This is a genomic window from Streptomyces sp. KR80 (genome assembly GCF_052245555.1).
Lineage (GTDB): Bacteria > Actinomycetota > Actinomycetes > Streptomycetales > Streptomycetaceae > Streptomyces.
The window spans coordinates 56,432-112,650 of the sequence record NZ_JBQQCD010000001.1 but is presented as its reverse complement, the minus strand read 5'-3'; the positions used below and the strand labels follow the sequence as shown (position 1 = coordinate 112,650).

Annotated in this window: 51 protein-coding genes, 1 pseudogene and 1 riboswitch (2 of these 53 running past the window's edge); of the genes and pseudogenes, 25 read left to right on the top strand and 27 right to left on the bottom strand. The window is 70.0% G+C overall.

Going from position 1 to position 56,219, the window contains the following annotated elements; all coding sequences use genetic code 11:
* Positions 1-263, bottom strand: the 5' portion of a protein-coding gene (locus ACTWQI_RS00515) for a PadR family transcriptional regulator (RefSeq protein ID WP_443266303.1). 265 nt of this gene lie to the left of the window's left edge; 263 of the gene's 528 nt are visible here — the first part of the coding sequence; it begins with the start codon at positions 261-263; its stop codon lies off the left edge, out of view.
* A gap of 245 nt (positions 264-508) precedes the next feature.
* Between ACTWQI_RS00515 and ACTWQI_RS00510 the strand changes: the two genes are divergently transcribed.
* The 4 genes from ACTWQI_RS00510 to ACTWQI_RS00495 all read left to right on the top strand — a co-directional run bounded on the left by ACTWQI_RS00510 (position 509) and on the right by ACTWQI_RS00495 (position 3,352).
* Complete coding sequence (locus tag ACTWQI_RS00510) at positions 509-1,372, top strand: acyl-CoA thioesterase (RefSeq protein WP_443266301.1); 864 nt, start codon at positions 509-511, stop codon at positions 1,370-1,372.
* 274 nt (positions 1,373-1,646) lie between these two features.
* Positions 1,647-1,901, top strand: a complete 255-nt coding sequence (locus ACTWQI_RS00505; protein WP_443266300.1) for a hypothetical protein — start codon at positions 1,647-1,649, stop codon at positions 1,899-1,901.
* Positions 1,902-2,044: 143 nt separating this feature from the next.
* Positions 2,045-2,614, top strand: a complete 570-nt coding sequence (locus tag ACTWQI_RS00500) for a GNAT family N-acetyltransferase (RefSeq protein ID WP_443266299.1) — start codon at positions 2,045-2,047, stop codon at positions 2,612-2,614.
* A 96-nt stretch (positions 2,615-2,710) separates the two neighbouring features.
* Positions 2,711-3,352: a class I SAM-dependent methyltransferase gene (locus ACTWQI_RS00495; RefSeq protein ID WP_443266297.1), complete on the top strand. Its 642-nt coding sequence runs from the start codon at positions 2,711-2,713 to the stop codon at positions 3,350-3,352.
* Positions 3,353-3,377: 25 nt separating this feature from the next.
* On the opposite strand, the gene ACTWQI_RS00490 is transcribed toward ACTWQI_RS00495, so the two are convergent.
* The 3 genes from ACTWQI_RS00490 to ACTWQI_RS00480 all read right to left on the bottom strand — a co-directional run bounded on the left by ACTWQI_RS00490 (position 3,378) and on the right by ACTWQI_RS00480 (position 6,152).
* On the bottom strand, positions 3,378-4,490 hold the full coding sequence (locus ACTWQI_RS00490) for a peptidoglycan recognition protein family protein (RefSeq protein WP_443266294.1): 1,113 nt from the start codon (positions 4,488-4,490) through the stop codon (positions 3,378-3,380).
* A gap of 253 nt (positions 4,491-4,743) precedes the next feature.
* Positions 4,744-4,935, bottom strand: coding sequence for a putative ATP-grasp-modified RiPP (gene tgmA / locus ACTWQI_RS00485; RefSeq protein WP_443266292.1), 192 nt, complete (start codon positions 4,933-4,935; stop codon positions 4,744-4,746).
* A 425-nt stretch (positions 4,936-5,360) separates the two neighbouring features.
* The gene (locus ACTWQI_RS00480) at positions 5,361-6,152 is read right to left on the bottom strand and encodes a M23 family metallopeptidase (RefSeq protein ID WP_443266290.1); all 792 of its coding nucleotides are present in this window, start codon (positions 6,150-6,152) and stop codon (positions 5,361-5,363) included.
* Between the two features lie 3 nt (positions 6,153-6,155).
* Positions 6,156-6,319: riboswitch (cyclic di-AMP (ydaO/yuaA leader) on the bottom strand.
* A gap of 258 nt (positions 6,320-6,577) precedes the next feature.
* Between ACTWQI_RS00480 and ACTWQI_RS00475 the strand changes: the two genes are divergently transcribed.
* From ACTWQI_RS00475 to ACTWQI_RS00465, 3 genes are all read left to right on the top strand, one after another.
* On the top strand, positions 6,578-7,051 hold the full coding sequence (locus ACTWQI_RS00475; protein ID WP_443266289.1) for a GNAT family N-acetyltransferase: 474 nt from the start codon (positions 6,578-6,580) through the stop codon (positions 7,049-7,051).
* A 75-nt stretch (positions 7,052-7,126) separates the two neighbouring features.
* Positions 7,127-8,287 (top strand): MalY/PatB family protein, encoded by a 1,161-nt coding sequence (locus ACTWQI_RS00470; RefSeq protein WP_443266287.1) that lies wholly within the window; start codon positions 7,127-7,129, stop codon positions 8,285-8,287.
* A 68-nt stretch (positions 8,288-8,355) separates the two neighbouring features.
* Complete coding sequence (locus tag ACTWQI_RS00465; protein ID WP_443266286.1) at positions 8,356-8,913, top strand: hypothetical protein; 558 nt, start codon at positions 8,356-8,358, stop codon at positions 8,911-8,913.
* 58 nt (positions 8,914-8,971) lie between these two features.
* On the opposite strand, the gene ACTWQI_RS00460 is transcribed toward ACTWQI_RS00465, so the two are convergent.
* Positions 8,972-10,444: a hypothetical protein gene (locus ACTWQI_RS00460; protein WP_443266285.1), complete on the bottom strand. Its 1,473-nt coding sequence runs from the start codon at positions 10,442-10,444 to the stop codon at positions 8,972-8,974.
* Positions 10,445-10,761: 317 nt separating this feature from the next.
* Between ACTWQI_RS00460 and ACTWQI_RS00455 the strand changes: the two genes are divergently transcribed.
* Complete coding sequence (locus tag ACTWQI_RS00455) at positions 10,762-11,913, top strand: glycosyltransferase (RefSeq protein WP_443266284.1); 1,152 nt, start codon at positions 10,762-10,764, stop codon at positions 11,911-11,913.
* 32 nt (positions 11,914-11,945) lie between these two features.
* Here ACTWQI_RS00455 and ACTWQI_RS00450 read toward each other — a convergent pair whose 3' ends face one another.
* The 4 genes from ACTWQI_RS00450 to ACTWQI_RS00435 all read right to left on the bottom strand — a co-directional run bounded on the left by ACTWQI_RS00450 (position 11,946) and on the right by ACTWQI_RS00435 (position 20,769).
* The gene (locus ACTWQI_RS00450; protein ID WP_443266282.1) at positions 11,946-14,858 is read right to left on the bottom strand and encodes a glycoside hydrolase family 2 protein; all 2,913 of its coding nucleotides are present in this window, start codon (positions 14,856-14,858) and stop codon (positions 11,946-11,948) included.
* A 13-nt stretch (positions 14,859-14,871) separates the two neighbouring features.
* Positions 14,872-16,986, bottom strand: coding sequence for a beta-glucosidase (locus ACTWQI_RS00445; protein ID WP_443266281.1), 2,115 nt, complete (start codon positions 16,984-16,986; stop codon positions 14,872-14,874).
* The gene (locus ACTWQI_RS00440) at positions 16,983-19,946 is read right to left on the bottom strand and encodes an alpha-L-fucosidase (RefSeq protein WP_443266278.1); all 2,964 of its coding nucleotides are present in this window, start codon (positions 19,944-19,946) and stop codon (positions 16,983-16,985) included. Before ACTWQI_RS00440 ends, ACTWQI_RS00445 begins: the two co-directional genes overlap by 4 nt.
* 442 nt (positions 19,947-20,388) lie before the next feature.
* On the bottom strand, positions 20,389-20,769 hold the full coding sequence (locus ACTWQI_RS00435) for a hypothetical protein (protein WP_443266277.1): 381 nt from the start codon (positions 20,767-20,769) through the stop codon (positions 20,389-20,391).
* Positions 20,770-20,791: 22 nt separating this feature from the next.
* Between ACTWQI_RS00435 and ACTWQI_RS00430 the strand changes: the two are divergent.
* Positions 20,792-21,347: pseudogene (locus ACTWQI_RS00430) on the top strand (DUF5753 domain-containing protein); the annotation flags it as partial.
* Positions 21,348-21,396: 49 nt separating this feature from the next.
* On the opposite strand, the gene ACTWQI_RS00425 reads toward ACTWQI_RS00430, so the two are convergent.
* From ACTWQI_RS00425 to gmd, 4 genes are all read right to left on the bottom strand, one after another.
* Positions 21,397-22,263 carry a glycosyltransferase family 2 protein gene (locus tag ACTWQI_RS00425; protein ID WP_443266275.1) on the bottom strand — a complete coding sequence of 289 codons (867 nt, stop codon included), beginning with the start codon at positions 22,261-22,263 and terminating at the stop codon, positions 21,397-21,399.
* Complete coding sequence (locus ACTWQI_RS00420; RefSeq protein WP_443266273.1) at positions 22,260-22,730, bottom strand: hypothetical protein; 471 nt, start codon at positions 22,728-22,730, stop codon at positions 22,260-22,262. Before ACTWQI_RS00420 ends, ACTWQI_RS00425 begins: the two co-directional genes overlap by 4 nt.
* Positions 22,727-24,955 (bottom strand): LamG-like jellyroll fold domain-containing protein, encoded by a 2,229-nt coding sequence (locus tag ACTWQI_RS00415; RefSeq protein ID WP_443266271.1) that lies wholly within the window; start codon positions 24,953-24,955, stop codon positions 22,727-22,729. The genes ACTWQI_RS00420 and ACTWQI_RS00415 overlap by 4 nt, the downstream gene beginning before the upstream one ends.
* A 319-nt stretch (positions 24,956-25,274) precedes the next feature.
* Positions 25,275-26,288, bottom strand: coding sequence for a GDP-mannose 4,6-dehydratase (gene gmd, locus ACTWQI_RS00410; protein ID WP_443266269.1), 1,014 nt, complete (start codon positions 26,286-26,288; stop codon positions 25,275-25,277).
* A gap of 123 nt (positions 26,289-26,411) precedes the next feature.
* On the opposite strand from gmd, the gene ACTWQI_RS00405 reads away from it, so the two are divergent.
* The gene (locus tag ACTWQI_RS00405; protein ID WP_443266267.1) at positions 26,412-27,362 is read left to right on the top strand and encodes a GDP-L-fucose synthase family protein; all 951 of its coding nucleotides are present in this window, start codon (positions 26,412-26,414) and stop codon (positions 27,360-27,362) included.
* A gap of 64 nt (positions 27,363-27,426) precedes the next feature.
* Here the strand turns inward: ACTWQI_RS00405 and ACTWQI_RS00400 are convergent, their stop codons facing one another.
* The 8 genes from ACTWQI_RS00400 to map all read right to left on the bottom strand — a co-directional run bounded on the left by ACTWQI_RS00400 (position 27,427) and on the right by map (position 34,614).
* The gene (locus tag ACTWQI_RS00400; RefSeq protein WP_443266265.1) at positions 27,427-28,800 is read right to left on the bottom strand and encodes a sugar transferase; all 1,374 of its coding nucleotides are present in this window, start codon (positions 28,798-28,800) and stop codon (positions 27,427-27,429) included.
* A 686-nt stretch (positions 28,801-29,486) separates the two neighbouring features.
* Positions 29,487-29,660, bottom strand: a complete 174-nt coding sequence (locus ACTWQI_RS00395; RefSeq protein WP_443266263.1) for a hypothetical protein — start codon at positions 29,658-29,660, stop codon at positions 29,487-29,489.
* An 80-nt stretch (positions 29,661-29,740) separates the two neighbouring features.
* Positions 29,741-30,214, bottom strand: a complete 474-nt coding sequence (locus ACTWQI_RS00390; protein ID WP_443266261.1) for a hypothetical protein — start codon at positions 30,212-30,214, stop codon at positions 29,741-29,743.
* 285 nt (positions 30,215-30,499) lie between these two features.
* Positions 30,500-31,735 (bottom strand): RNA polymerase sigma factor, encoded by a 1,236-nt coding sequence (locus tag ACTWQI_RS00385; protein ID WP_443266259.1) that lies wholly within the window; start codon positions 31,733-31,735, stop codon positions 30,500-30,502.
* A gap of 48 nt (positions 31,736-31,783) precedes the next feature.
* Positions 31,784-32,140, bottom strand: a complete 357-nt coding sequence (locus ACTWQI_RS00380) for a YciI family protein (RefSeq protein ID WP_443266257.1) — start codon at positions 32,138-32,140, stop codon at positions 31,784-31,786.
* A 256-nt stretch (positions 32,141-32,396) separates the two neighbouring features.
* Positions 32,397-32,864 carry a hypothetical protein gene (locus ACTWQI_RS00375; RefSeq protein WP_443266255.1) on the bottom strand — a complete coding sequence of 156 codons (468 nt, stop codon included), beginning with the start codon at positions 32,862-32,864 and terminating at the stop codon, positions 32,397-32,399.
* 74 nt (positions 32,865-32,938) lie between these two features.
* Positions 32,939-33,646, bottom strand: a complete 708-nt coding sequence (locus ACTWQI_RS00370) for a biliverdin-producing heme oxygenase (RefSeq protein WP_443266254.1) — start codon at positions 33,644-33,646, stop codon at positions 32,939-32,941.
* Positions 33,647-33,756: 110 nt separating this feature from the next.
* Positions 33,757-34,614: a type I methionyl aminopeptidase gene (gene map / locus ACTWQI_RS00365; RefSeq protein ID WP_443266252.1), complete on the bottom strand. Its 858-nt coding sequence runs from the start codon at positions 34,612-34,614 to the stop codon at positions 33,757-33,759.
* Between the two features lie 67 nt (positions 34,615-34,681).
* Between map and ACTWQI_RS00360 the strand changes: the two genes are divergently transcribed.
* The 3 genes from ACTWQI_RS00360 (at position 34,682) to ACTWQI_RS00350 (ending at position 36,843) form a co-directional block, all read left to right on the top strand.
* Positions 34,682-34,918 carry a hypothetical protein gene (locus ACTWQI_RS00360; protein WP_443266250.1) on the top strand — a complete coding sequence of 79 codons (237 nt, stop codon included), beginning with the start codon at positions 34,682-34,684 and terminating at the stop codon, positions 34,916-34,918.
* A gap of 149 nt (positions 34,919-35,067) precedes the next feature.
* Positions 35,068-35,955 (top strand): RNA polymerase sigma-70 factor, encoded by an 888-nt coding sequence (locus ACTWQI_RS00355; protein ID WP_443266248.1) that lies wholly within the window; start codon positions 35,068-35,070, stop codon positions 35,953-35,955.
* Between the two features lie 102 nt (positions 35,956-36,057).
* On the top strand, positions 36,058-36,843 hold the full coding sequence (locus tag ACTWQI_RS00350; RefSeq protein ID WP_443266246.1) for an SDR family oxidoreductase: 786 nt from the start codon (positions 36,058-36,060) through the stop codon (positions 36,841-36,843).
* Positions 36,844-36,977: 134 nt separating this feature from the next.
* On the opposite strand, the gene ACTWQI_RS00345 is transcribed toward ACTWQI_RS00350, so the two are convergent.
* The 3 genes from ACTWQI_RS00345 to ACTWQI_RS00335 all read right to left on the bottom strand — a co-directional run bounded on the left by ACTWQI_RS00345 (position 36,978) and on the right by ACTWQI_RS00335 (position 40,112).
* A complete protein-coding gene (locus ACTWQI_RS00345) occupies positions 36,978-38,291 on the bottom strand; it encodes an MFS transporter (RefSeq protein WP_443266244.1) in 1,314 nt (437 codons plus the stop codon).
* Between the two features lie 126 nt (positions 38,292-38,417).
* A complete protein-coding gene (locus ACTWQI_RS00340) occupies positions 38,418-39,125 on the bottom strand; it encodes a hypothetical protein (protein ID WP_443266242.1) in 708 nt (235 codons plus the stop codon).
* Between the two features lie 162 nt (positions 39,126-39,287).
* A complete protein-coding gene (locus ACTWQI_RS00335) occupies positions 39,288-40,112 on the bottom strand; it encodes a phytanoyl-CoA dioxygenase family protein (protein WP_443266240.1) in 825 nt (274 codons plus the stop codon).
* Between the two features lie 173 nt (positions 40,113-40,285).
* On the opposite strand from ACTWQI_RS00335, the gene ACTWQI_RS00330 reads away from it, so the two are divergent.
* From ACTWQI_RS00330 to ACTWQI_RS00300, 7 genes are all read left to right on the top strand, one after another.
* Positions 40,286-41,275 (top strand): helix-turn-helix domain-containing protein, encoded by a 990-nt coding sequence (locus ACTWQI_RS00330; protein WP_443266238.1) that lies wholly within the window; start codon positions 40,286-40,288, stop codon positions 41,273-41,275.
* 340 nt (positions 41,276-41,615) lie between these two features.
* Complete coding sequence (locus ACTWQI_RS00325) at positions 41,616-42,719, top strand: sialidase family protein (RefSeq protein WP_443266236.1); 1,104 nt, start codon at positions 41,616-41,618, stop codon at positions 42,717-42,719.
* Positions 42,716-44,056: an ABC transporter substrate-binding protein gene (locus ACTWQI_RS00320; RefSeq protein WP_443266234.1), complete on the top strand. Its 1,341-nt coding sequence runs from the start codon at positions 42,716-42,718 to the stop codon at positions 44,054-44,056. The genes ACTWQI_RS00325 and ACTWQI_RS00320 overlap by 4 nt, the downstream gene beginning before the upstream one ends.
* Positions 44,053-44,967 (top strand): carbohydrate ABC transporter permease, encoded by a 915-nt coding sequence (locus ACTWQI_RS00315; RefSeq protein WP_443266233.1) that lies wholly within the window; start codon positions 44,053-44,055, stop codon positions 44,965-44,967. Before ACTWQI_RS00320 ends, ACTWQI_RS00315 begins: the two co-directional genes overlap by 4 nt.
* Positions 44,964-45,902 carry a carbohydrate ABC transporter permease gene (locus ACTWQI_RS00310; protein WP_443266231.1) on the top strand — a complete coding sequence of 313 codons (939 nt, stop codon included), beginning with the start codon at positions 44,964-44,966 and terminating at the stop codon, positions 45,900-45,902. The genes ACTWQI_RS00315 and ACTWQI_RS00310 overlap by 4 nt, the downstream gene beginning before the upstream one ends.
* Before the next feature lie 46 nt (positions 45,903-45,948).
* Positions 45,949-46,689, top strand: a complete 741-nt coding sequence (gene npdG, locus ACTWQI_RS00305; RefSeq protein WP_443266229.1) for an NADPH-dependent F420 reductase — start codon at positions 45,949-45,951, stop codon at positions 46,687-46,689.
* A 90-nt stretch (positions 46,690-46,779) separates the two neighbouring features.
* Positions 46,780-46,950, top strand: a complete 171-nt coding sequence (locus ACTWQI_RS00300; protein WP_443266227.1) for a hypothetical protein — start codon at positions 46,780-46,782, stop codon at positions 46,948-46,950.
* 190 nt (positions 46,951-47,140) lie between these two features.
* Here the strand turns inward: ACTWQI_RS00300 and ACTWQI_RS00295 are convergent, their stop codons facing one another.
* Positions 47,141-47,938 (bottom strand): site-2 protease family protein, encoded by a 798-nt coding sequence (locus ACTWQI_RS00295; RefSeq protein WP_443266225.1) that lies wholly within the window; start codon positions 47,936-47,938, stop codon positions 47,141-47,143.
* A 213-nt stretch (positions 47,939-48,151) separates the two neighbouring features.
* A complete protein-coding gene (gene panB / locus ACTWQI_RS00290) occupies positions 48,152-49,033 on the bottom strand; it encodes a 3-methyl-2-oxobutanoate hydroxymethyltransferase (RefSeq protein ID WP_443266224.1) in 882 nt (293 codons plus the stop codon).
* A gap of 170 nt (positions 49,034-49,203) precedes the next feature.
* Between panB and ACTWQI_RS00285 the strand changes: the two genes are divergently transcribed.
* The 3 genes from ACTWQI_RS00285 (at position 49,204) to ACTWQI_RS00275 (ending at position 52,658) form a co-directional block, all read left to right on the top strand.
* Complete coding sequence (locus ACTWQI_RS00285) at positions 49,204-50,823, top strand: DHA2 family efflux MFS transporter permease subunit (protein ID WP_443266222.1); 1,620 nt, start codon at positions 49,204-49,206, stop codon at positions 50,821-50,823.
* Positions 50,820-51,422 carry a TetR/AcrR family transcriptional regulator gene (locus ACTWQI_RS00280; protein WP_443266220.1) on the top strand — a complete coding sequence of 201 codons (603 nt, stop codon included), beginning with the start codon at positions 50,820-50,822 and terminating at the stop codon, positions 51,420-51,422. The genes ACTWQI_RS00285 and ACTWQI_RS00280 overlap by 4 nt, the downstream gene beginning before the upstream one ends.
* A 315-nt stretch (positions 51,423-51,737) precedes the next feature.
* Positions 51,738-52,658, top strand: a complete 921-nt coding sequence (locus tag ACTWQI_RS00275; protein ID WP_443267124.1) for an endonuclease/exonuclease/phosphatase family protein — start codon at positions 51,738-51,740, stop codon at positions 52,656-52,658.
* A gap of 87 nt (positions 52,659-52,745) precedes the next feature.
* On the opposite strand, the gene ACTWQI_RS00270 is transcribed toward ACTWQI_RS00275, so the two are convergent.
* The gene (locus ACTWQI_RS00270; RefSeq protein WP_443266218.1) at positions 52,746-54,500 is read right to left on the bottom strand and encodes an NAD+ synthase; all 1,755 of its coding nucleotides are present in this window, start codon (positions 54,498-54,500) and stop codon (positions 52,746-52,748) included.
* Between the two features lie 159 nt (positions 54,501-54,659).
* Between ACTWQI_RS00270 and ACTWQI_RS00265 the strand changes: the two genes are divergently transcribed.
* Both ACTWQI_RS00265 and ACTWQI_RS00260 read left to right on the top strand, forming a co-directional pair.
* Positions 54,660-55,367 (top strand): DUF998 domain-containing protein, encoded by a 708-nt coding sequence (locus ACTWQI_RS00265; RefSeq protein WP_443266216.1) that lies wholly within the window; start codon positions 54,660-54,662, stop codon positions 55,365-55,367.
* Positions 55,364-56,219, top strand: partial view of an alpha/beta fold hydrolase gene (locus ACTWQI_RS00260; RefSeq protein ID WP_443266214.1) — the 5' portion only. It continues 59 nt past the right edge of the window; 856 of the gene's 915 nt are visible here — the first part of the coding sequence; its start codon is at positions 55,364-55,366; its stop codon lies beyond the right edge, outside the window. The genes ACTWQI_RS00265 and ACTWQI_RS00260 overlap by 4 nt, the downstream gene beginning before the upstream one ends.

The following is a 56,219-nucleotide window of genomic DNA, read 5'->3' as shown; positions in this document are numbered from 1 at the left end:
CGGAGGGCTGCCTCGTTGCGTCGTACGGGGGCGGGTTCGGTGTCGATGACCCAATGGGAGACGGTCGCGCGGCCGGTGTGGGTGATGGTGTAGCTCTTACTGCCGCGTGCTCCTTCGTCGGTGACTTCGATCAGTCCTTCGGCCTGGAGGCGTTTGAGTTCGGGGTAGATCTGGCTGTGCTTGGCGTTCCAGACGTGGCCGAGGGTGGCGTCGAAGCGTTTGCTGAGGCTGTAGCCGCTGGCCGGTCCGAGTGCCGATAGCACCCCAAGTACTGCGATCCGTAGGGACATGGTTAAGACGCTCCGCTCCTGACGTTCAGTCAGTACTTACATGTCAGTATTGACGTGTCGCAGTCTACATGTGAGGGTTTCTGCGTCACCTGTGCTGAACGAGAGGTGTCCCCGGGCATCCATGCCCGCAGCCGGGGCCGATCCGGCCTGCGCGGCACTGGAAGCCGACCCGAAGCGGAGCTCTGCACCTTCCATCGGAATGCGGAATCCGTAATTCAGTGACGAGTTCCAGCGAGACAGGGGGTTTGTCTGTCGTGGGGTTCTTGGATGATGTGCAGGTCAGTGGAGAAGCAAACCGGTGGCGGGGGAACGTGGCCGCCGGGTGGGAAGCCCATGTGGGTGCCAATGGCGGTTATGTCGCCGCGCTCGCACTGAAGGCCCTGATCGCCGCCTCTGGCAAGAACGGTTGGCAGCCACGCTCCCTGAGCATCCACTTCGCCGCTCCGGCGTCACCCGGCCCCCTCACGGCCGAAACCACCGTCGAGCACTCCGGGCGGCGCACCACTACCCTCACCGCGAGGCTTGTCCAGCAGGCGCAAACGGTTCTGACTGCCGCCTGCACCCTCGCACCTGGCGACGCCTTCGAGGCGGCCCCGTTCACCGAGGCCGTGATGCCCGAAGTCCCGGCCCCTGAGCAGTGTGACCTCCTACCGGTGATTGACGGGATGACACCGCCGTTCTTCGGCAACTTCATATACCGCCCCGCCTTGGGAGACCCGCCCTTCTCCGGCGCGCAGAAGTCTCAGACCGCCAGCTGGATCCGCCCCGCCATCGTCGGGGACCGACCGCCCGAACCGAGCGACGGGCCAGCGTTGCTCACGGCCCTCTCCGATGCCTGGCTGCCCGCGATGTACACCCGGTTCAGCAAGCCCGCCGCTATGGCCACCCTCAGCCTGAGTGTGTACGTCCGCACCGACCCCGGCCCGCTGGACAGTTGGCGGCTGGTGGCCGCCGACACCGCCCTGTCCGAAGCGGGACTGTGCGACCAGAACATCACCATCTGGGGTCAGGACGGCGTCCTACTGGCCCAGGCCCGGCAGCTGTGCGCTCTCATCAAGCCACGGAAGCGGGAGGCGTCGTGACAAGCCACGGCCCATGGGGTGCAACCGGGCTGTAGCCCGCAGCGGCTCGCGTTCCTCGCGCGGGTGCTCACCAGCCGGGCACGCGCCACCAACCCCGGGGGAGGCCGAGGAGCACTCTGGGAGCCGTAGCGCTGGCTCGTGCTGCCCGCGGGGCGTCCTGGATCACATAGGGGTCGTCGGTGTGGCCCCGGCCCCTGGCCGGCGTCGGCATCGTGGACCACACGGCGCTGGTAAATGCGTGGTCGACCAGGCGGAGCTGAGGCAGCATTGCGCCATGGGACAGCCTGCTGAGACCCTCCGCTTCGACCAGGTTGAGCTGCGTCGCTGGCGTATGAGCGACGTCGAGGCCCTGGACCGGGCGAAAACCGAGTCGCTCGACCACCTCCTGCCCTGGATGCCCTGGGCAGCCTGCCATGACCGGCAGCAGACCGCCGAGTTCTTGGCCCGCAGCAAGGAAGAGTGGGACTCGGGTCAGGCGTGCAGGTGCCCGAGGGGCCGACTGCCCCAGGCGAGGTGGGAATCGATGTGACCTGGCGAATTCACCGTGAGCGGCCATGGTCGCACCCTTCTCCAGTGCCGACGCGACAACGAGCCTAGGCACTGCCTGGCGGGCAAGACCGACTCCTCTGCGAGTAGGTCGTCGATCAGCCGCAGAATCGATGGAGGAGCGTCGTGGTCGTCAGCCTGTCGGTGGAAGCAACTGCATCCGCACCTGCATTGAGACTGCGACCGTGGCGAGTTGAGGATGCGGAAGCGCTCGTTGCGGCTCATCGTGATCCGCTTTTGCGCCGCTGGTTGACCACCTGTCTCGACAGCGAGGCAGCGGCTCGTCGATGGGTCGGTGATCAGCGTGAAGGGTGGGCCACGGGTACGCGGCTCAGCTTTGCCGTGCTGGCGTGTGGAAGCGGGGAGAGCGATGTCGGCCGTCCCGTCGGGAATGTCGTGATCAAGGAAGGAGCGGGGCCAACCAGAGGCTCAGCAGAGATGGGCTACTGGACATCGGCTGAAGTCAGGGGGCGAGGAATCGCTCCCCGCGCCCTTGAAGCGGTGTCCCGATGGGCCCTTGGTTCGCAGGGCGTGATGCCGGTGGCTCGCCTGGCCCTGCTTCATTCCTCAGGCAATCATGCTTCGTGCCGGGTGGCAGAGAAATGCCAGTACGTCTTTCGCTCTGTCCTTCCCGCTGAGCCCCCGAACTTCCCGACGGAGGGGCACCTGCACGTCCGGATGAGCGCGTGCTCTTGAAGGCCGGGCACGGCTACGTCACCGGCGTGCAGGGGTTCGATCGCCGTGCCGAAAGCGTTCGCGAGACGTCGACACGGCGCATTAGCGTGCCTCACCGTGAATCTCGACGATCCGAAGGACCTGGTTCGGCGCGGGTATGACGCACTTTCGCTCCGCTACGACGAGGCCTTCGGCTCTGAGTCGAAGTATCAACCGTGGATCGGCCGCTTGTGTGAGCGGCTTCGAGGCGGAAGCGAGATCTTGGATCTGGGCTGCGGCAGCGGGGTGCCCGTCGCGCGTGACCTGACGGCGGCAGGACACCGGCTCACTGGTGTCGACCTCAGCGAGGTGCAGATTCTCCGGGCTCAGCAACGTGTTCCGCAGGCCGAGTTCATCCGGGCCGACGCCACCGCTGTGGACTTCGCAGACGGATCCTTCGACGCGGTGGTGGCTCTCTATGTGCTGATCCACGTCCCGTGCGACGAACAGCTTCCGCTGCTGGAAAGGATCACCTCCTGGCTACGGCCTGGCGGCCTGTTTCTCGGCATCACCGGCGATGGTGCCTGGACCGGCGTTGACGAGAACTGGTTGGACAGCGGAGTCGCCATGTGGTGGAGCCACGCCGATGCCGCCACCAGCCGAGCCTGGATCACACAAGCCGGCCTCACGGTCGAGCAGGAAGAGTTCGTCCCCGAAGGGGATGGTGGCCACGTGCTGTTCTGGGCACGGCGCCCCTGCTTACGCGCGCTGGCCGCGTGAACCGGGAGGGTAGAGGCTCCGCCCGTCAGGACAGCAGGTGTTGCCAGTTGAGCGTGCTGAGCGGTGCACCCGGGCGGATCGCGGCGGTCGCGGCCTCGCTGCCCGCGCCGCGTAGGGTAGTCACAGCCTTCGCCACCTCGCCGTTCTGGCCTGCCGACAGCCGAGGGGTGAGCAGCGGCCAGATGTCCGAGCCGAGGTAGCCGGTCTCGTCCACCACGCGGTGACGAAGGGCCGAGCAGGTATGCGGCCGAATGCCGTGCAGCTCGGCAATCTTGGCCACCGCAGTCTTGGTGGCCGCGCCGAACACACCGTCCGCGCGGAGTGAGTTGAAGCCCCTGGCGCGCAGCAGGTGCTGGGCGGCGCGCACGCGCGGTCCGGTGTCTCCCGGTCGCAGGAGGGGCCAGACTACGGGCCCCGGGCCGTTCGAGACGCCCAGCCTGCCCGCCACCTCGTCGCGCAGCTCCGGCAACCGTCCGTAGAGCACATCGCCGGGGCACTCGGTGGAGTTGAAGTCCCGGTGACCCATGATGTTCTTGACCGGTCGCTTGTACTGCGCGACGATCCAGGCGACGAGATCGACGAGCGAGTCCCACAGCGCGTCTGGCACGTCGACGTTGGTGTAGAGGCCCTCGTTCTCGATGCCGATGACCTCGCTGTTGTGGTTCGCCACGTTGGCGCCCTGCACGTGCTGGGTGCCGCCGCGTACGACGTCCAGGCTTTGGTGCCGGCCTTCGAGGGCGTAACCGCCCCGGCTGATGGTGAACTGCTGTCCGGTGTCGGCCCAGCCGTTGGTATCCATGTGAAGGTTCTGGATGTCCCGGCAGATCTTCTTCGCGTGCTTCAGCGAATAGTCATTGCTGTTGCCGGGGTTGACCGTGTGGTGCACCACGACATAGGTGGGGACGTGATCGAGGATGACGATGTCGCTCGACGGAGGGCGCGCGCCCCACTCGGCGGTGGTGTAGATGCGCGGTTGCGGGGCGGCCTTCGTACGTGCCGCGCTCCGCGTACGGGCTGCTGTGTGCGGAGCGACGGCGCTCGCGGCGCCCGCCGTGCCCAGCCCGAGTGCACCGGCGGCGGATGCGGCGAGTCCACCGCGCAGCACGGCGCGCCGGTCGAGGTGTGGCCGTGCAGTCATGTCGGTCTCCTTCTGCAGCGTGGGGGGGAGTCGGCGACCGAGTGTCGGTAAGACAGTTGTGCCCGATGCATGGCCATGACAAGCGATGGGGTCGGATGTTCCTTGTTCTTAAACGGTGTAGTGGCGAGACCACGACAGCATGAGGTGCTGCCGGGACGAAGGACTCGTGCACCTCAGTACGAGCTGCGTGCGGGAAGGTGGCGGCTACGTCACGCCCTCACGCGGAGGAGCTGAAGGCCGACCATGACGCCCGTCAATCATCGAAATGCGTCTTGGAACCGGCGGTGGAGGTGGTGGTGCCGTATGCCTTCAGCAGAGCGTGGTCGCTGATGGCCGGGCGCCCGTCGGGCAGGACATTCAATTGCCGTGTGCGGTCATAGGCGTAAGGAATCACGACGGGCGGCTGCGCGGCCGGGCGGGCGTAGTTCAAGGCGAACGGTCTCATCACGTCTTCTCCTGCTGCCGGGAGGGGCGGCAGCCTCTGAAGTTGCCCATCGGGCAGGGGTGTCCAGCAGGGTGTGGGAGGTGGCGGCCATGCAGCCCGGTCGTCACCATGGCGGTCGGATCTCGACCACGATCGGCGAGCTGCCGACGCACGCGGCCACCGATCACGCTCGTGGTCGCAACGGCAGCCGCGGTGACATCCGGGCCCGCCGAGCCAGCAGCGACGTACGTCCCTGGCCCGGCACGCCGCCGAGGAGGCACGGCTCGCCCCGGCTAGTCGCTCTCACGAATGACGGGTGCCCCGGGTCTACGGCTGTGATCGCACCGTGTGCGGCTGCATTCCTTGGCCATCTGCGCGCACGAACCGGGCGTAGCCGACCACAGCACCGAGCCTGCCGGTAAATCTTCGATCCAGGGTGACCTGCATCAGGTCTTCACGCCGTGGTCCCGCAGCCAGTCCAGCGGGTCGATGGCCGAGCCGTATTTCGGGGTGGTGCGCACCTCGAAGTGCAGGTGAGGGCCGGTGACATTGCCGGTGGAGCCGGAGCGTGCGATGCGGTCGCCCTTGCCTACCGTGGTGCCCGATGACACATCGATCTGTGACAGATGCGCGTAGTGCGTGTACTCGCCGTCGTCGTGCCGGATGACGACCTCGTAGCCGAACGCGTCGTCCCGGCCCGTCGAGACCACGGTGCCGCCGGTGGCGGCCCTTACGGTGGTGCCGACCGGTACGGCGAAGTCCTGGCCGGTGTGGCCGTTGGACCAGAGGTCGCCGCTGTCTTCGAAGCCGGCGGTCAGGATGCCGCCGCTGACCGGGAGGACGGCGGTCGGGGCCGTCTCCTTCTTGTCCGAGCTGTACGAGGCTTGGGTGGCCGTCGTGGTGCTGGTGCTGGTCCCGGTGGGGCTGGTGTCGGTGGGGCCGTCGAGCGACAGTTTCTGTCCGATCGAGAGGAGGTCTGGGTCATCGCCTATGACGGACTTGTTGTCCTCGTACAGCTGCTGCCAGCCGCCCTCGATGCCTCGTTCCTCCGCGATGGTGGACAGGGTGTCGCCGGAGGCGACGGTGTAGGTGCCGCTGCCTCCGTCCAGGGCGTTGGCGGTACCGGCTCCGACAACCGGCAAGGCGAGGGTGGCGCCGGCGGCAGAGACGCGGCTGATGAGGCGCCGCGGGGTGCTCTGTGGGCGTGGGGCGCGGTGTCGTCCAACTGCAGACGTCATGGTGGCTCCGTACTCCGGACGCCTACGAGGTGAGCTGTCGGGTTCGGGCTGGAGGTTCGCCCGGCCGTGGGCTGTCACGGCTTCACCCCTAGCCGTCCGGTACGTACTCTCCGTACGGCGCGAGTGGGTCCCCCGCTCCTGCCCGGCGGTGTGGGGGTGACATGCTGCCGCGCGCCGGGGGCAGGATTCGGCGGTCCGGCCACGCGGTGTTCGTATTCGAACGCCGAGCACGTTAGAGGGGCCTTGGGGTCGAACACAAGCCTTTACAGGCGGATGCGCGATCAACTTGCTTTGGCGCGGTGGGAGTTCGGGATAGGTACGCACGATATCCCCGGCAAAGGGGGATGCCGGCGCAACGCGTTGGTTCGTTCATGCGGCCGGCTTCTCTCGTGAGGCGTCTGGTCGAACTGCGTCAGCATGTCGGTGTGAACAGCATCGCTATTCGTCCCGCCCTGCCCGATGATCTGGTCACTGTTGCTGAGCTTCGGTGGCAGTGGTTACTGGAGAAGGGAGAGACCCCGGTCACCTCGCGCGACGATTTCGTCGATCATTTCGTGACGTGGGCCCAGGAGGAGGCGTCCTCTCACCACTGCATGGTTATGGTCCGCGACGACGTGGTCATTGGCATGGCGTGGCTGGCGGTCACGCAGCGCGTGCCGAGCCCGCGTGCCCTCGAACGGTCATCGGGCGACCTGCAGTGTGTGTACGTGGTGCCGGAGGAGAGAGATACCGGCCTGGGTGGTCGGCTCATTGATGCGGTCTTGGCGCTCGCGCATGAACGTGGGCTTGAGCGTGTGACGGTTCACTCCAGCTCCCGGGCGATCTCGGCGTACTCCCGTCACGGCTTCGCCGTGTCCCCTCGACTGCTCCAGGCCGACGTTGCGCGCTCGAGCTCATGAGTGAACAGCTCTGCTGGGGCGCCGGGCGTTTGCTGTTCTGCGGCGGAGGCCGCCCCCCCCGGCATACTGATCCGCATGTCGTACGAGGAGCCCAATCCCCTGCGCCGGCTCTCCCTTGATGAGCTGCGCCTGCGTACCAGCATGAAGTGGCGGGCCTACCCGCCGGACGTGCTGCCGTTGTGGGTGGCGGAGATGGACGTACCGCTCGCCGAGCCCGTGGCGCGGGCGGTCTGCGAGGCGGTGGAGCTGGGGGACACGGGATACCCGACCGGGACGGAGTACGCCGAGGCGCTGGACGACTTCGCGCGGAAGCGGTGGGGCTGGGACGGCGTGGCGGTGGAGCGTACGGCGATCGTGCCGGACGTGATGCTGGGCATCGTCGAGGCGCTGAAGCTGATCACCGGGCCGGGGGACGCGGTCGTGGTCAACTCCCCGGTGTATCCGCCGTTCTACGCCTTCGTGGAGCACATGGACCGGCGCGTCGTCGAGGCGCCGCTGGGCGCGGGGCACCGGATCGACCTGGACGCCCTGGAGTCCGCGTTCCGGCAGGCCGTGGCGGGCGGTGGCCGCGCCGCGTATCTGCTGTGCAGCCCGCACAATCCGACCGGGACCGTGCACACCAGGGAGGAACTGGCCGCTGTGGCGGAGCTGGCCGGCAGGCACGGGCTGAGGGTGGTCGCCGACGAGATCCACGCGCCCCTTGTGCTGCCCGGCGCGGAGTTCGTGCCCTATCTGTCGGTGCCGGGGGCGGAGAACGCGTTCTCGCTGATGTCGGCGTCCAAGGGATGGAACCTGGCCGGTCTGAAGGCCGCACTGGCGGTGGCCGGGAGCACCGCGGCGACCGATCTGGCGCGGATGCCGGAGGAGGTGAGCCATGGGCCCAGCCACGTGGGCATCATCGCTCATACCGTCGCCTTGCGACACGGTGGTGGCTGGCTCGACGCGCTCCTGGTCGGCCTGGACGAGAACCGGCGACTGCTCGCCGAGCTGCTGGCGAGCCGGCTGCCCGGCGTACGGTACGAGCAGCCGCAGGGCACCTGCTTGGCATGGCTGGACTGCCGGGCGCTCGGCCTGGGGGACGACCCCGCCGCCGTCTTCCTGGACCGCGGCCGCGTCGCCCTCAGCAGCGGTACGGCCTTCGGCACCGGCGGCGCCGGGCACGTGCGGCTGAATCTGGGCGCCTCGCCCGAGGTGATCATCGAAGCCGTGCGCCGGATGGCCGGGGCCCTCGGCTGAGTATCAACGGGTTCGGCCGGTGGCTGCCCCCGCCCCCGTCAGGCGTACGCACGGAGCTCGAAGGCCTGGTGCACCGACTCAGCCGGACCTCGGGCATTGCGCTGCTCCACGGCGACCCGTGCCCGGGAAACGACCTGCACACCGTCGGCGGACTCCGCTTCATCGACTTCGAACAGGCGTCGTTGGGCAGCGGGTTGACCGAGCTCGCCTATCTGCGCATGGGCTTCCCCACCTGCTGGTGCGTGACGGCGCCGCGGTCGGCCGCCCTCGAGGAGGCCGAGGCCGCCTACCGCGCCACCTGGCACGCCTCGACCGGCGCGGGGCACGGCGCGGATCTTGACGCAAGCCTCGACGACGCTTGCGCAGGCTGGCTGCTACGAGGCGACGCACTCGTCGAACGCGCCCACAGGGGAACCGGAGATCACCTGGCCCGGCTCAGGCACGAGGACTGGATGTGCGGTACCGCGACCGCCCGTCAGAGGCTCGCCCACCGGCTGGGCGTCGTCGCAGGGTTCGCTGCGGGCAACGGACAGCTCGCCGGGTTGAGTGCCCTCTGCGCCGGCATACGGCTCCGCATGTCGGCTCGTTGGCCCGAACTGCAGCCTCTTCCGTCACGGCGCCCGTAGGGACCGAGCGCGCAGACGGAGCGGATGGGCGAATGGAGGAGGCCGGCCGGTGAACGGGTCAGCGCAGGAGCTTCCGCGGATCCGAGCGGAAGGTGGTGACCAGGGCCAGGCACAGGAGGGCGATGCCGATGCGGCCGGAGGCCTGGAGGAGGGGGCCGCGCAGGAGGATGAAGGCGTAGCCCGCGATCAGGGGGATGACGATGGCCGGGACGTTGCCCGGGCGCGGGTCGTCCACCGTGCGGAGCGTGTACCGGCGATCGGCGCGGGCGGAGAGATAGCCCAGGCCCAGGAAGCCGCCCGTCATGCCCAGCGGGCCGAAGTCCAGCCAGAGTTCGGCCCAGAGAGGGGAGGAGAGGTTGGTGTTGCTCATGCCCATCCACTGCCCCACCCGCACGCCCGAGTCCAGCGGCTTGCCGTGCCACACCGAGCGCGGCACGTAGAAGAACGCCGAGGCGGCCAGCTGGCGCCCGTACGCGTGGCCCGCACCGGAGTCGACGAACGTGATGGTGTTGGCGAACATGCCGATCTGGTCGTAGTCCTTGCGCACCAGCGGGTCGAAGACGGACGTGGACTCGAGCTGCCGGTGTCCGCTCTCGTCGTAGCGGAAGCGGTCCATGAAGGGGAAGAGGAGCAGGGCCGCGACGACGCCGGTGCACAGCGCGGCCCGGTACATCACCGGGCTCTTCGGAAACGCTGTGAAGAGCAGGGCGAACATCACGGTCAGGAACCAGTAACGCGGGTTGGAGACCGGGTTGTTGACCAGGGCGTTCACCCCGAGCAGGCCCGTCCACATCAGGATCACCGACGGGCGCCGCCGGGCGAAGCGGGAGGTGACCAGCCAGCGGGTGAGGAAGAGGAACGCCAGCAACGCCGGTACGGTCCCGAAGCCGCGCAGGAAGGCCGATCCGACGTGGGACTCGCCACCCCCGCTCACTCCGCTGGCCTGGATGCCCTCGCTGATCTCCTGGCGGCTGCTGAAGAAGACCGCCGGACCGCCCAGTTCGACCACGAACAGTGCGCTGGCCAGGTAGGCGAAGGCGACCAGCAGATAGAGCCTCCGGCGGCTGACGGACGCCGTACGGCGCGATCTGCGCGGGCGGAGCACCGGCCGGTGGCGGGCCAGCAGCACCCCCACGTCGTAGGCCACGCAGCCGCACAAGGCCAGGGCGATCGCCAGCACCAGATCGGAGCGGGTGCCGATCACGGGCGTGGGCGTCTGGCCCAGGACCCCCTGCGCCAGCGGGGCGACGCCCATCGCGACATAGCCGAAGAGCCAGAAGGACCCCTGGACCAGGCGGCGGCGCGCGGTGAGCGTCATCGCCGCGAGCCGGGCCCCGGCGTAGCCGGTGAGGACGAGTTGCAGCCAGTACGCCTCGTCGCGGACCCCTGGGCCGGGCTGTACGGCCACCAGTACCGGAAGGAAGAACACCAGGCCGAGCGCCAGCGGTACGGCCAGGGCGCGGGACAGTACGGCCCGTGGGGAGACCGGGGGAACGTTCACGACAGGAACGTCCACCGCAGCAACGTCCATACCAGGGAAGGCAGAAGGAGAGACAGAAGCGGAGGTAGAAGGGGAAACGGAAGGGGAGTCTTCGGTGGGCGCGGGGGCTTGGGCCGGACGCGCGCCCGGCGCGTCCGGAGTGGTCGTTACGTCGGCTGCCATCGCCCCCGCCTCACCCCCGGGCCCGAGGTCACGAGCCGTACGCCGCGCGCCCCCACATCCCCGCGAGCAGTCTAAGGACGCGGGCTCCCAAGGAACGGCATATCGGGAGATCCTGCCGCGCCGCCCACCCCCCGCCGTTACGCTGACCCAGCGATGCTGGGGAGCATCGGGGGGAGGACGTTTCCGTGAAGGTTCTGCATGTCGTCACATTGCACACACCGACCAACGACTTCGGCGGGCCCACGCGCGTGGCCCTGAATCTCTCCACGGGTCTGCGGTCCCGTGGCGTGGACGCGCGGATCGCCGCACTGGGCGATGGATTCGACGGTCCGCTGCCGACGTCGGTCGAAGGCGTACCGGCCTTTCTGTTCCAGGCGCGGCACGTGCTGCCGCGGTTCGAGGTCAGCGGCATCACCTCACCGGCCCTGCTCACCCGGGCCCGGCGGCTGGTGAAGGCGGCCGACGTCGTACACGTCCACCTCATGCGCGACTTGATCACCCTGCCCTTCGCCTTGATCGCCCTGCAGTGCGGGCGGCCGCTGGTCCTCCAGACGCACGGGATGATCGATCCGACCGAGAAGCGGGTCGCGAAGCTGGTCGACGTGCTCGGGCTGCGGCGCGTGCTGCGCAGCGCCGATGCGATCCTGCACCTCACCGAGACGGAGCGGGAGGACGTCGAGGCGGTCATCGCCCCGGCGCGGCTGCGGCGCACGCACCGGCTGGTGAACGGGGTGCAGCTGCAGGAGCGCAGGCCCCCGCGCGACGCCGGGTGCCCGCCGACGGTCCTCTACTGCGCCCGCGTGCAGGCCCGCAAGCGGCCCGAGGACTTCATCTCGGCAATCCCCACCGTGCTCGCCAAGTACCCCGACGCCCGCTTCGTCCTCGCCGGCCCGGACACGGGCGCTCTGGCGGGGGAGATGCTGGAGCTCGCTCGCAGCCGCCACGTTGCGCACGCGGTCCAGTACGTGGGGGCGCTCGGCCACGCCGAGGTGCTGGAGCAGCTGCGCCGCTCGGACGTCTACGTGCTGCCGTCCGTCGTCGAGCCGTTCGCCGTGTCCGTGCTGGAGGCGATGTCCGTCGGCCTCCCCGTCGTCGTCACGAAGACCGGAGGGCTGTCCGCGGACGTCGAGGCGGCGGGCGCCGGACGGGTCGTGGACAGCAGCCCGGACCGGGACAACGGTCCGCTCGTCGGCCAGGCGATCCTGGAGCTGCTGGACCCGGCCGCAAACAAGCAGACTTCAGAGGCCGCTTGGCAGTTGATCCGGGAACAGTTCTCGATCGAGCGGGTCGTCGACACCCTCCAGGACGTGTACGGGGGCGTCACCAGGCCGTGGTGACGCCCCCGTACACGTGGTAGTGGAGCGTACGGCTACGGTGCGGACCGAAGTTCCGCGATCTTGAAGAAGCCGGTCGACGTGCCCGGGGACGGGCTGGTCATGTCGAGGCGGAGGCTGCTGGTGGTGACCTCGTCGAAGGTGATGGTGGTGGCGGCGTTCGACTCGGTCGCCCAGTCGACGGCCAGCCCGGTGACGGGGACGTACTCCCTGCCGTTCCAGTAGCTGACCTCGATCGACTTCGGCAGCGTGAGGGCATCACCGGTGGTGAAATGGGCGACCAGGCCGGTGGACTTCTGCGCGGTGGGCCGGTTCAGCGACACCCAGTCGCTCGCGTGGGAGAGGCTGGCCGCCTTGAGGTGCATGGTCGCGCCCTTGGCGTAGTAGTTGGACCAGCCGGTCGACGGGTCGCCGTCCAGCATCGCGGACGGAAGGGTGGTGTTGGTGCCGGAGAAGCTCGCGTCGGCGGGTGGCCGCTCGGAGGCCGGGCCGAGCGTTGCCGTGACCTTGGTCCCGGCCGTCACGACGGCGAGGACCTTGCCGTTGTACGCGCGGCGGACCGGCGAGGTGAAGTTCTCCGCGTCTTCCTCGCGCCCGTTGTCGGTGCCGACCACGCGACCGCCGGTGGCACGGAAGGTGATCTGGTTGTCGGCGCTCGGCACCAGCACGCCCGTGCTGTCGACGACCTCGGCCGTCACGAACGACAGCGACTTCCCCTTCTCCACGCGGAGTTTGACGCCGGCCGGTGCTCCGGCGGTCCTGACCGTGTCACGCGCGACCGGTTCGCCGTCCTTGTAGGCCACGGCGGTGAGTTTGCCGGGGGCGAAGGGGACGGTCCAGGTCAGGCGCAGGTGACCGGTGCTGCCGTTCGGGCTCGTATAGCTGCCGGAGGGGAAGGACTTGTCGTCATCGGTCGGCTCGGTGGTCTCCAGGTACGGCTTGCCGTACGTCGTCGTCTTGCGGTCGAAGGAGCGCACCCCGAGCGACTTGCTGCCCAGGAACAGCTCGACCTTCTCGGCATTGCTGTACGCCCATACCTGCACGGGCTCGCCGGGCCGGTGGTCGGTCCAGTTCATCGGAACCAGGTGGACCATCGGCTTGGTGGTCCACTGGCTCTGGAAGAGGTAGTACTGGTCCTTCTCGAAACCGGCCGTGTCCACCGCCCCGAAGTACGACGACCGGACCGGGTAGATCCCGTGGTACGGGGTGGGCTCGCCGATGTAGTCCTGGCCTGACCAGAGGAACTGCCCGGCGAGGTACTTGCGGTCGCGGTCCTTCTTCAGTGCGTGTTCGCCGCTGGAGCCCCAGGAGACGATGTTGTTGTCGTAGGAGGAGCCGCCGCGCTTGCCCGGGGTGTAGTTCTGGCTGGCGTTCAGCTGCTGCGGGTCCTGGTAGAAGCCGCGGCTCGAGGTCTCGGAGGAGGACTCCGACTCCACGAAGAACTTGTCGGGGTACTTGGCGTGCAGGCCGTCGATGGAACCCGCCGAGTTGTAGTTCAGGCCGAGCCCGTCCAGCATCCGCAGGATCTGGTCCTGGGCGGAACCGTCGGCCGGGACCTTGGTGTAGTGGTGCGAGCCGAGGACGACCGGACGGGTCGTGTCGATCGACTTGATGTCGTCGATCAGCCGCCTGGCGATCGGCACGCCGGTCGACACCGAGGTGGCGTCGGGGATCTCGTTGCCGATGGACCACATGATCACGGCGGGGGAGTTCTTGGCGGCGTGCACCATCTCCTTGATGTCGGCGTCGCTGTGCTGGTCGAAGAAGCGCCCGTAGTCGTAGGTCTTCTTCGGTTTCCGCCAGGTGTCGAAGGCCTCGACCATGAGCAGCAGGCCGAGCCTGTCGCAGGCCTCGACGAACTCGGGGGCGGGCGGATTGTGGGAGGTCCGCACCGCGTTCACGCCCATGCTCTTCATCGTCGAAAGCTGCTGGTGGATGGCGTCCTCGTGGATGGCGGCGCCCAGCGGTCCCAGCGTGGAGTGCAGGTTGACGCCCTGAAGCTTCATAGAGCGGCCGTTGAGGGTGAAGCCCTCGTCCGGATCGAGGTCGAACCAGCGGATGCCGAAGTCGGTCTTCACCCTGTCGACCACCCGGTCGCCCACCATGACGGACGTCTCCAGCGTGTAGAGATACGGCCTCGTGGTGGTCCACAGGACCGGGTCGTCGACGCGGACGTCGGTGTCGGCGCCCTGGCCGGTCGCGACGACATCCCCCGAAGCGTCCCGCACCTTCGTGGTCACCGTACCGTCGCCGACGACGTCGGTCGTGACGTGGACCTTGGCGTAGCCCTTCCGGTACGTGTCGGCCAGGTCCGGCGTGGTCACGAAGACGCCGTGCCGGGCGACGTGTACGGGCTCGGTGACGACGAGGTGCACCTTGCGGTAGATGCCGCTGCCCGCGTACCACCGGCTGCTGGGTGACTGGTGGACGACCTTCACGGCGACGACGTTCGGGGTGCGGCCGTCGGTGTGGGCGAGGTCGGTGATGTCGACGTTGAAGCCCGTGTAGCCGTTCGGATGCTGGGCGGCGAGCTTGCCGTTGACGTAGACGGACGAGTCCATGTACACGCCGTCGAACTCCAGCGAGATCCGCTTGCCGGTCAGCGATGCCGGCAGCGTGAACGTCTTGCGGTACCAGCCGAGTCCGGCCTGGTAGTACCCCTCTCCTGGGTTTGTCCCCGTCGGTGTCGGATCGCGCTCGATGCTCCAGTCGTGCGGCACCGAAAGCCGCCGCCAGGACGAGTCGTCGTACGAGGGCTGCTCGGCGTTCGCGTACGCGCCCGTGGGGTCGCTGATCCCGGCCGGATTGACCAGGGCGAACTTCCAATCCTGAGTGAAATCCTGGCTGCGCGGGGCCGCAGGTGGGGCGGCGGTGGCGCCCTGGACCGGCGCGAGGACCACGCCCAGGATGAGCATCATCAGGAGGGATATCAGCCTGACTCGACGCATGCGGGCGGTCTCCTCAGTGGGCGGGGATGGCGATGCTGTCGCGCAGCCGGATGTCGCGTGAGCTGCTGCCGAGCAAGATCGGGTACCTGCCGCCGGCGACCTTCCAGCGGTGCGAGGTCACATCCCAGTAGCTGAACGAGCGCTGGGTGAGCCTGAACGAGACGTGCCGCGTCTGGCCGGGCGCCACCCGTACTTTCTGGATGCCCTTGAGCTGCTGTGGCGGGATGGGGACCGGGGTGGCGGCTGGCGCCCCCACGTACAGCTGCACGGTCTCGCTCCCGGACCGGCGCCCGGTGTTGGTGATGTCCGACTCGACGACGACCTGGCCGGCGTCGCCCGAGGTGATGTTCAGGTTCTTGTACGTGTACGTGGTGTACGCCAGCCCGTGGCCGAACGGGAAGAGCGGCTCGATCCGGTTCTGGTCGTAGTGCCGGTACCCGACGAAGACGCCCTCGGAGTACTCCGCCGTGTAGTGGCCGTCGGGACCCTTGACCCCGGGGTACTGCTCAGGGGTGTTGGTCGGCAGGTCCGCGGCGCGCTTCGGGAACGTCATCGGCAGCTTCCCCGACGGGTTGACGTCTCCGAAGAGGACTCCGGCGACGGCGTTGCCGTCCTCCTCGCCGGGGTACCAGGCCTGCAGCACCGCGGGCACGTCCTCCAGCCACGGCATCAACACCGGGCCGCCGCTCTTGAGCACTACGATCGTCTTCCGGTTCGCCGCCGACACCGCCTCGACCAGGGCGTCCTGGTTGCCGCCCAGCGCCATCGTGGTGCGCTCGTGGCTCTCGCCCTCACCGGAGATCTCACCGACCATCACGATCGCGACGTCCGCTGCTTTCGCGGCCTCGGCGGCCGCCGCGGTGTCCTTGCCGTCGGTGTAGCTGACCGTGACATCGGCACCGGCGCGCTTCTGCAGCCCGTCCTGCGGCGTGACGGTATAGAGCGGCCGGACCTTGGAGCTGCCGGTGCCGCCGGTCACCGCCGCACCGGCGTAGGGGCCGATCAGCGCGATCGACTTCAACTGCTTCGCGTCCAGCGGCAATACGGAGTCGGAGTTCTTGAGCAGCACCATGCCCTGCTGGGCGAGGTACCGGGACTCTGTGCCGTGCTTCTGCGCGGGGATCGGGGTCTTCGTCGGTTCCCGGTCGAAGAGGCCGTACTCGATCATCTTGGCGAACCGGCGCACCAGCTTGTCGTCGATCGTCGCCATCGACACGTCGCCGTCGAGGACCGCCTGCTTCAGCGCGCTGCCGAAGTACTTCCCGGTCGGCAGCTCCAGATCGAGCCCGGCGTTGGCCGAAGCCACGGTGGAGTGCACCGCGCCGTAGTCAGGGGTGTAGAAGCCGTCCCATTTCCAGTCCTTCTTGGCGACGTCGAGGACGGCCGGGTTCTCGCACGCGAAGACCCCGTTGATCCGCGGGTACGAGCACATCGCCGAGGCGACCTTGCCCTCCTTGACCGCGGCCTCGTACGGCGGCAGATAGATCTCACGGAGGGTTCGCTCGTCGATCAGCTCGTTGACGTGGAACCGGTCGATCTCCTGGTTGTTCGCCACGTAGTGCTTCACGTTCGCCGGCACGCCGTGCTTCTGCGTCCCCTGAATGTTGGCGGCGGCGATCTTGCCGGCCAGGTACGGATCTTCGCCGTAACTCTCGAAGTTCCGCCCGCCGTACGGGGTGCGGTGAATGTTGACCGTCGGGCCCTGCATGAAGTTCCGGCCGACGTGCAACGTCTCCTTGCCGGCCAGCGAGCCGTACCGCTCGGCCATCGTGACGTCGAACGAGGCCGCGAGCGCGACCGGCGCGGGCAGTGCGGTGGCGAACGGCTGGTTCTCCGGCCTGCGGCTGCCGCCGGTGCTCACCCCGGCCGGACCGTTGGTGGGGAGGAAGGCGGGGATGCCGAGCCGCGGGATGGCGGGGACGTGCCGGTAGATGTCCTTCTCGTCGTCACGGATCCCGTGCAGCTGGCTGATCTTCTCGTCCAGCGTCATCTGGGCGACGATCGCCTTGGCGCGGTCGACTGGACCGGGCGGTGCGGCGGGCGTGGCGCCCGCCGGGCTGACCAGGGCGGCTGCCGCGAGCGCAGCGGCAACGGCCGCGGCGATGACGGAGATATGACGTGTGCTCACCGTGGGCCCCCGAGTGATATCCGGTCGAGATCGGGCGTGGACTCCTGGTCGTTGTAGATCTTGATGGTGTTGGCACCCGCCTGGAGTGTTACGGGGACCGTGACCGTCTGAGGGTCGCTGTTGCCGACGCCGCTCACCTTCACCTCGACCGGCGTACCTCCGTTGACCGCCACGAAGAACGAGCGGTCGCCGTTGACGGTGTAGTCGAGGAACAGCTGGTGGGTGCCGGCGCTGTCCACGGCCACCTGCTCGAAGAGCACAGAGGCGCCCGGGCTGCCACCGATGTTGCGCACCTTCTGGCCGCCGGAACAGCGCCCACAGTTGGTGATGCCGGCGCTGCCGATCCGGTTCTGCGAGTCCTCGGCCTCCCGCATGAACACCCGGTCCGCCGGGCGCAGTCGCACCCGCAGCTCCTTCGAGACCTTGCTCGGCCGGCCGAGCGTCTCGAACGACGCCGTGACGGGTATGTCGGCCGAGCCGACATCCTGGCCGGGCGGCGAGGTGACGGTCCATGAGCCGTCCAGCGTCTGCCCGAGCCGCATCGAGGCCGCCGTCGCGGCGTCGCCTTCGACCGTCCAGCCGTCGGGCACCACCGGGGCCAGCCGGACCTTGTCGATCGCATCGTCGGCGTCGAGCCGCAGCTTCGCCGACACCTTGAACGACCGCTGCCCGGGGCCGACCCATTGAATGCCGCTGGGCTCGACGATCATGGTCGTCTTCGGGACGTACGATGCCGGTGGCGGCGGTCCGACCGCGACGCGGTCCACTCCCGGCCCCCGGGCCGCCGTGCTGAACAGCGTGACCGTGTTGGCGCCGGCGCGCAGCGGTACGGAGACCGCCGTGGGGGACGGCACGTCCGGGTGGTCCGCGACAACCGGTACGTCGATGGCCGGGGCGCCGTTGACACTCACCGAGAGCGAGGTCGGCTCAGCCGCGGTGAGGTCCAGCTGGAGCCGGTGGTCACCGGACTCCGCGACCGTGACGTCGGGGAACGTGACCGCGTTGCGCGTCCCGCCACCGAGCCCGGTGACTTTGGACGATCCGGAGCAGGCCCGGCATCGTTGCGGACGGGCCGTGCCCTCCCGGTCGTTGCGCGGCGACTCCGCCTCCAGCGGCAGCGCGGGCCCGGAGGCCTCGGGGTAGCCGTGCGCCACCTTGATCTCGTCGATCCTGAGCTTGCGGAAGTGCTCCGGTGCCTGCGGACCGCCCCAGGTGTTCAGGACCTCGAGCTTGATGTAGCGGGCGTGCTGCTCGCCGATGTCGAGGTACTGCGCACCGCGTGCGCTTCGCATCGCGCCGGTGCGCACCGGCTGTCCCCACCGCTCGCCGTCGTCGCTCACGTAGACCCGGTAGTCCTTGATCCGCGCCGAGTCCTCCGGCCGGCCGAAGGACTCCCGGGCGTGCGTCGGTGACCACTCCCGCTGGTTCACCGCCAGATACGCCGCCTTCCGGCGCTTTCCGAGGTCCAGCGTCACCGACACCGGCAGCTGCGCGTCGCTGTCCCAGTAGTTCTTGAAGCTTCCGTCGACCAGGTTGCCGGCCGGGTGGCCGTCGAGGGAGGAGGACGCGGAGGCCTTGAGGACGGACGGGGCGTAGAAGCCCTGTTGACCGGTCGTATGGACCCGGAACACCGTGTCGTAGGCGTCCCAGTCGTCGATGCCGAGGATCGTCAGATGGCCGCCGGACTGGTGGAAGCGCATCCGTTCGCCGGTCCGCAGATTGGTCACCCGGGTCACCTGATAGCCGTTGTCGCGCAGCCGGACCATGTCGGTCCGCGGCCTGGTCAGCACATGGACGTACTGGGTTCTGGCGCCGGGTTCGACGGTGACGGCCCCGTGGGCGCCGTCGTTCCAGAAGCCGGGCTGCATACCGCCGTACATGTAGCCGCCACCCTCGGTGCCGAACAGCGAGGACCGGATCGGCGGGACCCATGCGGCCATGAAGTCGTTGAACCGCTCCTGGTTCGGCGGGAACTTGCCGTTCACCATCGGGGTCTCGGCCATCAGCGACTTCATCGACGAGCCCGCGTTGGCGATATGGCGACCGGTGCTGAGCCGGAAGTCGACCGGGTGGTCGCTGCCGTCGTACCACCAGGCGCCGCTGCTCGGCAGTTTGTAGTCGGCCTCGGTGAGCCGGGGCATCGGCGTGAAGGCGGCCTGCGGGTAGTCGTACGCCGGCGTCATGCCGGTCTTCTGCTCGTTGCTGACCGTGTCCATGATCGGGGTGTCCTCGTTGTTGTTGCTCAACAACCAGGACGGCCGCTTCTCCCGGATCTGCTCGTAGAGGCGGTTCCGCTCCCAGTACGCGTTGTCGTTGTCGATCCAGAACCCCGCCAGGTCGGGATAGTTGTCCATCACCTCGAAGAACAGGTCGTAGCTGTACATGCCGAAGCCGTCCCGGGTGGTCAGGTCGACCTGCCGGCCCTTGTAGGCGGAGTAGGCAGCCGAGTCGAGGGTCTCGACGCCCTGCTCCTTGTGCCACTGCGGGTCATCGGTCATGTACAGGATGATCCGGACGTCCTTCGCCTTGCCGGCCTTCACCAGCTCGCCGAGGATGTCGCGTTCCGTGGCACAGCTGCCCGGGATCTTCGAAGGCCACGGGCGCGCATAGCCCAGCCTGCTGTGGAAGGTGGCCAGCACGATGTACGACGCTCCGAGCTTGCGCGCCTCGTCGACCCAGTAGTCGGGGGTCCAGCCGCCCGCGGTGACGTCGCGTTCCCACTCCGCGCAGTCGAGATGACGCGGTGCGGTGAACATGCCCCAGTGCAGGAACAGGCCGGCGGTGGAGTCGCGCAGCCACTGCTGCCGCGGATGCTCGACCTCAGCGGCGGCGGGGGGAGCGCCGGTCAGACTTGCCGTCAGGGCGAGGACCAGGGCGGCCCAGAGGAGGCGCCACCTGGTCCGGGCCGACGGTGAGCGCGGTGCTCGAGGTGGGGTGCGGCGCAGCGGTCGAAGTCCCATGGCCGTCGCTCTCTCGTGGGCTGACAGGGCGGATGGTGCCGAGAACGCCTCGTTGAGAGGTCCGATGATTACAACGGCCGTGGTCACGGTCAAGACATCGCGCACATGCAACTGCCCATGGGCTCAACCGGCCACGGGCCTCGCGGGAATGAGCCATCGGATGATTCTGCCCGGCCGCCTGCGGCAGGCGGGCTCACCTCCCGCGGCCGCACCGCGAGCGGGATCCTGCTTCCGCGACAATCTGCCCAGTTGCCGCCTGGCCTAGACTGCGGGGTTCCGCCAGATTCAGCAGTACGTCTACTGCGCCACCGGCAATCTGGTCCACCGGCCGGAACACCACGCGGGCTGAAAGCCAACTTCCTGACAACCGTTGCCTCTTAGCGAAGTCCATACGCCTCGCGCGTTGCGAAAGGTGATCAACCTTGGAAGGCTGATCTTGCACTTATGACCCGTCGGCGCTTAGGCCGTACGACCCTCCCGGGCATGCGTACTCAGGCCGTACGCGATGCGGGCAGCAGGCGATCAGGTTCAGTGACAGGAAGCGGCCCGCGGTCATCCACCAGCCGCCCACGACATCCTCACCGGCCGCCAGGGCGCGGGTGTTCTCCTGGAGCGGAGCGCTGGGCGCGTATGTTCCGGAGAAGAGCTCGGCGTGCTTCTTCAGCTGCTCGGCGTACCAGTCCGCGGCTTCCTTCGGCTCGGCGAACGTCGCCTCAATACGGGACGCCGGCTTCAGCAGCCAGTCGGCGCACTCCAGGGGCATCACCTGTGCCGAGCGGAACTCGGGGTGGCCCGGGCGCCGATGAGCGTCGCCCGGCTTCACCAGGACATCGCCGTGGCCGAGCCAGCTCCAGGACAGCTACGTGGAGTTGTTCCGGTCGACTGGCCTGTTCCGCGTGTACTCGCCCACGCTGGTGCCCGGGCTGCTGCAGACCGAGGGGTACGCGCGGGCCGTGCTCGGCACGAACGCCCGTCTTCTCGATGTGCCGGACGACTCCGACGAGGCTGCGGCGGCGCGGCTGGAACGCTCGCTGATCAACCACGAACCGGGCCATCGCTTCGTGCTGCTGATCGAAGAGGGCGTTCTCTACTACCAGTTGGGGGACCCGGACGCGATGGCTGCGCAGCTGGGCTACCTGCTCACCGCGGGCGCGTTGCCGTCGGTGTCGCTCGGCGTCATCCCCCATGGCGACCCGTGAACGGGCCCTGTGGCCACAGGAAGTGTTCAACGTCTACGACGACACCCTCGTGTCGGTCGAGCTGCTGTCGGCGCAGGTGAACATCACGCAGCCCAGCGAAATCGCCCTCTATCTGAAGGCGTTCGAGCAGCTGCGGAGCATGGCCGTGTACGGGGCGGAGGCGCGGGCGCTGATCGTGAAGGCGATCGACGCTCTGCACTGACCCCGAACGGGCGAAAAGGCCCCATCGGTCGGGCAGGGGGTGCAGTTCTCTAACCGCGCGCCCCCTCCCGCGCCTTCAGGCCGATCTGCCAGCGGTAGAAGGACATCGCCAGCGCGTAGTCGAAGCCCGCCCGGCCGTCCAGGAACCCCCGTTTGTAGAGATAGGCGTACGCGAAGGACAGCACTGGCTTGAACGGCGCTTTGTGGAAGAGCTGCCCCTGCCGGGTCTTCGCCTGCCGGATCTCCTCCTTGACCTCGGGGTGATGCTCCAGCCAAGCCTCCCAGTCCGAGTAGCGGTTGTGCCGCTCGAACCAGGTGCGCACCGGATCCAGGTCCTCGTGCTCGATCGGGGACTTCAGCCGCCGGACCGACTCGGCGACCGGCTGGTAGTGGCCCTCCTGCTCGCCCATGCCGGGCGCGTCCAGGTCCGCGAGGACAGGGAAGTGGCAGCGATTGCGGTCCAGCAGCGCCCGTTTCACGATGGTGTAGCCGTGGCGCAGCCGCTTGCCCGCGAACCAGTAGCCCAGCGGGATGTCGAAGGCCGCGACCTTCACCGGCCGGGAGAAGACGCACCGCAGCTCCTTCAGCAGTTCGGGGCTCGGCGTTTCGTCGCCGTCCAGGAAGAGCAGCCACGGCGTTTCGGGCCGTACGTGGTCCAGGCACCACTGCTTCTTCTTCGGGTACGCGCCGTCCCACTCGTACGGCACGACCTCGGCGCCCAGCCCGGCGGCGATCTTGCAGGTGTCGTCCGTGCTGGCCGAGTCGACCACGATCACCGCCTCGAAGTGGTCGATGACCGAGGAGACGGTCCGGGCGATGTTCTCGGCTTCGTTCTTCGTGGGGATCGCCAGGACGATCGGGAGCTTGCCCGGATGGCCGGTGCCGGTACCGGCATCCGGATGAGGCTTGGGGTTCAACCGCTGCCTCCCTTCCCCGCGGCCTCCAGCAACGGCCGCTGCTCCGGGCACAGATGGGTGATCGCCGGACCTGCGTTCGTGATCTCGCCCGAACGGATCGCGTCGATCGCCGCCTCGCGGTCGTGCCGTGCCGTACGGGTGATCCGGTCGCAGGTCTCCTCGCCGATCTGCAGCACGGCCGCCGGGTCCGTGCCCTTGGGCACGCGGTCGGCCAGGTAGGCCTGCTGCTTTTTCGTGAAGCTGCCAGTGGCCGGGGTCAGTTCGGACCTGGGCACCTTGGGGCCGGACGGGACCGCGGGTGGCTCATCGCCCTCTTCCGCGTCGCCCGCCTGGGCCGTACGCGCTGCCGGTGCGGCCGGATCCCGGCCGTCCGGCCCCGCCGCGTCCCCGCTCCCGCACCCGGTCAGCAGCGCCGCCGCCGCGAGGAGCGCGGCGGCGGCCACCGCCGCCCGGGCACGGGCGGTCACGAAGCCGCCCCGAGGTTGTGGTGCGCCGAGACCTGTGAGCCCGACAGCACGCTCGGATAGACCGCCGTCTCGTCGATCTGCCCGGCGAAGTAGTCGCTCGACGGGCTGTTCGGCCAGGACGAGTTGAGGGTGTCGCCCCCGACATGCCAGTAACCGACGTAGTTCTGGCTGGAGGTGACCAGCAGATTGCTGGCCTTCAGCGCCCCGTCCACGTACAGCCGCATGCCGCCCGACCCCTGCGTGGCGACGACGTGGTGCCACGTGCCGTCGTTCAGCCCGGAGGCGCTGCTGATGGTGCGGGTGACCCCGGAGTAGACGCCGAAGACGACCCGGCCGTCGTTCGTCATGTAGAGATGCTTGTCGTGGCTGCGGCTCGGCTCCAGAGTGCGGTCGCCGAAGCCCACCAGCTTGCCGCCGCTCGTCGTGGTCGTCCTGAACCAGGTCTCGATCGTGTACGACGCCGGGCGGCTGTGCTTGCGGTCGCTGAACGTGTACTCGTCGCTGCCGTTGTAGCCGATGGCCGTGCTCGGGCCGGGCACCGCGGCCGGAGTCACCCGGTACGACGGCCCGTTGCGGTGCACCCCGCTGTTGTCCGTGCCCGAGGCGTCGGCCGCGAACTGCCCGCTCGCCTCGTCGTACCGCCAGTACAGGCTCGCTCCGTCGGCCTTCACCCGCTGCGGATAGGCCTCGGCGGTGGCCGGCACGGTGACCGACTGCGTGGCCGACTTGGCAGTGGTGTTGGTGCCGTCGCTCGCCGAGACGCGGTACGTGTACGTGGCGCCCGGCGTGACATCCGTGTCGGTGAACGTCAGCTGCGGCCGGACCCACGGCAGTGAGTCACCGCTGACGGTGTGGACGGGCGTGGCGGATCCGTTCTTGTAGACCCGGTAGGTCAGCTTGCTGTCGTCCAGGTCCAGGCTCGACTGCCAGCGCACGTTCACCTCGCCCGGCTTGATGCTGGAGGCGTTGACCAGCGGTGTGGACGGTGCGCCGGTGTCCGGGCGGCTCGCGAACCGGGTGAGTCCCTGCTGGACGGAGCCGTTGACCGTGGTGAACTCACCGCCCACCCACAGATAGTCGGTCCCGCCGGACGACGAGGTCTCCATGACCCGCGGCCCGATCTGCTCACCCAGACCGTCATTGGTGTCCGGGAACCAGCCCAGCAGCGTCGGGTCGTCGACCGACTCGGCGAGCAGGTGCTTGCGGCGCTGGTTGGGGAAGGCTCCCATGCTGCTGCAGTCGTGCGCGTGCGAGCCGGAGTACAGCACGCTCTTGTGGACCTCGACCGACTGGGTGGCGCCCAGGCACGTGTCCCGCCAGCGCTGGCCGAAGTCGCCGAGATTCAGGGCGATACGGCCGTCGAAGACCCCGCCGCCGCTGCCCTCGTTGGCAGTGTAGAAGCCGGTGGCGTCCGTCGTGATGTCCTTGACCACCGAGGCGCTGTGGATGAACCCCAGCGGATACCCCTTCACCAGCGAGCCGGTGCCGGCGTCGACCACGGCGAGCGCGTGCGAGTCGGAGCCGCGCACCCTGAAGAAGTCCCCGCCGAGGAACACCTGCCGTCCGTCCGGGCTGACCTCGACGGCGCGGCCCGGCTCGTCGGCGTCGGCCGTCCACGGCAGGAGGTCACCCCCGGTCGTGACCGCTCCGAAGTACCGCCGGCTCTGGCCCTCGAGGGAGGTGAAGTCGCCGCCGAGGTAGACGGTGTCATCGGTCACGGCCAGGGCGCGGACGGTCGCCGAGGACGCCACCTTGAACGACGACTTCGGCGTGCAGCTCGCGATGTCGATCGCGGCCACATTGCTCACTCCGACGCCGTTCACCGCGCCGAACTGCCCGCCCGCGTACAGCGTGCTGCGGTCCGGAGAGACCGCCAGCGCCCGCACCGTCGCCGTCCCCGACCCGATGGTGAACGACAGCTTGCACGAGGTCGGTGCACCCGTGGCCGCGTCGAGCGCGACGAAGTTCACGGCCGGCTGCTCGCTGCTGCCGGCCGGCGCGTCCGGCGGTCTGACCTTCGAGAAGGTGCCACCGGCGAAGACGACACCGTCCGCCTGGGCCAGGGCCCAGACGATGCCGTTCGTCTGCCAGGTCGGCAGATCGTCGGCCGTGATCGCCACGGGCGAGGTGAGTGCGGTCGCCGCCGGAGCCGACACCACCCCCGCCCCGACGAGTGATGCGGCTGTCAACGACAGGACAGCCGTGTATACCCCCACTGATCGCATGTGCCCCCCTGGGCCCTGCTGATGTTGACGCGCGCTTGCCTTACGGCCTTTCGGACCGCTGCCGACGCTTTCCTCTTGAGGAAGGCCGCCCCACCACACTGCGCCGCGCTCACTCCTCGTGAGCTGGGTCCGGGGTCGGGTGGCGAGGTCTGCACCGCCCCGGAGATGAGTACGGGGTTCGGCACCGGCGCGCCCTTCCGCTCGCGCGCGACTCGGCTCTGCGGCCCATCGGCCGCCTGTGCACGGCAGGTTAGGGCGCCGCTCACCCTTCCGTAACCGGAATAGACAAAATGATGCCTGTACTTCGCCGGTTGATCTGTCATCTGTCGATACGCACTGCTGTACCAGACAATTCCGCGTCGAGCACGTACACATCGGCCTCCACCATGATTCGTGCCAGTTCCGGCCAGCGCACTTCCGGCTTCCAGCCGAGCAGCGAGGCCGCCTTGGATGCGTCGCCGATGAGGGCGTCGACCTCGGTGGGCCGCTCGTACTTGGGGTCGAAACGCACGTATGCGGCCCAGTCGAGATCCGCGGTCTCGAAAGCGGCCTCCAGGAACTGCCGCACGGTGGCCGCCTCGCCGGTCGCCACCACGTAGTCGTCCGGCTCGTCGCGCTGCAGCATCCGCCACATCGCCTCGACGTACTCCGGGGCGTAACCCCAGTCCCGTACGGCGTCCAGGTTGCCCAGGTAGAGCCGGTCCTGGAGGCCCGCCTTGATCCGGGCCACCGCGCGGGTGATCTTGCGGGTCACGAAGGTCTCGCCGCGCCGTGGCGACTCGTGGTTGAAGAGAATGCCGTTGACGGCGTGGAGGCCGTACGCCTCGCGGTAGTTGACCGTCGCCCAGTAGCCGAAGACCTTGGCGCAGCCGTACGGGCTGCGCGGGTGGAACGGGGTCCGCTCGCTCTGCGGGGGCGGGGTGGAGCCGAACATCTCCGAGGACGACGCCTGGTAGATCCGGGTGTCGATACCGCTCGCCCGGATCGCCTCCAGCAGCCGCAGCGCGCCCATGCCGGTCACGTCCCCGGTGTAGAGCGGCGCGTCGAAGGAGACCCGGACATGCGACTGCGCGCCCAGGTTGTAGACCTCGTCCGGCCGGATGTCGCGCAGCAGGTTGACCAGCGCCACACCGTCGGAGAGGTCGGCGTGGTGCAGCACGAGTCTGCGGTCGGGCTCCTGCGGACCCTGATAGATGTGGTCCAGCCGCTCGGTGTTGAAGGACGACGACCGGCGCACCAGACCGTGCACGGTGTAGCCCTTGGAGAGCAGCAGCTCGGCCAGATACGAGCCGTCCTGCCCGGTGATCCCGGTGATCAACGCGGTCTTCCCCATGGTGTCCCCCCTGGGTGCCGTGGGGCTCAGGCCCCCTGGATTTTGATGAGAGATGATGGTGTTTCACACCAATAAAGGGATTCGCTCCCTGGCGGGCGATCCGCACTGGCAGAATCCGGGGTCATGACGCGAGCGCATGACCTGATGCCGGGCACGGCCCGGATATTCGTGGCGGGACACCGCGGGCTCGTCGGATCCGCGATCACCCGCCGCCTTTCCGCCGACGGCCACGAGGTGATCACCCGTGGCCGGGACGAACTCGATCTGCGCGACGCCGCGCGGACCGAAGCGTTCCTGTGCGACGTCCGGCCGGACGCCGTCGTCCTCGCTGCCGCCAAGGTGGGCGGCATCATGGCGAACAGCACCTATCCCGTGCAGTTCCTCGAGGACAATCTGCGCATCCAGCTCAGCGTCATCGCCGGGTCGCACGCCGCCGGTGTCGGCCGGTTGCTCTTTCTCGGGTCCTCCTGCATCTATCCCAGGCTCGCGCCGCAGCCGATCCGCGAAGAGGCGCTGCTGACCGGCCCGCTGGAGCCGACCAACGAGCCGTACGCACTGGCCAAGATCGCCGGAATCGTGCAGGTGCAGTCCTACCGTCGGCAGTACGGGGACGCGTACATCTCCGCCATGCCGACCAATCTTTACGGGCCCGGCGACAACTTCGACCTCGAGACCTCGCATGTCCTGCCCGCCCTCATCCGCCGCTTCCACGAGGCGAAGCGGGACGGCCGGGACGAGGTGGTGCTGTGGGGCAGCGGCACTCCCCGCCGCGAGTTCCTGCACGTCGACGACCTGGCCGCGGCGTGCGCGCTGCTGCTGCGCGCCTACGACGGGGACGAGCCGGTCAACGTCGGCTGCGGCGAGGACCTGACCATCCGCGAACTCGCGGAGACCGTCCGCGAGGTCACCGGCTTCGCAGGCCGGATCGCCTTCGACACCACCAAGCCCGACGGCACCCCGCGCAAGCTCCTCGACATCTCCCGTATGTCCGCCCTGGGCTGGAAGCCGAGGGTGTCCCTGCGGGACGGCATAGCAGGTGTCTACGCCGCTTGGCTGGCGGCGGACAGCACCTGACGGGTCCGCCGCCGGGCTCCGTAGCCGGGCTTCTCGCCGTTGCGGCGGATGGGAAGTGCCCACCTCAGTACGCCCCACGGCCGTCGACGACGGCGCGGAACGTGCGGGCTATGACGTCCAGGTCCCCGCCCAGCGACCAGTTGTCCGCGTAGCCCAGGTCGAGCGCCACCGACTCGTCCCACGACAGATCCGAACGGCCGCTGACCTGCCACAGCCCGGTCAGCCCCGGCTTCACCGTGAGCCGCCGCAGCGCCACGTCGTCGTACTGGGCCACCTCGTCCGGCAGCGGCGGACGCGGCCCCACCAGCGACATCTCGCCGCGCAACACATTGACCAGCTGCGGCAGTTCGTCCAGCGAGCTGCGCCGCAGCCACCGTCCGATCCGGGTGACTCGCGGGTCACAGCGCATCTTGAAGAGCGGACCGTCCTGCTCGTTCGCCGCCGTCAGCTCCGGCCTGAGCCGTTCCGCATCCGCCACCATCGTGCGGAACTTCCACATGGTGAAGGTCCTGCCGTGCTGCCCCACCCGCGTCTGACGGTGCAGTACGGGACCGGGGGAGTCGAGTCGGACGGCCAGCGCCACCAGCCCGTACAGCGGCGCGAGCAGCAGCAGCCCGAGCGCCGCGCCCGCCCGGTCCAGCGCCGCCTTCGCGACCATGTGCAGCCCATACCGGGTGGGCGGCGCTATGTGCAGCAGCGACAACCCGGCAACCGTGGCGGCCCGGATCCGCCTCAGGGCGACATCCGTCAGGCCCGGCGACACGGCGAGCGGCAGCCCGGCGTCATGCAGGGCCCAGGAGAGCCTGCGCAGCCGTTCTCCGCTGAACCGCGGCCCCGGGGCCACCAGCACCAGCTCCGCCCCCAGCTGCTCCGCCGAGGCCAGCACCGGCATCCAGTCCTCGTCCGGGGTGGCGGGCGGTGCGGAGCCCAGGCGGGTCAGGACCGGAAGCCCGGACGTCAGCGGGGCGTCACCGACCGGGACCACGCCGATCGCCACATAGGCGTGGTCGGTACGGGCGGCCAGATGCTCCACCACGTCGTCCGCCGCACCCGGCTCGCCGATCACCAGCACCCGGTGCACCGACTGCGCCTCGCGCCGCAGCGCCGTCAGATGCCGGTGCGTCCCCTTGTGGCAGACGACGGTCGTCAGCGGCGCGCACGACACGGCGAGCAGGGCCAGCACCGGCTCGGAGCTCTCCCCGACGGCCACCCGGGCGACCGCGAGCAGCCCCAGCAACGTCAACCAGTCACGGAGGACGGGCAGTACGCCGCGGGACTCGCCGAGCGCCTGGGGCGCGTAGCGGCGGTGGCACGCCCGTACGCCGAGCCAGACGGCCGTCGCCGTCAGCGCGGCCGGGACGGGGTGTGGCTGGGATGTGCTGCCGAAGACAACGAGCACGGGCACGCCGATGCCCAAGACATCCGTGGCCAACGCCACGGGCAGATACCACGGCGCTTTGTCACTGCGCCTGCCGCCCCACAGGCTTCTCTGCAGTGAGACCGGTCTAACCGAGCCTTGAAGATAGGACACGCCACCACGCCGCATGGACCCCCCTGGCACATCGCGACCGAAGAAGCGCACCTGTCACTTCCCCAAATGACGGGTGCGCCGAGATGCCAGAGACGGTATGTCAAACAGCTGCCCGTCCGCCGGTGTTTCCCGATATTTGCCATCTCATCCTCCGGTGGTTCACGTAGGGGGTGAGACCGGATATATACCGCCTACTACGCCGGCCGTCGCCCCGGAACGGCAGCACGCGACCAGCGGGGCGACGCCACCGCACCCTCCGGCCTCCGCCCTCTCCCGGCGGAGCCGCAGCAAGAGCTCCCGCTGGCGCGTGGCCTGCGCCGAGGTGGGTTCGTTCTGGGTTCGTCGCGTCGCACCAGCAGTGCCTGCCGGGCGCGTGCGCGGTCGAGCGAGCCCCGAGCCCGCTCGCTCCCGAAAGGACGGAAAACACCCGGTCTATGAGCTCCGCCAGGCCGGCCGAGGCAAGCGCTTCCTCCCAGCCTCGTGGTCCTCACCCTCGACCGGACCGCGCACCCACCCTGCGCGAACCGGGCTCGCGGGCGGCGAGCCCGTCCGGCCTCATCTGCCGCGGGTGCTCTCGGGCTACCGGCGCGCGATCATTCCTGCGGGTCGGCCAGACCCCGTACCTCGATCCCGAGCCCGAACTCGTCCCGCAGGGCGACGGCCTGCTCGAGGGTGGCCAGGATGTAGATGTCGTCTTCGCAGGCGCCGCCCCCGCCTGCCGGGTGGAACACACGAGGGTCGTCGCCGACCGCCAGGCGCTGATACATGTTCGATTCCACGCGCTGATCTCGGCATGCCGTCGCCCTGGATCACGAGGTCATGATCGGTCACCAGCCGGGAGCAGCGTTCAGCAGGCGTCGTACCGCCATTCCCCGTTTTCCCGGACCCAGGGCTCCTGCTTGTGGTCGAACCTCGGAAGGCCCATGCCATACGTCACTCGGGCCATGTCTCCGGACAGTTGGTCCACGGAGAACCTCTTGACCTTGTACTGCTCGCGGTCCGTGTTTGCCTCGTAGGCCCGCTCCAGGAGAACTGAGAAAGCCTCCTTGTTGGTCTCTTCTTTGCAGTGGGCGGAGAGCATCGCATACCCAGTGTCGACGTCCGGCTTGAAGTAGGTGGCGGTGTAGTCGCGGACTGCCTTCTCCAGCGCGGCCCTGGCATCGCTCGAGGCGGCCTGGTTGTCCTTGGCGTCGCCGGCGCCGCGTCTCTGCGAGGTTGGCGGGGCCGGAGTCGGCTCCTTGCCGTCGCGGTCACTGCTGCATGAGGTGACTGCGAGGAGTGCGGCGGCGGTGAGTGCGGTGATGCCAGAGCGTGTGTGCATGGTTCCCCCGGAAGTCTGTCTCGTGAGACGCAGAAGGCCCGCGCTGTGGCGGACCCTCCTGCCCGGACGCGCCGGACGTAAAAGCCGATCGTGAGGCAGGGACGCCGGAAACGCAAGGATCACCTGCGCTGACGGCCTTCCCGGTGGCGTCATTCGGCGCCACCGGGAAGGCCACTTGGGTGCGGTCGGCGGGCAGCCGACCCTGATACGGCGCTGAACAGACGCGCGAAGTCGGAGCTGATGCCTTCGAGTTATGGCCTTTGGGGCTGCCGACGGGGTCGGCTGTCAGCCGCACTGCTCGGCCCGTGTTCGCAGCAGCTTCCGCTCCCGCTCGTTGCGGGTCAGGGCCGCCGCCCGCTCGAATTCCGACCGCGCCTCCGCCGTACGCCCCAGCCTCGCCAGCAGATCGCCGCGTACGCTCGGCAGCAAGTGGTAGTGCTTCAGGGTGGGTTCGTCGCCGAGGGCGTCCACGAGGGCCAGGCCGTCCGCCGGGCCGCTCGCCATCGAGACCGCCACCGCACGGTTCAGCTCCACGACGGGGGACGGGGCGATCGCCGCGAGCCGGCCGTACAGGGTGGCGATGGTCGACCAGTCCGTCTCCTCGTACCGCACCGCCTGGGCGTGGCAGGCGGCGATCGCGGCCTGCAGGGTGTACGGCCCCGAGACATCCCGCAGGGCGTTCGCGCGCCCCAGGGCGGCAAAGCCGCGCCGGATCAGCATCTGGTTCCAGCGGGTCCGGTTCTGGTCGGCGAGCAGCACCGGTTCGCCGTCGGGACCGGTCCTGGCGGCCGTACGGGAGGCCTGGAGCTCCAGCAGCGCGACCAGGCCGTGGACTTCGGGCTCCTTGGGCATCAGGCCCGCGAGCACCCGGCCGAGCCGGAGCGCGTCCTCGCACAGGGCGGGGCGCAGCCAGTCGTCGCCCGCGGTCGCGGAGTAGCCCTCGTTGAAGATGAGGTAGATGACTTCGAGGACGGAGTCGAGGCGCGCGGCGCGGTCGGCGCCGTACGGGACTTCGTAGGGGACGCCCGCCTTGGCGAGGCTGCGTTTGGCGCGGACGATGCGCTGGGCCACTGTCGGCTCCGCGGCCAGGCAGGCGCGGGCGATCTCCTCGGTCGTCAGCCCGCCGAGCAGCCGCAGGGTGAGCGCGATCCGGGCCTCGGCGGAGAGCACCGGGTGGCAGGCGGTGAAGATCAGCCGCAGCAGGTCGTCGTCGATGTCGTCGGCGTCCGACGGCTCGAGCGGCGGCACGTCCTCCAGGGTGCGCCCGACCTCCGCCAGCTTGCGAGCGTAGGTCTCCTTACGGCGTACCAGGTCGATCGCGCGATGCTTGGCGGTGGCCATGAGCCAGGCGCCCGGCTTGTCCGGGACGCCCGACTCCGGCCACTGCTCCAGCGCGGCGACCAGAGCGTCCTGCGCGAGCTCCTCGGCGATGCCCACGTCTCGTACGATCCGGGTGACACCGGCGATGATCCGCGCCGACTCGATCCTGAATACCGCTTCCACCGCGCTTGCTGCCGTCACGGCCACCCATCAGAGCAGCCGCGCGACGGCCGGGCAAGCGCTGCGGGTCTAGCCCTCGGCGATCTCTCGGACCTCAGCGGAGATGGTCCAGTACTCCTCGTGGAGCTGCAGGAAGCGCTTGGTCCATTCGATGGCCTCGGCCTTGTCCTTGGCCTGCACGATGGAGTAGCCGCCGATGACTTCCTTGCTCTCGGTGAAGGGGCCGTCGGTGACGGACAGCTCCCCGCCGGACCAGGTGACGCGGGTGCCCTGCGAGGTCGGGGTGAGCCCGGCCGTGTCGAGCATGACGCCGGCCTTGGTGATCTCCTCGAGCAGTGCGCTCATCCGCTCCATGAGCTCGGGGCTGGGGCCCTCGGCGGGGACGTTCTGCTCGTCGATGCGGATCATCGTCAGGTAGCGCGGCATGGTGACTCCTCGGTTCGGGAGAGCGGGGCCGTTCCCCGCCTCTCACCTCCATGTCGAACGGGAGACGGCCGTTTCGACAGCTTCCCCGGAATTCTTCTGAGAAATTTCCGGGACTGCCACCGGAGCAGGGGCTGTCACCGGAACAGGGGCACCGGTCTGCAACTTCTCGATCTCCGCTACCTGGTCGGCCCGCAGCGGGCCGTGCCAGTCGCGTACCCTCCGTGCCGACGCTGGAAGAGGCCGTGGTTCGTTCAGTTCAACGGATCAGTGTCGAAGCATGGGATACGAACGCTTCAATGGCCTGCCTAGCCTGGGTGTCCAGTGCGTCCCGCTCTGCCTGGTCCTGTGCGTTCGACACATCCCGTGTGCACTCATAGGCCTGCTCGGCTGCGAGGATCACTTCCCGGTCATCGGTGAGCAATTTGACTCGATAGAGCGCTTGTCGCGCCACTGTTCGGAGGCGGTGGGCCTCATCGCGCGCCGTGATGAAGGCTTCTCCGTCCGGGTCCTCCTGCTTGCGGTACCAGCGAGCCGCCTGCCCATGGCGGTACTCCTCCACTGCTGTGGCGAACGATCCGTACGTGGCTATGCGCTCCTGCCGGAGCGCTTCGGACCGCGCGAACAGCTCGCTGCGTCTGGACGCAAGACGCTGGAAGACGTGCGTGATCACGGCACCCAGAAGCGTGCCCGCAACCGCTACAACGCTTGTCCAGATGGCTTCCACGGCACCAGCTGATCACAAAGGATGCTGATGCGTTGTCAGCCTCAAGAAGCTGTTGGTCAACTCCGCTTCGACAGCTACGCGCTGAGCGGGCCCCTGCTGTTCGGGCCGAAGTGGTCTCCCAGCTCCCTGAACACCGCCGTGTTCAGGGCGAAAGCGCGCTTGCACTCGTCGACCACCCGCTTCTTCTCCAGGTCGTCGAGCGGCAGGGCGTCCAGCAGCTCCCGGTACTCCCGCTTGAAGGCCGCTGGGTTGGCGATGCCCGCGAAGACGTAGAAGCGGACGCCGTCGCCCTTGCGCTCGAAGCCCCAGGTCTTCTCCACGGTGGAGCGGATGATCTGGCCGCCGGAGAGGTCGCCGAGGTAGCGGGTGTAGTGGTGGGCGACATAGCCCGCGGGCCAGTCGCGGGCGACTTCGGTGATGCGGGAGGCGTAGGCCGCGGTCGCCGCCAGCGGCCGGATGGTCGTACGCCAGTCCGCGCGGCCGCCGTGCAGATGCGCGAGGTCGCACTCCAGGGACTGGACGCGCAGCAGCTCGCGGCGGCGGACGAAGGGGCCCGCGACCGGGTCGCCGGCGAGCTGCTCCGCGGCGCCCTCCAGCGCCTGGTAGACGAACCACAGCTGCTCGGTGTAGCGCGCATACGCGTCCACGCCGAGCCTTCCGCCGAGCATGTCGCCCATGAAGGTCGAGTTCTCCGCCTCCACGTGCTGCTCGTGCGAGGCGGTGCGGATGAGCGTGGAGAACGGCGTCGCCGTCTGCGAGGGCGACGGGCTCGATGCGTCCAAGGCGGGCCTCCGGGGACCGATGGAACCGGGACGTGGGAAGGAGGAGCGGCTATGATCCTTCTACTTAGGCTTACCTAAGTCAACCTTCCCGACATCCCGTCGGTAAAACCTTACGGCAGCGTCAGGATCTCTGCACCCGTTTCGGTCACCACGAGCGTGTGCTCGAACTGCGCCGTCCGCTCCCGGTCCTTGGTCACCACCGTCCAGCCGTCGTCCCACATGTCGTGCTCGTACGTTCCCAGGGTCAGCATCGGCTCGATGGTGAAGGTCATCCCGGGCCGCATGACCGTGGTCGCGTGCGGACTGTCGTAATGCGGGATGATCAAGCCGGAGTGGAACGACGCGTTGATGCCGTGGCCGGTGAAGTCGCGGACCACGCCGTACCCGAACCGCTTCGCGTACGACTCGATGACCCGGCCGATGATGTTGACCTGCCGACCCGGCTTGACCGCCTTGATCGCGCGGTTCAGGGCCTCGCGCGTCCGCTCCACCAGCAGCCGCGACTCCTCGTCGACGTCCCCGCACAGATACGTCGCGTTGTTGTCGCCGTGCACCCCGTGGATGTACGCGGTGACGTCGAGGTTCACGATGTCGCCGTCGCGCAGCACCGTCGAGTCCGGGATCCCGTGGCAGATGACCTCGTTGATCGAGGAGCACAGGGACTTCGGGAAGCCCCGGTAGCCCAGGGTCGACGGGTACGCCCCGTGGTCGCACATGAACTCGTGGGCGACCCGGTCCAGTTCGTCCGTGGTCACGCCGGGAGCGATGTGCTTGGCGGCCTCTGCCATCGCCTGCACAGCGATCCGTCCGGCGATGCGCATGCGCTCGATCGTTTCGGCATCCTGCACCTCGGACCCGGTGTACGGGGCCGGGGCGTCCTTCCCGACGTACTCGGGGCGCGGGATGGAAGCGGGCACGGAACGGGTGGGGGACAGCGTCCCCGGGGCGAGAAGCGACTGGCTGGACATGTCAGCGAGTGTATCGAGGCCCGTTCGGGCAGCATGGCGGCAGAGAGGCGGAGAGAGGAGCACCACCATGGCCCTGTTCAAGAAGAGAACGGTCGGCAAACCCGGCGAGTGGTACTACTGCCTCCAGCACCGGAAGGTCGAGGAGGGGCCGGAGTGCCCCGCGAAGGACCGCATCGGCCCGTACGCCACCCGCGCCGAGGCCGGGAACGCCCTACAGACGGCCGCCGAGCGGAACCTGCAATGGGAGAACGACCCCCGCTGGCACGACGCGCCGCCCTCCGGGCGGAACGCGGACGAGACCTGAGGCCGGGTCGGCCTCCGCCGGAGGTCGGCCCCCGCTGTCGTAGCCGACCCCTGCTCGGCTGCCCGGCAACCCTAGGGGGTGTCTTATGGATCGTGCCGGGATCGCGGGGCCCCAACCGGCCCGCCGGAGCGTTCTGGCAGGGTGAACGCATGACGTCCACGCCCGCCGAGGAGTTCGAGGCCCACCGTCCGCGTCTGTTCGGCCTGGCCTACCGGATGCTCGGCTCCGCCGAGGAGGCCGAGGACGCGGTCCAGGACGCGTATCTGCGCTTCAGCCGCGCCGACCGTACGGCCATCGAGGCGCCCGCCGCCTGGCTCGCCAAGGTCGTCACCAACCTCTGTCTCAACCGGCTGACCTCGGCCCGCGCGCGGCGCGAGAGGTACGTCGGGACCTGGCTGCCGGAGCCCGTGGTCACCTCGGACGGTTCGCTCGGTCCGCTGGAGTCGGTCGAGCAGCGGGACGCCGTGTCCCTGGCGATGCTGGTCCTGCTGGAGCGGCTGACGCCCACGGAGCGGGCCGTGTACGTGCTGCGGGAGGCGTTCGCGTACGGGCACCGCGAGATCGCCAGCGTGCTCGGGTTGAGCGAGGCCAACTGCCGTCAGTTGCACCGGAGGGCGGTGCAGCGGATCGATGCGGCCGAGAGCCGCTTCGCGGCCGCGCCCGAGCGGCAGGAAGAGCTCGTGAGGACGTTCATCACGGCTGCCCGGGTGGGTGACCTCGCCGGTCTGGAGAAGCTGCTCGCGGCCGATGTGACCTGGTGGAGCGACGGCGGCGGCAAGGTCAGCGCGGCCCGGCGGCCCGTCGAGGGGCGCGAGAAGGTGGTCCGCTTCCTCGTGGGCCTGTCCGAGCGTTTCCTGGCGGGGGTGGACTTCACGCTCGCCGAGGTCAACGGCGCGCCCGCAGTGCTCGCCCGGTCGGATGGCACGCTGCTGGGGGTGGTCGCGTTCGATTACCGCGACGGGGTGATCTCCGCGGTGCGGGCTGTGGTGAACCCGGACAAGCTGGACTTCGTACGGCGTCAGCTCGCGCGTCCATAGGGCGTCCGTAGGCCTGTCACATTCCGCGCGGGCTGCCCGGTCCTGGTTGATGAGGGGGGTGCTCCGCCCGGGAGCGCCCGGCGTCCGAAGGGGCTGAACAGCATGACCACGATCCTGGTGACCGGCGGCACCGGAACGCTCGGCCGGCTCGTCACCGAGCGGCTGCGGGCCGGGGGTACCGCCCAGGCCGGAGGGTCTGGGGGAGGGCATGAGGTGCGGGTGCTCAGTCGGCACGCGCAGCCGTACGCCGTCGATCTGCGCGAGGGCGGCAGCGGCCTGGACGCGGCCGTCGCGGGCGTGGACACGATCGTGCACTGCGCGAGCTCGCCGCGCGGAGGCGACGAGCAGGCGGCCGCACATCTCATCGCGGCGGCACGCCGCGCCGGCGTGGGTCATCTCGTCTACATCTCGATCGTCGGCGTCGACCGGGTGCCGTTCGGCTACTACCGGACCAAGCTCGCCGTGGAGCGGCTGATCGAGGAGTCGGGACTCGGCTGGACGGTGCTGCGGACGACGCAGTTCCACGACCTGGTCGTCATGGTCCTGCAGGCCCTGTCCAAGCTTCCCGTGCTGTTCCTCCCGGCGGGGGTCAGGGACCAGCCCGTGGAGGTGGCCGAGGTCGCCGGCCGTCTTGCCGAGCTGGCGGTGGGCGCGCCCGCCGGCCGGGTGGAGGATATGGGCGGCCCCGAGGTGCGGACGTTCCCGGAGCTGGCCCGCGCGTATCTCAAGGCCACGGGGCGCAGGCGGGCCGTCGTGAGCGTGCCCCTGTTCGGCAAGGCGTACCGGGGGTTCCGCTCGGGAGGCCACCTCACACCGGAACGGGCCGTCGGCAAGGGCACGTTCGAGGAGCACCTGGTGGCACGGTTCGGTGGCGGGTACCGGAGGTGAGAGACCGGGCCGGTGGCCGTGGGCCAGCCCGCGACCCCGGCAAGATCCACAAGACGCCCCTAGGCCACGTCCGGACGCGGTCACCCGCGCCGGGGAGCAGACCGTCACCGGCTCCGACTCGGCCCGTGCAGTCGCTACGCGGCGGCGGCGCGCGCCTCCCGCCGTCGCTCTCGCATCCGCACCGCGTGCGGATCCGTCCGCGCGTCGTAGGCCATCAGCTTCGGCAGCGCGAGGGCCAGCAGCCCGACGCAGCCGACGCACGCCAGACCTCCTGCCCAGACCGACGCCCGTACGCCGGTGAGCGCGGCCATGCCGCCTGCCCGGACCTGCCCGAGCTGCGGTCCGACCGAGTACGACAACAGCTCGATGCCCGCCAGCCGGCCGCGCAGCTCGTCCGGGATCGTCTGGTTCCACATCGCGGAGCGGAAGATGCCGCTGACCATGTCGCAGCCGCCCGCCGCGGCCAGGAAGAGCAGCACCAGCCAGACGTTGTGCATCCAGCCCGCCGCCGCCATGGCCAGGCCCCAGCCCGCCGCGGCGAGCACCACCATCCGGCCGTGCCGGTGGATCTGCGATGTCCAGCCACTGGTCAGACTGACCGCGAGCGAGCCGACCGACCCCGCGGCGTACATCATTCCCAGCGCCCACGGCGCGTCCAGCTCGTCCGCGAGGAACGGGAAGATCGCGGTCGGGTAGGCGAAGAACATCGCCGCCAAGTCGACGGTGTATGTCCCGAGCAGCTCCTTACGGCGCCAGGCGTAGCGCGCGCCCGCCACGATCCCGCGCAGCGACGGCTTCTCCGCGTCGCGCGACGCGGGCGACGGGGCCACCTGGAAGCCCAGCGCGACCGACACCGCGAACGAGAGGGCGTCCAGCGCGTACGCCCACTCCAGCCCGGCGAAGGCGATGATCAGGCCGGCCAGCGACGGACCCGCGATGGCCCCCACCTGCCAGCGCAGTGAGTTCAGCGCGGCGGCGGCGGGCAGCTGCTCATGCGGGACGATCCGCGGAACGATCGCGTCCAGAGCCGGGCGCTGCAGCCCGGTCAGCGCGCTGACACCGGCTGCGACCACGTACAGCGGCCAGATCATGGGGTGCGGCAGCAGGGTGTTGGCGAGCAGGATCAGGGACAGCAGGCCGAGCGCGGCCTCGGTCCAGAGGATCAGCTTCCGCCGGTCGAGCGCATCGGCGAGCGCGCCGCCGTACAGCCCGAACACGATCAGCGGTACGAGCTCGACAGCCCCGATCGCGCCGACCGCAAGCGTCGAGCCGGTCAGCTCCTTGATCTGCAGCGGTACGGCGACGAAGCTCAGAAAGCTGCCGAAGACGGTGACGACGCCCGCGCACCACATCAGCCGGAAGTCACGCGAGGACCGCCACGGGGCGAGATCGGGCAGCAGCCGCCGGGTCGGCTCGGGCGGCGATGGGGGGTGGTCGGATTCGGTCACGGACGACCATGCTCCGCGGCAGTCGGCCTCCTGGGCAAAGGATTTTGGGCCGGCCCCATCCCGGAGGCCCCGGCCCCGGCACCCGGACCCACCGGGTACCGCGGTAGGGCCGTACGCCGTACGGCCCTACCAGCGCAGTGGAGGCGGCGCCGTCAGCTGTTCGGCGAGTCGGGAGAGCCGGTCCCGGAACCGGTGGCGGCTGCGCGGCGAGGGCAGCCGGTTCTCCCCGGCCGCCGCACTGACCAGGTGCTGCACGGTGTCGAGCCCGATCTCCGCACCGGGCCCGGAGCCGGGGCCGAGCGCTCCGGCGTCGGGCCCCGTGCCGTGTCCTGCCCCGGGCAGGACACGGCCCTGCCCCGCGGCCTGCGCCGGAGGCGCAGTGCCGCCCGGCACCGCCAGCGCGTCGTGGGCCAAGGCGTGCAGATCCCGGTCCCCGCCGTCCAGCGCGAGTACGGTCGCGCCCGCCCGCCGCGCGTCGTGCACGCGCTCCAGCAGTCCCTCGCCCGGCCGGTCCGGCGTCACCACGAGCACGGTCTCGCCGCGCCGCGCCGCCTCGATCCTGCCCAGTCCCACGGCCAGGTGCGCGGGCTCGCCGCGCCGCACCCGGTGGCGTACGAGCGTGGGGGACAGCTCCGGAAGTCCGGACCAGGCGGCCTCGTCGTCCAGGTGCGCTGCCAGATGCCATGGCTCGTACTCCTCGCTGCCCACCAGCAGTAGGCCGCCGCCGTGCGGCTGCAGCGAGGTGCGCAGTGCCCCGGCGAAGCGCCGGGTGGACTCCAACCACTCGGTTCCGGCGAGCACTTCGCGCAGCAGCGCGACTCGTACCGCGTCCATGGCGGGGCATCCTGCCGCACGCCCGCCGGCGGGCGTGCGGCGGTTGCGCGCCCTTCACCCGTACGGACACCGCGACGCCCGCCCGGGGGCGTCAGTGTGATCCGGGCCCGGACGTCTGTGCGGTTCCGGGCCCGGACGTCGGTGCCCGGCCGGGCCCGGATGTCAGTGCGGTCCGGAGCTCTCGAACTCCGTGCCGCACGGGCCCGCACCGGCGCTCTCGTCGAGGTGCACCCGGTCACCGCCCATCGAGATCGTCCGGTACCAGCTTCCGATGCGAATGGTCGAACGCCCCACGTAGTGGCAGATGAAGGAACGCCGGAAGCGGTCCGTCGTGCGGTTGGGGCCCGAGCCGTGTACGAGGCTGCCGTTGAAGAACAGCACGTCGCCCGGCGCCATGTCGACCGGCACCGGTTCGAGCCCCGGGGGCGGTGGCACGTACTCCCGGACGAAGGACAGCGCCGGGTCGGCCTCCTCGGGGCAGAACACGTCCATGCGGTGGGTCCCCGGAACCACCTGGAGGCCGCCGTTCTCCCGGTCGATCTCGTCGCAGGCGATCCAGGCCGCGATGCAAGTGCCGGGCTCGACGCGCAGATAGAAGTTGTCCTGGTGGAGTGCCTGGCCGCGGGCACCGGGGGGCTTGAAGTAGAACATGCTCTGCGCGGCGAGCGGCTCCTCGCCGAACAGGACCTCGAGGATTGCCCTCAGCCGTGGGTCGAGCAGATACCGCAGGGCCGGCCCGTTCACCTCGTGCGGGTGCATCACCCGTGGGTACGCGCGCAGTGGGTCGTACGGCTCACCGGGCTCCTGGGGCCCGGGCTCGAAGTGCCCGGGGATCCGCCCCGCGGCGTGCAGCGCCATGAACGCTGCGCACAGCTCCGCCATCTCCGCCGGGCCGAACAGCCCGTGGACGACCGTGAAGCCGTGCTCCTCGAATCGCTGCCGGACGGCCTCCGGGCGGACGGTTACGCTCCTGCGCGTGATGTCCATGCGGACCTCCTTCCGGTCGGCGGCGGTGCCGGACTCGCGTCGTGCCGACTCGGGTCGTGCGGGATTCCCGGACGCGGGTCGTGCCCGACGCCCGGACTCGGGTGGAGCCGGACGCACTCGGGTGGAGCCGGACTCGTTAGTCCTGACGCTAGGCCCGTATCCGATGCGAGGGGATGTCCGTGAGCGCTGAGGACCTGATGGATTCTGCTGCGGTTGCCCGGAGTGGTGCGGCAGCCGGGAGCACGCCGTCACCGCCCGCCGAGGTCCTCCTGGCCGGCTGCTACGACGAACGCCCCGGGTACGCCGTGCACCGGCCGCGCGGTTCGGAGAGCTGGCTGGTCACCTGGACAGTCGCCGGCCGGGGGCGGGTCCGGCAGGGCGGCGCGGAGACCGATGTGCGCGCGGGCGACGTGGTCGCTCTCGGCCCGGACGTGCCCCATGACTACGCGGTCGCGCCCGGTGCCCACCGCTGGGCCTTCTGGTGGGTGCACTGCCAGGCCCGGCCTTCGTGGCACGCGTGGCTCGGGCCGTACGAGCTCGGTGACCGGCTGTATGCCATCTCACCCGTACCGCCATCCGTCCGGCCGCGCATCGACGCGGCCATGCGCCGGTTGCACGCCGACGCCCGCTGGTCGGGGGACGGCGCGCCGCCGGAGCCGCTGCCCGCGACCTCGCCGACGGCCCCGCCCCGCTTCCGGGCCGTGGCTGCTCAGGGGGCGGCCATACGGGAGCTGGCGCTCGGCGGGGTCGAGGAGGCGCTGCTGCTCGCGGCCGTGGCCGCCGGAACCGCCCGTGCGGACGCGGCCGGCGAGGTGGACCCGCGGGTGCGCCGGGTGGAGGCCCTGATCGCCGCGGATCCGGCCGCCGCCCACACGGTGGCGTCCCTCGCCGCCCAGGTGGCGCTGTCGCCGTCCCGGCTGGCGCACCTTTTCTCGGCGCAGTTCGGCCGTACGCCGATGCAGGTGGTGCGTGACGCGCGGCTGCGGCACGCGGTCCGGCTCCTGGAGGTGACGGACCTTACCGTCGACCGGGTGGCCGCCGCGTCGGGGTTCGCGAGCCCGTTCCACTTCAGTCGCGTCTTCCGGGCCCGGTTCGGCGCACCGCCCGGTGCGTACCGAAGTCTCCTTCGCCGGAGGGGAGATCTGACCTTGGCGTCAGAGTGAACCCAACCGGGAGACTCCCGGCGCCCCTGCTCCGGAGCGCCCCTCCGAATCTCCCCTCCGAATCTCCCCGCTCCGGGAACATCCCGTCCCGGGGCACCCCGTTCCCGGAGGCCTCGCTCTCGGAGTGAGATCTCCCGATAGGCAGGCCGCGTTCCGGAGTGTCTGTCAGCTGTTGTTCACCCGGCGTTTGGGTGCGGAAGACCTTGTTGGCCTTCCGGATAACGCACTATGTCCGGTGCCTTGACGGCCCCTCAGGCGCTCCTTATGGTCGCCGACAGGACAAAGGACGTCCTACGTCCGGTCATGGGGACTCGTATGCAATGGAGCATCGGGAGGGCGAATGGCGGTCCACGTGGCCTCACCTCAGGTCTCCGTCCCCTTCCGCGCGGGGACCGGGGGATACGCCGGCTACCGGATTCCGGCCGCGGTCACCGCGCCCGACGGGACCGTCCTGGCCTTCGCCGAGGGCCGCGTCGACTCGGTTGCCGACTTCGGCGACATCGACGTCGTTCTGAGGCGGTCCACGGACGGCGGCCGCACGTGGGGCCCGCTCCAAGTCGTGGCGGAGAACGGTGACGACACCGCCGGGAACCCCGCGCCCGTGGTTCTGGACAGCGGCCGGATCGTCCTCGTCCAGGTACGGAACGCCGCCGACGCGACCGAGCGGCGGATCCGCGAGGGCAAGGTCCCGGCCGCCGACGGACGCCGGGTGTGGGTGCAGCACAGCGACGACCACGGCCGGAGCTGGAGCGGCGCCCGCGAGATCACCGCGGCGGTCAAGAAGCCGACCTGGCGCTGGTACGCCACCACCCCCGGCCACGCGATCCAGTTACGGCACGGCCCGCATGCCGGGCGCATCGTGGTGCCCGGCAACCACTCCGCCGCTCCCTCCGGCTCCGACACCGGCGCCGAGGGCAAGTACGACGGCAGCCACGCCCTCCTCAGCGACGACGGCGGGCAGAGTTGGCGGATCGGCTACACCGACAGCAAACCCAACGGCTACATCAACGCCAATGAGACGACCGCCACCGAACTCCCCGACGGCCGGATCTACTTCAACTGCCGCAACGACTCCCCGGCGCCCGGCACCCGCGCCGACGCCTACTCCCGTGACGGCGGCGAGACCCTCGAGAAGCCCTTCCGCCCGCAGGCCGGGCTGACCGGGCCGGTCGTCGAGGGCAGCGTGCTCCACCTCGGCAGCCCCGACGTGCTGCTCTTCTCCGGGCCGGCCGATCCGGGCTTCCGTGCCCTGATGACGGTACGGGCCAGCCACGACCGTGGTGTGACCTGGCAACCGGTGCACACCGTCGACGGCCTCCCCGCCGCCTATTCCGACCTCGTACGCATCGACGGCACAGGCGTCGGACTCCTTTACGAGACCGGTGACTTCAGTGCCTACTCCACCATCACCTTCCGCCGGATCCCCGTTGAGGAGCTGTCATGAGTTCGTATGGCCCGCATGGCCTGGACCGCCGTACCGTCCTCGGCGGAGCCGCGGCCGTGGCCGCAGGTCTCGCCCTCGCCGGCTGCGGCGACTCCGACGACAGCGGTGAGAAGAAGCCCGCCGCGCGCAAGAAGGGACAGAAGGTCACGCTCACCTTCTGGTCCTGGGTGCCGGGCATCGACAAGCCGGTCGATCTGTGGAACAGCAAGAACCCCGAGGTACAGATCAAGCTGGAGAAGGTGTCGGCGGTCAACGGCGCGCAGTACGCCAAGATGCACGCCGCCATCAAGGCGGGCAACCCGCCGGACCTCGGCCAGGTCGAGTACCCCGTGGTGCCGAGCTTCCTGCTCGACAACGGACTCCTCGACCTCACGAAGTACGGCGCCGCCGACGTCAAGGGCAAGTTCGAGGGCTGGCAGTGGCAGCAGAGCGTCTTCGGCGACGGGGTCTTCGCGATCCCGCAGGCGTCCGGGCCGATGGGCCTGTTCGTCCGCCAGGACCTCTTCGACAAGTGGGAGGTCGAGACCCCGCAGACCTGGGACGAGTACGAGGCCGCCGCCAAGGCGATCCGTAAGAAGGACGCCTGGATCGAGACGTTCGCGCCGACCAACGGCAACCGCTTCGCGGGGTACGCCTGGCAGGCCGGGGCGCGCTGGTTCGGCGTCGAGGGCGACTCCTGGACGGTCACCATCGACGACGAGCCGACCGGGCGTGTCGCCGACTATTGGGAGTCCCTGGTCAGGCAGAAGCTCATCAAGACCATCCCGGACCGGCAGAACGCCTGGTACAAGGACATCCAGACCGGCGACATGGCCGCCTGGGTCGGTGCCAGCTGGGGTGACGCACTGCTGGTGGGCAACGCACCGAAGACGTCCGGGAAGTGGCGGGTCGCCCAGCTGCCGCAGTGGAAGAAGGGCGACAACGCCTCCGCCAACTGGGGCGGCTCCACCACCGCGGTCTTCCGCGCCTCCAAGTACCCGCAGGACGCGATGGACTTCGCCGTCTGGCTCAACACCGACCCCGAGTCGATAAAGCTTCTCATCGACGGCGGCTATGGCTGGCCCAGCGCCAAACAGGGCTGGACGAACGGCGATATGGAGGGCCAGCGGGACTTCTTCGGCGGGCAGAAGTACAGCGAGGTCTTCGAGGCGGCCGGCAAGGCGGTGGACACCAGTTGGCAGTGGGGGCCGGCGGTGGACACCCTCTACCAGCGGTTCGGCGACGCCTTCACCGCGGCGATCGGTGACGGCAGTTCCTTCCGGTCCGTGCTGAAGAAGGTGCAGCGGCAGACTGTCGAGGACCTCAAGGCCAAGGGGCTGAAGGTGGAGACCGGGTGAGAGGGCTCACCCGTAGCGAGGCCCGCAACGCCCGCGCCGCCGCAGGCTTTCTGCTGCCCTTTCTCGCACTCTTCCTGCTCTGCTTCGTCGCGCCCATCGGCTATGCGATCTACGAGAGCCTGCTGAAGGTCGAGCGGTCCGGGCCGCTCGGCCTCGGCGGCGGCCCCAAGGAGGTCTTCGCGGGCCTCGACAACTACGTCCAGGCACTGCAGAACGAGGGCTTCCTGGCCGGGTTCGGGCGGGTGCTGCTCTTCGGTGCCGTGCAAATCCCGCTGATGATCGCGCTCGCCACGGCGCTGGCCCTGCTGCTGGAGGCCGCGTCGGCACGCTGGGTGGGCTTCTTCCGCACGGCCTTCTTCCTGCCGTACGGGGTGCCCGGCGTCATCGCCTCGATCCTCTGGGGATTTCTGTACGTACCGGGGATCAGTCCCTTCGTCGAGATGGCCGACACGGTCGGCTGGGAGCTGGACTTCCTGTCCCGCGGCACCGTCCTGTGGTCCATCGCCAACATCGTCACCTGGCAGTTCACCGGCTACAACATGCTGGTCCTGGTCGCCCAGCTGAAAGCCGTACCGGGCGAGCTGTACGAGGCCGCGCGGATCGACGGTGCGAGCGTCTGGCAGGTCGCCCGGCACGTCAAACTGCCGCTGATCAGGCCCGCGCTCGTGCTCACCACCGTCTTCAGCATCATCGGCACGCTCCAGCTCTTCGCCGAGCCCATGGTGCTCCGGCCGCTGACCAACACCATCGACTCCGGCTACACCCCCAACCTGCACGCCTACAACGAGGCGTTCACCAGCAACAACCAGCACGCCGCGGCTGCGGAGGCGGTGCTGCTCGCGCTCGTCGCCTGCGCGCTGTCCTTCGGTTTCCTCCGGATGGTCGGACGGCGGGGGAGGGACGGCGAGTGACGCTGCTGACCGAGGGCAGGACCCCCGAACCTCCCGAGCCCGCCCCAGCACGTAAGACCGGCGGGCGCACCCGTGCGAGCCGGGGTGCCGGCCCCGGTGAACCGCCGCTGCGGTACCGCATCATCACGGTCTCGCTGCTCGCCGTCACCGCCGTCTACTTCCTCGTGCCCGTCTACTGGCTGGTCGTCTCGGCGACGAAGAACACCGGTGACCTCTTCGGCACCTTCGGCTTCTGGTTCGCCGACCCGCATCCGCTCCAGTACCTCGGCGACGTGCTGACCTACGACCACGGGATCTACGTCCGCTGGTTCGGCAACAGCCTGCTCTACGCGGGGGTGGGGGCCGTCGCCGCCACGCTGCTCGCGGCGGCCGCCGGTTACGCGCTGGCGAAGTTCCCCTTCCCCGGCCGCGATGGCATCTTCAACGTCGTCCTCGCCGGGGTCCTCATCCCCGGCACCGCGCTCGCCCTTCCGCTCTATCTGCTCTTCAGCGAGATGGGCCTGGCCAACACCTACTGGGCGGTGCTCATCCCGAGCGTCGTCAGCCCCTTCGGCGTCTATCTGTGCCGGATCTACGCGGCCGCGGCCGTCCACGACTCACTGCTGGAAGCGGCCCGGATCGACGGCGCGGGCGAGATGCGGATCTTCACCACGCTGGCACTGCGGCTGATGACACCGGCGCTCGTCACCGTCTTCCTGTTCCAGTTCGTGCACATTTGGAATAACTTCTTCCTTCCGCTGGTGATGCTCTCGGACTCCGGCCTCTATCCGATCCAGCTCGGCCTGACCGGCTGGCAGGGGTACGCGGACCGCCAGCCGGAGCTGTACCAGTACACGGTGGGCGGCGCCTTCCTCTCCGTCGTGCCGCTGATGATCCTGATGGGAGTGCTCCAGCGGTACTGGCGGACCGGCCTGACCGAGGGCAGCGTGAAGTGACGAGGGCCACGTGAAGTGACCGGAGGCGGCCTGGCAGGATCGCCGTATGACGACATCTGATCCCGCAGCCGGCACGCCGCAGACTCCCACGCCGCAGACTCCGCAGAAAGCTCCCGCCAAGGACCCGTGGGACCTCCCGGACGTATCCGGCCTGGTGGTCGGGGTGCTCGGCGGCACCGGCGACCAAGGGCGCGGGCTGGCCTACCGGCTGGCCAAGGCCGGGCAGAAGGTGATCATCGGCTCTCGGGTGGCCGAGCGCGCGCAGACCGCCGCCGGTGAGCTCGGCCTCGGCATCGAGGGCGCGGACAACGCCGAGTGCGCGCGGCGCAGCGATGTCGTGATCGTCGCCGTGCCGTGGGACGGACATGCCAAGACCCTGGAGGCCCTGCGCGAGGAACTCGCGGGCAAGCTGGTCGTCGACTGCGTCAATCCGCTCGGCTTCGACAAGAAGGGCGCCTACCCGCTCAAGCCGGAGGAGGGCAGCGCCGCCGAGCAGGCCGCGGCCCTGCTTCCCCAGTCGCGCGTGACCGCGGCGTTCCACCACCTGTCCGCCGTCCTGCTGCAGGACGAGTCGATCGACGAGATCGACACCGATGTGCTGGTGCTCGGCGAGGCGCGGGCGGACACCGATCTGGTGCAGGCGCTTGCCGCCCGAATCCCGGGCATGCGGGGAGTCTTCGCCGGCCGGCTGCGCAACGCCCACCAGGTGGAGTCCCTGGTGGCCAACCTGATCTCGATGAACCGCCGCTACAAGGCCCACACGGGGCTGCGCGTCACCGACGTGTAGGCCGGCGCGGGGCGTGCGGGACAATGGCCGGGAGCGCAGGTCGGTCGTACGGCCTCGTTCCCCGAGCTCCCGGACAGAAAGCCGACCCTCATGCCCCGCCTCGCCCTGTTCGCCTTCGCCGTCTGCGTGCTGGCCGTCGCCGCCGCGGTCATCTCCTTCGTGCGGGGCAGTTGGCTCGGCATCGTCTGGATCATGATGGCCGGCGTCTCGTCGAACCTGGCCTGGTTCGCCCTGCGCAAGGCAAAGGCCGAGCGCGCTTAGCGCGCGGCAGGCTTCAGCGCACCGACCGAGGTCGTCTCGGCACCTCCCGGCCATCCGGTGGGTTAGCGCCTGGGCATCTCCCTGGGGGTGGGGTTCCCCTGCGGCGCACCGGTGGTGCCCGTTGGCCCGACGGTCCGGGGAGGTCCTCCACGGGGGAGGTATCCGGCGGAGTGCACCCGGAGGGCGCCGCCTACGCGGCGAACGGCAGTTGAGGTTCGCCCTGCCAGAAGCGGAACCACTCCTGGCCGAGGAAGGTCTCGAGTTCCGTCACGCCGAGCCCCCGCAGGATTGCGTGGACCGCGTCGAAGAACACCTGGCTGATCTCCGGCACCCACAGCAGCCCGAACACCGCGATCAGCCCGAACGGCGCGAACGGCTCCACCTGCCGCCGCACCTTGTACGACAGCCACGGCTCGATCACGCCGTAGCCGTCCAGGCCCGGCACCGGCAGGAAGTTCAGGAGCGCCGCCGTCACCTGGAGCAGGGCGAGGAAGGCGAGTGCGCACCGGAAGGCCACCGGGACGTCCCGCATCGTGCCGAGCCAGAAGGGTGCCGTGAGCGCCACCGCGAGCAGCGCGTTGGTCAGCGGTCCCGCCGCCGAGATCAGGCTGTGCTTCCAGCGCCCTCGGATCCGCCGGTGCTCGATGAACACCGCACCGCCCGGCAGCCCGATCCCACCCATGATCACGAAGAGGACGGGCAGCACGATGCTCAGCAGCGCATGGGTGTACTTCAGCGGATTGAGGGTGAGATAGCCCTTCGCGCCGATCGAGATGTCACCGCCGTGCAGTGCGGTGCGCGCATGCGCGTACTCGTGCAGGCACAGCGACACGATCCAGGCGGCGGTGACGAAGAGGAAGACGGCGACGCCGGTGTTCGCCGCGAAGTCCGTCCACACCGCCCAGCCGGAGACCGTCATGACGGCGACCAGCCCGAGGAAGACGGGGCTGATCCGGCGCTCGCTGCGTCGGCTGATGGCGGTCGTCATGCAGTGGTACTCCTGTGCGTCGGGACGGACGAGCCCGGGTCCGGGCAGGGGCATCCCGACCGTACAGGGGGCGCGAGGAGAACGTCTCGCGGGCCGCCGGGAGTTCCACCGCCGACGGAGGAAGATCGGCGGGCTGCCGGCTGGGGTGGGGGCTTATCCGGCTGGGACCCGGCGGGCCGCATCAGGCGTCGATCGCCCGCCGGGCGTGCCCGGTCAGTGGAAGCTGTGTTCCTCGGCGGGGTACGCCCCGCCGACGACGTCCTCGGCGAACGCCTTCGCCGCGCCGCTGAGCGCCTCGCGCAGCTGCGCGTACTGCTTGACGAACCGCGGCAGTCGGCCGCTGGTCATGCCCGCCATGTCCGTCCATACCAGGACCTGGGCGTCACAGTCCGGGCCGGCGCCGATGCCGACGGTCGGAATGTGCAGCGAGCGCGTGACCTCGGCGGCCAGCTCGGCCGGTACGAGTTCGAGGACGACCGCGAACGCACCGGCGTTCTGCACCGCCTTGGCGTCCCGCAGCAGCTGCTGGGCGGCCTCCTCGCCGCGCCCCTGCACCGGGTAGCCGCCGTACGCGTTGACGGACTGCGGGGTGAGGCCGACGTGTGCCATCACGGGGATGCCTGACTGGACCAGCAGCTCGATCTGATGGGCGGACCGCTCGCCGCCCTCCAGCTTCACCGCTCCGACGCCCGCGTCCTTGACCAGCCGGGTGGCGTTGCGCAGCGCCTGGACCGGACCCTCCTGGTACGAGCCGAAGGGCAGGTCGCCGATGATCAGCGCGCGCTTGGTGCCGCGGACCACCGCCGCCGACAGCATGGTGACCTCGTCCATGGTGACCGGGACGGTCGACTCGTAGCCCAGGTGACAGTTGCCCATTGAGTCGCCGACCAGCATGACCGGGATGCCCGCCTCGTCGAAGACGGATGCGGTCATCGCGTCGTAGGCGGTGAGCATGGGCCACTTCTCGCCGCGCTGCTTGGCGGCGGCGATGTCGCGGACGGTGATGCGCCGGGTGCCCGTACCCCCGTACAGCGTCTTCCCGCTGTCGGCCTTCCGGCCGCTGGATGCATTCTGGGCAGGCGAAACGTGCGTCATTGCAACGGCTCCTTCGTCATCTCGAGGCGCCCTCACGGCGTCCCCGGACCAGCTCCATGGTGGCACCTGCCGCCGCACCCGAAAAGGGGCCTCGTCACAGGACTCGTCACAGAAGGATCCGCATCGATACGGAACGGCACCGTATCGAAACCGACCGTAGGCTGCCGCGTATGGCGACTCCCCCCGGTGCACCCGCCGCCCGAACCGTCCCCGAGGCCGTCCACCGACGCCGCTGGCTCATCCTGGTCGTGCTGATGTTCAGCCTGCTGATGGTGGTGCTGGACAACTCGATCCTGAACGTGGCGCTGAAGACGATCGCCACCCCGCCGCCCACCGGCCTCGGCGCCACGCAGAGCCAGCTGGAGTGGGCGGTCAGTGCCTACACCCTGGTCTTCGCGAGCCTGCTGTTCACCGCGGGGCTGCTGGGCGACCGGCTCGGCCGCAAGAAGGTCCTCCTCTTCGGCATGGCCGTCTTCGGCATCGGCTCCACGCTGGCTGCCCAGGCGGGGGCGCCCGCTGAGCTCATCGCGTTCCGGGCCGTGATGGGTTTCGGCGGCGCCCTGGTGATGCCCGCCACGCTCGCCATCCTCGTCAACGTCTTCGAGCGCGACGAGCAGCCCAGGGCCATCGGCTTCTGGGTCGGCAGCGTGGGCGTGGCCGTCGCGGTCGGCCCCGTCACCGGTGGCCTGCTGCTCGAGCACTTCTGGTGGGGCTCGGTCTTCCTGATCAATGTCCCGGTCGTCGTCGCGGGGCTGATCGCGATGGCGCTCCTCGTACCGGATTCCCGGGACCCCGCGCCCGGTCGCCTCGACCCGGTCGGCGTCCTGCTGTCCATCGTCGGTCTGGTGCTGCTCGTGTACGGGATCATCACCGGCGGCCGGTTCGGCGACTTCACCGCCCCTCAGGTGGTGTCCACGATCGGCGGCGGGCTCGTCGTGCTGCTCGCCTTCGTGCTGTACGAGAGGCGCAGCGACCACCCGGCCATGGATGTGACCTACTTCCGCAACCCCGCCTTCTCGGCCGCCGTCGGCGCCGTCGCGCTGGTCTTCTTCGCCCTCATGGGCGTGACCTTCTTCACCGCTTTCTACACGCAGAGCGTGCGCGGCTACACCCCGCTCCAGACCGGGCTGCTCATCCTGCCGCTCGCCGTTGCACAGCTGGTGTTCGCGCCGCGCGCCCGTCTCGTCGTCGCACGGTTCGGCGCCCGCGCCGTGTGCGCCTGCGGCATGCTCCTGCTGGCGGTGACCCTCTCGGGCTACCTGCTGCTCGACCGGTCCACTCCGATCTGGGTGCTGGAGGTGCTGCTCTTCCTCCAGGGCGCGGGCATGGCGCACACCATGCCTCCCGTGACCACATCGATCATGCAGTCCCTGCCCAGGGAGAAGGCGGGCTCGGGCTCGGCGATCAACACCACCTTCCGGCAGCTCGGCGGCGCGCTCGGGGTCGCCGTCCTGGGTTCCGTGCTGTCCGCCGCCTACCGCGGGAGCATCGACGGCGACCTCGCGGCGCTGCCGGCCCGGGAACGGCACGCGGCGGGTGAGTCGATCGAGGCGACCCGCGCCGCAGCCGAGCGGCTGGGGCCGGCGGGCAGGGCGCTGACCGGCACCGCGAACGACGCCTTCGTCCACGCCATGCACATCACGGTCGTCGTCGCGTCCGTCGTGGCGCTGGCCGGCGCGGTGGTGGTCGCGCTGTTCCTGCCGGGGCGTCCGCGGACCGGCGGCGCGGCCGACGAGGGCCGGACGTCGGCCGGCGCGGGGCTGCCCCGTACGGGAGGCGAGGAGCGGTGAGCGCGGCCGGGCGCCGCGGGCGTCCGCGCAGCGCCGCCGTCGACGCGGCGATCGTCGAGGCCGTGCTGCGGCTGCTGGAGCACGGCGCCACGGTGGCGGAGCTGTCGATCGAACGGATCGCCCGCGAAGCCGGGGTCGGCAAGGCCACCGTCTACCGGCGCTGGCCGGGCAAGGAGGCGCTGCTGCTCGACGCCCTGCGCTCCCTCGATCCGCGGACCCCGCGGCCTGCCGGGGCGTCGGTCCGCGACGACCTGGTGCTGCTGCTGGAGTTCCTGCGCAGGAGCGGCCTGGCCAAGCGGTCGTCGGCGGTGCTGCGCGCCGTCGTCACCGAGGTCCGGTCACACCCCGGGCTGTGGCGGGAGTATCAGGACACGGTCCTGCGGGCCCGGCGGGAGTCGGTGCACGAGGTGCTGCGGCGCGGTATCGCGTCCGGCGAGATCCGCGCCGACGCGGACGTCGAGCTGCTCGCGGACCTGTTCGTCGGGCCGATGCTCGCCCGGGTCGTCCTGCACGAGTGGCAGGAACTCCCGGAGGGGCTGGCCGAGTCCATCGTGGACAGCGTGCTCGAAGGGGTGCGTCCCCCGCAGGATCCTCGGTGACCTGCAGGGCTCCCGGGCCCGAGGTGCAGCCGGCGCCGGCCTGCGTCCGGGTTCTGTCACAGCGGAACGCATCTCGGCGCGAACCGGAACCCATGCCGCTGCCGTCCTCGTCCTCGTAGGAGACCAGCCGCCCAGGCGGCAAGGAAACCCACTGGTCATCGCCTAGGGTTCGGGGGAACGGGGACCAGCGGCGTGCGAGGCAGCGAGGAACGGTAGATGGTGCAGGCGTACACGACGGATACGGGACACGGCGGCTTGAACCCTGAGCGGAGCCCTTCCCGCGCCCGGCGCCTGCTGGGCCGGCATGTGAGAGGAATGTGGCGGCGGGGGATCGTCCTCGCGTTGCTCGCCCTCGTGCTGGCGGGGCTGATGGCCTTCCACTCCGAGGTCCCCAACACGGTGGGCAACCTCGGCAGCCTGCTGGAGACCTTCCTGCCGTGGCTGGCTCTCGGCATCCCGCTGCTGCTCCTGTTCGCCCTGCTGCGCCGTTCGGCGACCGCGCTCGTCGCGCTGGTCCTGCCGTCCCTGGTCTGGCTGAACCTCTTCGGCGGGCTCGTCACCGAGAAGGCGATCGGGACTCCGGGCCACCTCACCGTGGCCACCCACAATGTCAACGCCGAGAACCCCGACCCCGCGGGTACGGCGCGTGACGTCGCGGCCTCGGATGCCGACGTCGTGGCGCTGGAGGAGCTCACGGGCGATGCCATGGCGACGTACGAGAAGGCGCTCGCGGGCACGTACCGGTACCACTCCGTCCAGGGCACGGTCGGGATCTGGAGCAAGTACCCGCTGCGCGACACCCGCCCCGTCGGCATCAAGCTGGGCTGGATCCGGGCGCTGCGCACCACGGTCGGGACCCCCCAGGGGCAGGTCGCGGTGTACGTCGCCCATATGCCATCGGTACGGGTGAAGTTCAACGCCGGCTTCACGGCGGGGCAGCGGGACGACAGCGCGGCCGCGCTCGGGGACGCCATCGCGGGGGAACGGCTGGACCGGGTCGTGCTGCTGGGCGATCTCAACGGGACCATGAACGACCGGTCGCTGGCTCCGGTGACCTCACAGATGCGGTCCACGCAGGGCGCGGTGGGCGACGGCTTCGGCTTCAGCTGGCCCGCGTCGTTCCCGATGACCCGGATCGACCAGATCATGGTGCGGGGCATGGAGCCCGTGAAGTCGTGGTCGCTGCCGAGGACCGGCAGCGATCATCTGCCGGTCGCAGCGTCGGTCGAGCTGTAGCCGCGCCCTGACAGGGGCCCGACAGGTGCCGGAAAGGTGCCGGATCGGCTGAGCCCGGGCCTCACCGTCGGAGACCCGGGTGGGCCGTCAGATGTGCTCGCGCCAGCGGTTGGTGATCGGGAGACGGCGGTCCTTGCCGAAGCCCTTCGCCGAGATCTTCGTGCCCGGCGGGTACTGCCGTCGCTTGTACTCGGCCCGGTCGACGAGCAGCAGCACGCGGGCGACGGTCTCCGGGTCGAATCCGGCAGCGACGATCGCGTCGCGTCCCTGGTCCCGGTCCACATAGAGGTCGAGGATCGCGTCGAGGACCTCGTAGTCCGGGAGGGTGTCCGTGTCGACCTGGCCGGGGCGCAGCTCGGCGCTGGGTGGCTTGGTGATCGAGTTCTCGGGGATCGGGGGTGTCTGGCCGCGCTGCTCGGCGGACCGGTTGCGCCACGTCGCCAAGCGGAAGACCGAGGTCTTGTAGACGTCCTTGATCGGGCCGAACGCGCCGACCGAGTCGCCGTAGAGCGTGGAGTAGCCGACGGCGAGCTCGGACTTGTTGCCCGGCGCGAGCACGATGTGGCCCTCCTGGTTGGAGATGGCCATCAGCGTCGTCCCGCGCAGCCGGGACTGGAGGTTCTCCTCTGCCAGACCCGTGAGCTTCAGCGAGTCCAGGTACGCGTCGAACATCGGGCCGATGGGCACCGTGCGGAAGTGCAGGCCGGTACGGCGGGCGAGTTCGGCGGCGTCGTCCCGGGAGTGCTCCGAGGAGTAGCGGGACGGCAGGGATACGCCGTACACGTTCTGCGCACCGAGCGCGTCGCACGCGATGGCGGCCGTGAGCGCCGAGTCGATGCCGCCGGACAGGCCGATGAGGACGCTGCGGAAGCCGTTCTTGGCCACATACGCCCGCAGACCGACGACCAGTGCCGAGTAGACCTCCTCGTCGTCGTCGAGCCGGTCCGCGTAGCCGCCGGTGAGCTCGGGCTCGTAGGCCGGGAGCGGGTCGGCGGACAGCGTCACGTGGTCGACGCGCAGGCCGTCGTCGACGATGCCGTCGGGGACGGGCCCCGCGGCGGGCAGGTCAAGATCGATCACCACACAGCCCTCGGCGAACTGCGGGGCCCGAGCGATCACTTCGCCGTCGGGGGCGACCACGATCGAGTCCCCGTCGAAGACCAGCTCGTCCTGGCCGCCGATCATCGCGAGGTAGGCGGTGGTGCAGCCCGCCTCCTGGGCGCGCTTGCGGACGAGCTCCAGGCGGGTGTCGTCCTTCTCGCGCTCGTACGGGGAGGCGTTGATGGACAGCAGCAGCCCCGCACCGACGGACCGGGCGGCGGGCACGCGGCCGCCCTCCTGCCACAGGTCCTCGCAGATGGCGAGGGCGACGTCGACGCCGTGCACCCGGATGACCGGCATGGTGTCGCCGGGCACGAAGTAGCGGAACTCGTCGAAGACGCCGTAGTTGGGAAGGTGGTGCTTGGCGAAGGCCAGGGCGACCTCGCCCCGGTGCAGGACCGCCGCCGCGTTCTGCGGTGCCCCGGCCGGGAGGCCGTACCGCGGCTGGGTCTTCTCGGTGGCGCGGTCCAAATAGCCGACGATCACCGGCAGCTCGCCCAGGCCCTCGGACTCCAGGCGCCGGGCCAGCGCGTGCAGCGTGGCGCGCGAGGCCGCCACGAAGGACGAGCGCAGGGCGAGGTCCTCCACGGGATAGCCGGTCAGCGCCATCTCGGGGAAGGCCACGAGATGGGCCCCCTGCTCGGCCGAGTGCCGGGTCCAGTGCACGATCGTCTCGGCGTTTCCGGCGATGTCGCCGACGGACGAGTCGATCTGATTCAGGGCGACGCGAAGTTGAGGCACGTGGTCAGTGTAATCGTCTGTCTGACGCGATGTCCCGGCCGTGCAGTGTGGCCCCTCCCACGCCTGGGCGGCCGTTCCACGCCTGGGGCACCCGGCCGGTCCCACGGTCGCCGCTCCACCCCGCCACCACGGCCCGGCCCGGATTAGCATGGCGCCACTATGCCGTCCGGTCTCCCGAGGCTGATCGCCGTCCTTCTCGCGCTCGCCGTGGTCGCCTATACGACCTGGGCGGCGGAGGTCGTCGTCGCCACCGGCCTGGACCCCGTACGGGCGTACGTCAGTGAACTCGCCGCGACCGACCAGCCGCTCGGCGAGCTCTTCCGCGCCACCGACCTGATCGCCGGGCTGCTCGTCCTCGCCGCCGCCGTGCTGGCGCTCCTGCGGCCGGTCCGCCGCCCCTGGGCCACTGCCGGCTGGGCCGCGCTCGCGCTCTTCGGCGCGGCCACCGTCGCCGACTCCCGGCTGCCGCTGAGCTGCGCCCCGACCGTCGACCCCGCGTGCGCGGCCCGCGAGAGCGCCGGGCTGGTGCCGGTCGCCCACGCCGCGCACGCCGTCACCAGCACCCTCGCGATGGCCGGAGCGCTCGCGGCGGTCGTCGCGCTGACCGTCGCCGCCCGCCGCTACGGCTGGTGGCCCCCGGTCGCCCGCTGCGGCCCCCCGCTCGCCGCGCTGACCCTGCTCGCCACGGTATGGACGCTGGCCGCCGTGGCCGCCTTTCAGGCGGGGGAGGGGAACTGGGCGCTGGGGGCGGGGCAGCGGGTCCAGCTGCTGCTGCTCGCGGCGTGGATCGCCCTGCTGGCGTACGGCGTCGGCCGGGCAGAGCGCACCGGTGGCCAGGTCGGCGCCGCGGGACGGGACCGGCCATGAGCCGCGCCCCGAACGGTACGACCCGCGTCCCGGGTCGGATGCTGCGCATCCGCGGCGTCCCCACGCATGTGCTGTGCGAGGGCGAGGGGCCCGTATGCGTGCTCAGCGGCGGGCTGGGCAGCAGCTGGTTCGACTGGGACCCGGTCGTGCCGCTGCTGGCGCCCAGCCGCACGGTGGTCCGCTTCGACCGTCCCGGCCTCGGCCTCAGCGCGCCGGACCCGCGCCCGCCCACCGCCGTCGGGGAGGCCCACCGCATCCTGGGCGTCCTCGACGCCCTCGGTCTGACCGGCCGCTGCACGGTCGTCGGCCACTCCCTCGCCGGATTCCACGCCGAGGCGTTCGCCCGGCTCCACCCGGACCGGACGGACGGCCTCGTGCTGATCGACACCAGTGTCGAGGAGGACGCCCTGCCGCCGGTCGTGCCGGTCGGCCTGCGGATCGGCGCCGCGCGTCTGCTCGCCACCGCGCTCTCCGCCGCCGGGCTGCCCCGCGCGCTGGGGCGCACCGCCCGGCGCGCGGCCGTCCGGACCGCGACCGTCCGGCATCGCGAGCCCGCGGACGAGGAGTTCGTACGCCGCTGCTACCGCACGAGCCGGGTCCTCCATGCCGGGCTGCTCGAGAACGCGACGTACCCGGACCTCGCCGCGGAGCTGGCCGAGCTGCGCGCCCGGCACCGGCTGCCCCCTGTCCCGGTCACCGTCCTCGCGGCGTACGCCGCGGGCGAGTCGCGCCGCGAGCTGCGCTGGCTCGAGCGCCAGCGACGGCTCGCCGCACAGCTGGGCGGGGAGTTCCGGATCTCCGCACCCTCGGGGCACCTGCTGATGATGGACGACCCCGCGGCTGTGGCCCGCG

Excerpts from the sequence above, each read along its gene's own strand:
- ACTWQI_RS00335 (WP_443266240.1), bottom strand. The coding sequence starts at position 40,112 with ATGGACATCACGCGCAGGAGCGTAACCGTCCGCCCGGAGGCCGTCCGG.
- ACTWQI_RS00460 (WP_443266285.1), bottom strand. The coding sequence starts at position 10,444 with ATGGACGTTGCTGCGGTGGACGTTCCTGTCGTGAACGTTCCCCCGGTC.
- ACTWQI_RS00480 (WP_443266290.1), bottom strand. The coding sequence starts at position 6,152 with ATGACGTCTGCAGTTGGACGACACCGCGCCCCACGCCCACAGAGCACC.
- ACTWQI_RS00360 (WP_443266250.1), top strand. The coding sequence starts at position 34,682 with ATGGCCCTGTTCAAGAAGAGAACGGTCGGCAAACCCGGCGAGTGGTAC.
- ACTWQI_RS00395 (WP_443266263.1), bottom strand. The coding sequence starts at position 29,660 with ATGTATCAGCGCCTGGCGGTCGGCGACGACCCTCGTGTGTTCCACCCG.
- ACTWQI_RS00320 (WP_443266234.1), top strand. The coding sequence starts at position 42,716 with ATGAGTTCGTATGGCCCGCATGGCCTGGACCGCCGTACCGTCCTCGGC.
- ACTWQI_RS00275 (WP_443267124.1), top strand. The coding sequence starts at position 51,738 with ATGTGGCGGCGGGGGATCGTCCTCGCGTTGCTCGCCCTCGTGCTGGCG.
- ACTWQI_RS00390 (WP_443266261.1), bottom strand. The coding sequence starts at position 30,214 with ATGCACACACGCTCTGGCATCACCGCACTCACCGCCGCCGCACTCCTC.
- ACTWQI_RS00380 (WP_443266257.1), bottom strand. The coding sequence starts at position 32,140 with ATGCCGCGCTACCTGACGATGATCCGCATCGACGAGCAGAACGTCCCC.
- ACTWQI_RS00285 (WP_443266222.1), top strand. The coding sequence starts at position 49,204 with ATGGCGACTCCCCCCGGTGCACCCGCCGCCCGAACCGTCCCCGAGGCC.
- panB (WP_443266224.1), bottom strand. The coding sequence starts at position 49,033 with ATGACGCACGTTTCGCCTGCCCAGAATGCATCCAGCGGCCGGAAGGCC.
- ACTWQI_RS00350 (WP_443266246.1), top strand. The coding sequence starts at position 36,058 with ATGACCACGATCCTGGTGACCGGCGGCACCGGAACGCTCGGCCGGCTC.
- tgmA (WP_443266292.1), bottom strand. The coding sequence starts at position 4,935 with ATGAGACCGTTCGCCTTGAACTACGCCCGCCCGGCCGCGCAGCCGCCC.
- ACTWQI_RS00340 (WP_443266242.1), bottom strand. The coding sequence starts at position 39,125 with ATGGACGCGGTACGAGTCGCGCTGCTGCGCGAAGTGCTCGCCGGAACC.
- map (WP_443266252.1), bottom strand. The coding sequence starts at position 34,614 with ATGTCCAGCCAGTCGCTTCTCGCCCCGGGGACGCTGTCCCCCACCCGT.
- gmd (WP_443266269.1), bottom strand. The coding sequence starts at position 26,288 with ATGGGGAAGACCGCGTTGATCACCGGGATCACCGGGCAGGACGGCTCG.
- ACTWQI_RS00295 (WP_443266225.1), bottom strand. The coding sequence starts at position 47,938 with ATGACGACCGCCATCAGCCGACGCAGCGAGCGCCGGATCAGCCCCGTC.
- ACTWQI_RS00450 (WP_443266282.1), bottom strand. The coding sequence starts at position 14,858 with ATGCGTCGAGTCAGGCTGATATCCCTCCTGATGATGCTCATCCTGGGC.
- ACTWQI_RS00265 (WP_443266216.1), top strand. The coding sequence starts at position 54,660 with ATGCCGTCCGGTCTCCCGAGGCTGATCGCCGTCCTTCTCGCGCTCGCC.
- ACTWQI_RS00415 (WP_443266271.1), bottom strand. The coding sequence starts at position 24,955 with ATGCGATCAGTGGGGGTATACACGGCTGTCCTGTCGTTGACAGCCGCA.
- ACTWQI_RS00470 (WP_443266287.1), top strand. The coding sequence starts at position 7,127 with ATGTCGTACGAGGAGCCCAATCCCCTGCGCCGGCTCTCCCTTGATGAG.
- ACTWQI_RS00405 (WP_443266267.1), top strand. The coding sequence starts at position 26,412 with ATGACGCGAGCGCATGACCTGATGCCGGGCACGGCCCGGATATTCGTG.
- ACTWQI_RS00325 (WP_443266236.1), top strand. The coding sequence starts at position 41,616 with ATGGCGGTCCACGTGGCCTCACCTCAGGTCTCCGTCCCCTTCCGCGCG.
- ACTWQI_RS00300 (WP_443266227.1), top strand. The coding sequence starts at position 46,780 with ATGCCCCGCCTCGCCCTGTTCGCCTTCGCCGTCTGCGTGCTGGCCGTC.
- ACTWQI_RS00505 (WP_443266300.1), top strand. The coding sequence starts at position 1,647 with ATGGGACAGCCTGCTGAGACCCTCCGCTTCGACCAGGTTGAGCTGCGT.
- npdG (WP_443266229.1), top strand. The coding sequence starts at position 45,949 with ATGACGACATCTGATCCCGCAGCCGGCACGCCGCAGACTCCCACGCCG.
- ACTWQI_RS00490 (WP_443266294.1), bottom strand. The coding sequence starts at position 4,490 with ATGACTGCACGGCCACACCTCGACCGGCGCGCCGTGCTGCGCGGTGGA.
- ACTWQI_RS00440 (WP_443266278.1), bottom strand. The coding sequence starts at position 19,946 with ATGGGACTTCGACCGCTGCGCCGCACCCCACCTCGAGCACCGCGCTCA.
- ACTWQI_RS00355 (WP_443266248.1), top strand. The coding sequence starts at position 35,068 with ATGACGTCCACGCCCGCCGAGGAGTTCGAGGCCCACCGTCCGCGTCTG.
- ACTWQI_RS00330 (WP_443266238.1), top strand. The coding sequence starts at position 40,286 with ATGTCCGTGAGCGCTGAGGACCTGATGGATTCTGCTGCGGTTGCCCGG.